This is a genomic window from Streptomyces sp. NPDC026575 (assembly GCF_055567415.1).
Genome location: NZ_JBVHQM010000001.1, coordinates 296343 through 350567, shown reverse-complemented (window position 1 = coordinate 350567; position 54225 = coordinate 296343). Strand labels below are relative to the sequence as shown.

General features: G+C 72.7%; 56 protein-coding genes and 1 pseudogene. 36 read left to right on the top strand and 21 right to left on the bottom strand.

All coding sequences use genetic code 11. The features are described from left to right. Positions 1-51 precede the first annotated feature (51 nt). The 9 genes from ACZ4NB_RS01640 (at position 52) to ACZ4NB_RS01600 (ending at position 6910) form a co-directional block, all read left to right on the top strand. The gene (locus ACZ4NB_RS01640; protein WP_467657591.1) at positions 52-456 is read left to right on the top strand and encodes a tyrosine-type recombinase/integrase; all 405 of its coding nucleotides are present in this window, start codon (positions 52-54) and stop codon (positions 454-456) included. 15 nt (positions 457-471) lie between these two features. Then, positions 472-1146, top strand: a complete 675-nt coding sequence (locus ACZ4NB_RS01635) for a tyrosine-type recombinase/integrase (protein WP_467657753.1) — start codon at positions 472-474, stop codon at positions 1144-1146. Between the two features lie 106 nt (positions 1147-1252). Beyond that, on the top strand, positions 1253-2077 hold the full coding sequence (locus ACZ4NB_RS01630; protein WP_467657590.1) for a HipA family kinase: 825 nt from the start codon (positions 1253-1255) through the stop codon (positions 2075-2077). Then, on the top strand, positions 2074-2469 hold the full coding sequence (locus ACZ4NB_RS01625; protein ID WP_393495133.1) for a DUF3037 domain-containing protein: 396 nt from the start codon (positions 2074-2076) through the stop codon (positions 2467-2469). Before ACZ4NB_RS01630 ends, ACZ4NB_RS01625 begins: the two co-directional genes overlap by 4 nt. Before the next feature lie 269 nt (positions 2470-2738). Further along, positions 2739-3500 (top strand): 3-oxoacyl-ACP reductase FabG, encoded by a 762-nt coding sequence (fabG, locus tag ACZ4NB_RS01620; protein ID WP_467657588.1) that lies wholly within the window; start codon positions 2739-2741, stop codon positions 3498-3500. A 29-nt stretch (positions 3501-3529) separates the two neighbouring features. Beyond that, positions 3530-4300 (top strand): SDR family oxidoreductase, encoded by a 771-nt coding sequence (locus tag ACZ4NB_RS01615; protein ID WP_393495138.1) that lies wholly within the window; start codon positions 3530-3532, stop codon positions 4298-4300. 158 nt (positions 4301-4458) lie between these two features. After that, a complete protein-coding gene (locus ACZ4NB_RS01610) occupies positions 4459-5424 on the top strand; it encodes an aldo/keto reductase (protein WP_467657587.1) in 966 nt (321 codons plus the stop codon). A gap of 125 nt (positions 5425-5549) precedes the next feature. Then, positions 5550-6218: a uracil-DNA glycosylase gene (locus tag ACZ4NB_RS01605; RefSeq protein WP_467657752.1), complete on the top strand. Its 669-nt coding sequence runs from the start codon at positions 5550-5552 to the stop codon at positions 6216-6218. Positions 6219-6370: 152 nt separating this feature from the next. Continuing rightward, on the top strand, positions 6371-6910 hold the full coding sequence (locus tag ACZ4NB_RS01600) for a hypothetical protein (RefSeq protein WP_467657751.1): 540 nt from the start codon (positions 6371-6373) through the stop codon (positions 6908-6910). 38 nt (positions 6911-6948) lie between these two features. On the opposite strand, the gene ACZ4NB_RS01595 is transcribed toward ACZ4NB_RS01600, so the two are convergent. Continuing rightward, the gene (locus ACZ4NB_RS01595) at positions 6949-7581 is read right to left on the bottom strand and encodes a TetR/AcrR family transcriptional regulator (RefSeq protein WP_467657586.1); all 633 of its coding nucleotides are present in this window, start codon (positions 7579-7581) and stop codon (positions 6949-6951) included. Between the two features lie 99 nt (positions 7582-7680). Here ACZ4NB_RS01595 and ACZ4NB_RS01590 point away from each other — a divergent pair, with 99 nt between their 5' ends. Both ACZ4NB_RS01590 and ACZ4NB_RS01585 read left to right on the top strand, forming a co-directional pair. Further along, the gene (locus ACZ4NB_RS01590; RefSeq protein ID WP_467657584.1) at positions 7681-9003 is read left to right on the top strand and encodes an FAD-dependent monooxygenase; all 1323 of its coding nucleotides are present in this window, start codon (positions 7681-7683) and stop codon (positions 9001-9003) included. Next, positions 9000-9908 carry a Gfo/Idh/MocA family protein gene (locus tag ACZ4NB_RS01585; protein WP_467657583.1) on the top strand — a complete coding sequence of 303 codons (909 nt, stop codon included), beginning with the start codon at positions 9000-9002 and terminating at the stop codon, positions 9906-9908. The genes ACZ4NB_RS01590 and ACZ4NB_RS01585 overlap by 4 nt, the downstream gene beginning before the upstream one ends. Here the strand turns inward: ACZ4NB_RS01585 and lnt are convergent. From lnt to ACZ4NB_RS01565, 4 genes are all read right to left on the bottom strand, one after another. Then, positions 9877-11412: an apolipoprotein N-acyltransferase gene (gene lnt / locus ACZ4NB_RS01580; RefSeq protein ID WP_467657581.1), complete on the bottom strand. Its 1536-nt coding sequence runs from the start codon at positions 11410-11412 to the stop codon at positions 9877-9879. The genes ACZ4NB_RS01585 and lnt overlap by 32 nt on opposite strands. A 123-nt stretch (positions 11413-11535) precedes the next feature. Further along, positions 11536-12018, bottom strand: coding sequence for a nuclear transport factor 2 family protein (locus ACZ4NB_RS01575; RefSeq protein WP_467657580.1), 483 nt, complete (start codon positions 12016-12018; stop codon positions 11536-11538). Positions 12019-12080: 62 nt separating this feature from the next. Continuing rightward, positions 12081-14033 (bottom strand): ABC transporter ATP-binding protein, encoded by a 1953-nt coding sequence (locus tag ACZ4NB_RS01570; RefSeq protein ID WP_467657579.1) that lies wholly within the window; start codon positions 14031-14033, stop codon positions 12081-12083. A gap of 228 nt (positions 14034-14261) precedes the next feature. Next, positions 14262-15836 (bottom strand): GAF domain-containing protein, encoded by a 1575-nt coding sequence (locus ACZ4NB_RS01565; RefSeq protein WP_467657578.1) that lies wholly within the window; start codon positions 15834-15836, stop codon positions 14262-14264. 465 nt (positions 15837-16301) lie between these two features. Here ACZ4NB_RS01565 and ACZ4NB_RS01560 point away from each other — a divergent pair, with 465 nt between their 5' ends. Next, positions 16302-16733, top strand: a complete 432-nt coding sequence (locus tag ACZ4NB_RS01560) for an STAS domain-containing protein (protein WP_467657577.1) — start codon at positions 16302-16304, stop codon at positions 16731-16733. A 13-nt stretch (positions 16734-16746) separates the two neighbouring features. Here the strand turns inward: ACZ4NB_RS01560 and ACZ4NB_RS01555 are convergent, their stop codons facing one another. Beyond that, entirely contained in the window at positions 16747-17235 is a 489-nt protein-coding gene (locus ACZ4NB_RS01555; RefSeq protein WP_467657750.1) for a glutathione peroxidase, read from the bottom strand. Between the two features lie 499 nt (positions 17236-17734). After that, complete coding sequence (locus ACZ4NB_RS01550; RefSeq protein ID WP_467657576.1) at positions 17735-19369, bottom strand: FAD-dependent oxidoreductase; 1635 nt, start codon at positions 19367-19369, stop codon at positions 17735-17737. Positions 19370-19618: 249 nt separating this feature from the next. On the opposite strand from ACZ4NB_RS01550, the gene ACZ4NB_RS01545 reads away from it, so the two are divergent. The 7 genes from ACZ4NB_RS01545 (at position 19619) to ACZ4NB_RS01515 (ending at position 24901) form a co-directional block, all read left to right on the top strand. Beyond that, the gene (locus tag ACZ4NB_RS01545) at positions 19619-20737 is read left to right on the top strand and encodes a SchA/CurD-like domain-containing protein (protein ID WP_467657575.1); all 1119 of its coding nucleotides are present in this window, start codon (positions 19619-19621) and stop codon (positions 20735-20737) included. 68 nt (positions 20738-20805) lie between these two features. After that, on the top strand, positions 20806-21240 hold the full coding sequence (locus ACZ4NB_RS01540; protein WP_467657573.1) for a cupin domain-containing protein: 435 nt from the start codon (positions 20806-20808) through the stop codon (positions 21238-21240). Further along, positions 21237-22505 carry a beta-ketoacyl-[acyl-carrier-protein] synthase family protein gene (locus tag ACZ4NB_RS01535; protein WP_467657572.1) on the top strand — a complete coding sequence of 423 codons (1269 nt, stop codon included), beginning with the start codon at positions 21237-21239 and terminating at the stop codon, positions 22503-22505. Before ACZ4NB_RS01540 ends, ACZ4NB_RS01535 begins: the two co-directional genes overlap by 4 nt. Further along, entirely contained in the window at positions 22502-23752 is a 1251-nt protein-coding gene (locus ACZ4NB_RS01530; RefSeq protein ID WP_467657571.1) for a ketosynthase chain-length factor, read from the top strand. Before ACZ4NB_RS01535 ends, ACZ4NB_RS01530 begins: the two co-directional genes overlap by 4 nt. A 15-nt stretch (positions 23753-23767) precedes the next feature. Then, entirely contained in the window at positions 23768-24037 is a 270-nt protein-coding gene (locus ACZ4NB_RS01525) for an acyl carrier protein (RefSeq protein WP_467657569.1), read from the top strand. Position 24038: 1 nt separating this feature from the next. Next, complete coding sequence (locus ACZ4NB_RS01520; RefSeq protein ID WP_467657568.1) at positions 24039-24512, top strand: SRPBCC family protein; 474 nt, start codon at positions 24039-24041, stop codon at positions 24510-24512. A gap of 56 nt (positions 24513-24568) precedes the next feature. After that, positions 24569-24901, top strand: a complete 333-nt coding sequence (locus ACZ4NB_RS01515) for a TcmI family type II polyketide cyclase (RefSeq protein WP_467657566.1) — start codon at positions 24569-24571, stop codon at positions 24899-24901. Between the two features lie 130 nt (positions 24902-25031). Here ACZ4NB_RS01515 and ACZ4NB_RS01510 read toward each other — a convergent pair whose 3' ends face one another. Together ACZ4NB_RS01510 and ACZ4NB_RS01505 are read right to left on the bottom strand one after the other, a co-directional pair. After that, positions 25032-26060, bottom strand: a complete 1029-nt coding sequence (locus ACZ4NB_RS01510; protein ID WP_467657565.1) for a methyltransferase — start codon at positions 26058-26060, stop codon at positions 25032-25034. Between the two features lie 25 nt (positions 26061-26085). Then, positions 26086-27144 (bottom strand): right-handed parallel beta-helix repeat-containing protein, encoded by a 1059-nt coding sequence (locus ACZ4NB_RS01505; protein WP_467657564.1) that lies wholly within the window; start codon positions 27142-27144, stop codon positions 26086-26088. Between the two features lie 951 nt (positions 27145-28095). On the opposite strand from ACZ4NB_RS01505, the gene ACZ4NB_RS01500 reads away from it, so the two are divergent. Continuing rightward, positions 28096-28467 carry a DUF6126 family protein gene (locus tag ACZ4NB_RS01500; protein WP_467657563.1) on the top strand — a complete coding sequence of 124 codons (372 nt, stop codon included), beginning with the start codon at positions 28096-28098 and terminating at the stop codon, positions 28465-28467. On the opposite strand, the gene ACZ4NB_RS01495 is transcribed toward ACZ4NB_RS01500, so the two are convergent. Then, positions 28403-29152, bottom strand: coding sequence for a CDP-alcohol phosphatidyltransferase family protein (locus tag ACZ4NB_RS01495; protein WP_467657749.1), 750 nt, complete (start codon positions 29150-29152; stop codon positions 28403-28405). The genes ACZ4NB_RS01500 and ACZ4NB_RS01495 overlap by 65 nt on opposite strands. 169 nt (positions 29153-29321) lie before the next feature. Between ACZ4NB_RS01495 and ACZ4NB_RS01490 the strand changes: the two genes are divergently transcribed. The 5 genes from ACZ4NB_RS01490 to ACZ4NB_RS01470 all read left to right on the top strand — a co-directional run bounded on the left by ACZ4NB_RS01490 (position 29322) and on the right by ACZ4NB_RS01470 (position 33774). Then, positions 29322-30311 carry a zinc-dependent alcohol dehydrogenase gene (locus tag ACZ4NB_RS01490; protein WP_467657561.1) on the top strand — a complete coding sequence of 330 codons (990 nt, stop codon included), beginning with the start codon at positions 29322-29324 and terminating at the stop codon, positions 30309-30311. A gap of 88 nt (positions 30312-30399) precedes the next feature. Continuing rightward, positions 30400-30798, top strand: a complete 399-nt coding sequence (locus ACZ4NB_RS01485; RefSeq protein ID WP_467657560.1) for a 6-pyruvoyl trahydropterin synthase family protein — start codon at positions 30400-30402, stop codon at positions 30796-30798. Beyond that, entirely contained in the window at positions 30795-31916 is a 1122-nt protein-coding gene (locus ACZ4NB_RS01480) for a glycosyltransferase family 4 protein (protein ID WP_467657559.1), read from the top strand. The genes ACZ4NB_RS01485 and ACZ4NB_RS01480 overlap by 4 nt, the downstream gene beginning before the upstream one ends. Then, the gene (locus ACZ4NB_RS01475; RefSeq protein ID WP_467657558.1) at positions 31913-32782 is read left to right on the top strand and encodes a class I SAM-dependent methyltransferase; all 870 of its coding nucleotides are present in this window, start codon (positions 31913-31915) and stop codon (positions 32780-32782) included. The genes ACZ4NB_RS01480 and ACZ4NB_RS01475 overlap by 4 nt, the downstream gene beginning before the upstream one ends. Next, on the top strand, positions 32782-33774 hold the full coding sequence (locus ACZ4NB_RS01470) for a lysylphosphatidylglycerol synthase transmembrane domain-containing protein (RefSeq protein ID WP_467657557.1): 993 nt from the start codon (positions 32782-32784) through the stop codon (positions 33772-33774). The genes ACZ4NB_RS01475 and ACZ4NB_RS01470 overlap by 1 nt, the downstream gene beginning before the upstream one ends. Before the next feature lie 102 nt (positions 33775-33876). Here the strand turns inward: ACZ4NB_RS01470 and ACZ4NB_RS01465 are convergent. Then, positions 33877-34440, bottom strand: a pseudogene (locus ACZ4NB_RS01465) (RibD family protein); the annotation flags it as partial. Between the two features lie 100 nt (positions 34441-34540). Beyond that, a complete protein-coding gene (locus ACZ4NB_RS01460) occupies positions 34541-35296 on the bottom strand; it encodes a creatininase family protein (protein WP_467657555.1) in 756 nt (251 codons plus the stop codon). 112 nt (positions 35297-35408) lie between these two features. Here ACZ4NB_RS01460 and ribA point away from each other — a divergent pair, with 112 nt between their 5' ends. Beyond that, on the top strand, positions 35409-36104 hold the full coding sequence (ribA, locus tag ACZ4NB_RS01455; RefSeq protein WP_467657554.1) for a GTP cyclohydrolase II: 696 nt from the start codon (positions 35409-35411) through the stop codon (positions 36102-36104). 87 nt (positions 36105-36191) lie between these two features. On the opposite strand, the gene ACZ4NB_RS01450 is transcribed toward ribA, so the two are convergent. Then, positions 36192-36944, bottom strand: coding sequence for a CbtA family protein (locus tag ACZ4NB_RS01450; protein ID WP_467657553.1), 753 nt, complete (start codon positions 36942-36944; stop codon positions 36192-36194). 15 nt (positions 36945-36959) lie between these two features. Then, a complete protein-coding gene (locus tag ACZ4NB_RS01445) occupies positions 36960-37178 on the bottom strand; it encodes a CbtB domain-containing protein (RefSeq protein WP_407285603.1) in 219 nt (72 codons plus the stop codon). A gap of 310 nt (positions 37179-37488) precedes the next feature. Between ACZ4NB_RS01445 and ACZ4NB_RS01440 the strand changes: the two genes are divergently transcribed. The 5 genes from ACZ4NB_RS01440 (at position 37489) to ACZ4NB_RS01420 (ending at position 44310) form a co-directional block, all read left to right on the top strand. Continuing rightward, on the top strand, positions 37489-38061 hold the full coding sequence (locus ACZ4NB_RS01440) for a histidine phosphatase family protein (protein WP_467657552.1): 573 nt from the start codon (positions 37489-37491) through the stop codon (positions 38059-38061). A 137-nt stretch (positions 38062-38198) separates the two neighbouring features. After that, on the top strand, positions 38199-38639 hold the full coding sequence (locus ACZ4NB_RS01435) for an SPW repeat protein (RefSeq protein ID WP_467657551.1): 441 nt from the start codon (positions 38199-38201) through the stop codon (positions 38637-38639). 513 nt (positions 38640-39152) lie between these two features. After that, entirely contained in the window at positions 39153-40214 is a 1062-nt protein-coding gene (locus ACZ4NB_RS01430; protein WP_467657549.1) for a methyltransferase, read from the top strand. Positions 40215-40357: 143 nt separating this feature from the next. Then, positions 40358-42184 (top strand): alkyl/aryl-sulfatase, encoded by a 1827-nt coding sequence (locus ACZ4NB_RS01425; RefSeq protein ID WP_467657548.1) that lies wholly within the window; start codon positions 40358-40360, stop codon positions 42182-42184. 95 nt (positions 42185-42279) lie between these two features. Further along, the gene (locus ACZ4NB_RS01420) at positions 42280-44310 is read left to right on the top strand and encodes an ATP-binding protein (protein WP_467657547.1); all 2031 of its coding nucleotides are present in this window, start codon (positions 42280-42282) and stop codon (positions 44308-44310) included. A 13-nt stretch (positions 44311-44323) separates the two neighbouring features. Here ACZ4NB_RS01420 and ACZ4NB_RS01415 read toward each other — a convergent pair whose 3' ends face one another. The 5 genes from ACZ4NB_RS01415 to ACZ4NB_RS01395 are packed head-to-tail and all read right to left on the bottom strand — an operon-like array spanning position 44324 to position 48157. Then, positions 44324-45361 (bottom strand): serine hydrolase domain-containing protein, encoded by a 1038-nt coding sequence (locus ACZ4NB_RS01415; RefSeq protein ID WP_467657545.1) that lies wholly within the window; start codon positions 45359-45361, stop codon positions 44324-44326. After that, the gene (locus ACZ4NB_RS01410) at positions 45361-46278 is read right to left on the bottom strand and encodes a DUF6895 family protein (protein WP_467657544.1); all 918 of its coding nucleotides are present in this window, start codon (positions 46276-46278) and stop codon (positions 45361-45363) included. The genes ACZ4NB_RS01415 and ACZ4NB_RS01410 overlap by 1 nt, the downstream gene beginning before the upstream one ends. Then, on the bottom strand, positions 46278-47261 hold the full coding sequence (locus tag ACZ4NB_RS01405; protein WP_467657543.1) for a DUF6895 family protein: 984 nt from the start codon (positions 47259-47261) through the stop codon (positions 46278-46280). Before ACZ4NB_RS01405 ends, ACZ4NB_RS01410 begins: the two co-directional genes overlap by 1 nt. Continuing rightward, entirely contained in the window at positions 47258-47959 is a 702-nt protein-coding gene (locus tag ACZ4NB_RS01400; RefSeq protein WP_467657542.1) for a hypothetical protein, read from the bottom strand. The genes ACZ4NB_RS01405 and ACZ4NB_RS01400 overlap by 4 nt, the downstream gene beginning before the upstream one ends. A 12-nt stretch (positions 47960-47971) precedes the next feature. After that, positions 47972-48157 (bottom strand): hypothetical protein, encoded by a 186-nt coding sequence (locus ACZ4NB_RS01395; protein ID WP_467657540.1) that lies wholly within the window; start codon positions 48155-48157, stop codon positions 47972-47974. A gap of 397 nt (positions 48158-48554) precedes the next feature. On the opposite strand from ACZ4NB_RS01395, the gene ACZ4NB_RS01390 reads away from it, so the two are divergent. Then, entirely contained in the window at positions 48555-49298 is a 744-nt protein-coding gene (locus tag ACZ4NB_RS01390; protein ID WP_467657539.1) for a dienelactone hydrolase family protein, read from the top strand. Between the two features lie 329 nt (positions 49299-49627). Further along, a complete protein-coding gene (locus ACZ4NB_RS01385; RefSeq protein WP_467657538.1) occupies positions 49628-50035 on the top strand; it encodes a TOBE domain-containing protein in 408 nt (135 codons plus the stop codon). A 92-nt stretch (positions 50036-50127) separates the two neighbouring features. On the opposite strand, the gene ACZ4NB_RS01380 is transcribed toward ACZ4NB_RS01385, so the two are convergent. Continuing rightward, a complete protein-coding gene (locus ACZ4NB_RS01380; RefSeq protein ID WP_467657537.1) occupies positions 50128-51258 on the bottom strand; it encodes a PucR family transcriptional regulator in 1131 nt (376 codons plus the stop codon). Positions 51259-51491: 233 nt separating this feature from the next. On the opposite strand from ACZ4NB_RS01380, the gene ACZ4NB_RS01375 reads away from it, so the two are divergent. Continuing rightward, complete coding sequence (locus ACZ4NB_RS01375) at positions 51492-52022, top strand: molybdopterin-dependent oxidoreductase (protein ID WP_467657536.1); 531 nt, start codon at positions 51492-51494, stop codon at positions 52020-52022. A gap of 56 nt (positions 52023-52078) precedes the next feature. Here the strand turns inward: ACZ4NB_RS01375 and ACZ4NB_RS01370 are convergent, their stop codons facing one another. Beyond that, positions 52079-52498, bottom strand: a complete 420-nt coding sequence (locus ACZ4NB_RS01370; protein WP_467657534.1) for a TOBE domain-containing protein — start codon at positions 52496-52498, stop codon at positions 52079-52081. A gap of 291 nt (positions 52499-52789) precedes the next feature. Here ACZ4NB_RS01370 and ACZ4NB_RS01365 point away from each other — a divergent pair, with 291 nt between their 5' ends. After that, complete coding sequence (locus ACZ4NB_RS01365) at positions 52790-53185, top strand: TOBE domain-containing protein (RefSeq protein ID WP_467657533.1); 396 nt, start codon at positions 52790-52792, stop codon at positions 53183-53185. A gap of 159 nt (positions 53186-53344) precedes the next feature. Next, on the top strand, positions 53345-54145 hold the full coding sequence (gene modA / locus ACZ4NB_RS01360) for a molybdate ABC transporter substrate-binding protein (RefSeq protein WP_467657532.1): 801 nt from the start codon (positions 53345-53347) through the stop codon (positions 54143-54145). Positions 54146-54225 lie beyond the last annotated feature (80 nt).

Sequence of the window (54225 nt, the reverse complement as noted above, 5' to 3'; positions counted from 1 at the left end):
CGATACAAGGTCGCTGGCATACCTGGAGTCCGGGACTGCTCCTTCGACACCTTGGAGGATGCCAAGGCGTGGCTTCGTCGGGCAGCCACGGACGAGGAGCGCGGCGAGTTCGTGGACCCGCGCGACGGATCCATCACGCTGGCCGACTACATCGCGATGCATTGGGCGCCGGGCAGTGGCGGTGTTCCGAAGACCCAGGGCAACCAGGAGCGGAGAGCGCGCCTTCACATCATTCCGCACCTGGGCCAACTGCCCCTCAGGAACATCACGGCAGCGGATCTGCGCGCGTACGTAGCCAAATTGGAGTCAACCGTCTCCTCGGTCGACTACCAGCGCGGCATCCTGTCCGAGCTCTCCTCCATCCTGGAGGCGGCCGTTGATGACAAGCGGCTCGCCAGGAACCCCATGCACGCGAAGTCCGTGCGGTGGCCCAGGGCGCCACAGGAGCGCCGCTGAGCTTGGCCGTTGGAGATGGCGCTGCGGGTCCGCGACGTCATCAACCCGCGCAACCGGATAGCCGTCGTTCTCGGTCTGGGGTGCGGCCTTCGTCAGGGCGAGGTATTCGGATTGAGCCCGGAGGACATCGACTACGCGAGAGGCGTGCTTCATGTCCGCCGCCAAGTCCAGGCGATCAAGGAGAGGCTGTATTTCACCTTGCCGAAGGGGAAGAAGACCCGTGTCGTCGACATGCCGGCCTCGGTTGCCGAGGAGGTCAAGCGCCACGTCGAAGCGTTCCCACCGGTGGAAGTGGAGCTTCCGTGGGGGAAGTCGGAGGGGCAAGGAAGGAAGTTCTCACTGCTGCTCACCACGCGATTCGGCAATGCCGTAGCGGTGAACACGTGGAACACCTACACGTGGAAGCCCGCGCCGGCCAAGGCCGGCATCATCCCGCCGCGGCCCAAAGGGGCGAAGCCGTGGCAGTGGGAGGCGGCACCGAAGGAGGGCTTCCATGTGCTGCGGCACACCTACGCCTTGATGATGCTGGAGGCGGGGGAGTCCGTGGTGACTGTGGCGCGGTGGCTTGGGCACTCCTCGCCGGCTGTCACGATCGGTTACTACGCTCACTTCATGCCGGAGGCCGGAAGCAAGGGGCGCACCGCCATTGACGGACTGCTGGAGAGGACGGGGGAGCCACCGTGCCAGTAGAAACTCCCCAGATTCTCCCCAGGGCTGATCGCGGCGGTTTCCCCGCTTGCGTGCGCCTGTATTTAATTGTGGATTGTAAGGCTGCTGGGTCAGATAGCCTGGGAAAATGTTGACCGAAGTCATGGCGACCCGCTACGTCACGCCGTTGCGTGAGGGCGGGTCGCTTCCGGGAATCGTCGAGGGCGACGACCTCGGTACCTACATCATGAAGTTCACCGGTGCCGGGCAGGGGCGCAAGACCCTTGTCGCCGAGATCATCTGCGGGCGGCTGGGGCGTCGGCTCGGGCTGCGGGTGCCGGAGCTGGTGCAGATGCAGCTCGATCCCGTCATCGGGCTGGGCGAGCCCGACCAGGAGGTCCAGGAGCTGCTCAAGGCCAGCGGCGGGCTGAACCTGGGCATGGACTACCTTCCCGGGTCGCTGGGCTTCGATCCGCTCGCCTTCGAGGTCGGCTCCCGTGAGGCGGGGCGTGTGGTGTGGTTCGACGCGCTGATCAACAACGTCGACCGGTCCTGGCGGAACCCCAATCTGCTGGTCTGGCACGGCGAACTGTGGCTGATCGACCACGGCGCCGCCATGATCTGGCACCACAACTGGCCGAGCGCGGAGAAGGCCGCGATCCGGCCCTACGACGCCTCCGACCATGTGCTGGCGACGTTCGGCCCGGACATCGAGGCGGCGGCCGCCGAACTCGCGCCGCAGATCACCGAGGAGCTGCTGACCGAGGTCGCGGCGGACGTCCCGGACGAATGGCTGACCGACGAGCCCGGCTTCGACTCGCCGGACGTGCTGCGCCAGGCGTACGTGCGGACGCTGCTGGCCCGCGCGCAGACGATCAGCGACCACATCACCATCGGGGAGCCCACCAAGGACAAGCCCTCGCAGGCCCCGGAATGGCTGGCCGGAAAGTTGCCGCGGAGGGCAGTGAAGTGACCGGTCTGCACAACGGACGCGATGTTTTCGAGTACGCCCTGCTGAAGGTCGTGCCCCGGGTGGAGCGCGGCGAGATGATCAATGCCGGGGTGGTCGTGTACTGCCACGCCCGGCGCTTCGTCGAGGCCAGGACCCATCTGGACGAGGCCCGGCTGCTGGCCCTGGACCCCACGGCCGACGTGGCCGGCGTACGGGCCGCGCTCTGCGCCGTCGAGGGCGTCTGCGAGGGCGGCGAACGGGCCGGGCAGGCGGCCGGCGACGACGCGGGACGGCGTTTTCGCTGGCTGATCGCGCCGCGCAGCACCATCGTCCAGCCCGGGCCGGTGCACACCGGGCTGACCGCCGACCCCGCGGCGGAGGCCGAGCGGCTGCTGGAGCTGCTGGTGCGCTGATGTGGCGGATGCCTCAGTACGGGCGCCCGGTCTGCCGTATGGCGGGCCGGGCGTCCGCTATGTAGGGGCGAGAGCCTGTATGGATGGCGTGAACCCGCCGGGTCCGCTGCGCGTCGCAGGTGAGGTCGGCAACGGCGCGGTGGTGGGGCGTTGACAGCGCGTGGCGGGGCTTCTAGCGTCAGCCCTGCTCAGGGTACTAAGCGGTTGCTCACCTGCGGGATCGGTGCGGCGGACCGCTTGTCGAGGTTTCGAGGGTGAGGAGAACCCGCATGTCCACCACCGAGCAGCGCGTCGCCATCGTCACGGGCGCGGCCCGCGGTATCGGCGCGGCCACCGCCGTACGCCTGGCCGCCGAGGGCCGGGCCGTCGCCGTACTGGACCTCGACGAGGCGGCCTGCAAGGACACCGTCGAGAAGATCACCGCGGCCGGCGGCAAGGCCGTCGCGGTCGGCTGCGACGTCTCGGACGCGGAGCAGGTGGAGGCGGCGGTCACCCGGGTCGCCTCCGAGCTCGGCGCGCCGACCGTCCTTGTCAACAACGCCGGTGTGCTCCGCGACAACCTGCTGTTCAAGATGAGCGAGACCGACTGGGACACGGTCATGAACGTTCATCTGCGCGGCGCGTTCCTGATGTCGCGCGCCTGTCAGAAGCACATGGTGGACGCCGGGTTCGGCCGGATCGTCAACCTCTCCTCCAGCTCGGCGCTCGGCAACCGCGGCCAGGCCAACTACTCGACCGCCAAGGCCGGCCTCCAGGGCCTCACCAAGACGCTCGCCATCGAGCTCGGCAAGTTCGGCGTCACCGCCAACGCCGTCGCCCCCGGCTTCATCGTCACCGACATGACCGCGGCCACCGCCGAGCGCGTCGGCATGGGCTTCGAGGACTTCCAGGCCGCGGCCGCCACCCAGATCCCGGTGCAGCGGGTCGGCCGGCCCGAGGACGTCGCCAACGCGATCGCCTTCTTCACCGGCGAGGCGGCCGGCTTTGTGTCCGGCCAGGTCATGTACGTCGCCGGCGGCCCGCTCAACTGACCGCCCCACCGACTCCAGGAGAACGAGACATGACTGAGCAGGACAGCGGGTTCCCCGAGCTCTCCGGCAAGGTGGCGCTGGTCACCGGCGCCAGCCGCGGTATCGGCTACGGCATCGCCGAGGCACTGGTGGCCCGCGGCGACCGGGTCGTCATCACCGGCCGCAACGAGGACGCCCTCAAGGAGGCGGCCGAGAAGCTCGGCGCGGACCGGGTGATCGGCGTCGCCGGCAAGGCGCACGACGAGGCGCACCAGGCCGTCGCCGTCGAGCGCGCGATGGAGGCATTCGGCCGGGTCGACTACCTCGTCAACAACGCGGGCACGAACCCGGTGTTCGGCCCGATCGCCGACCTCGACCTCAATGTCGCGCGCAAGGTCTTCGAGACCAATGTCGTCTCCGCGCTCGGCTTCGCCCAGCGCACCTGGCACGCCTGGCAGAAGGACAACGGCGGGGCGATCGTCAACATCGCCTCGATCGCCGGGCTGAACGCCTCGCCGTTCATCGGCGCCTACGGCATCAGCAAGGCCGCGATGGTGAACCTCACGATGCAGCTCGCCCACGAGTTCGCGCCCGTGGTGCGGGTCAACTCCATCGCGCCGGCAGTGATCAAGACCAAGTTCGCGGCGGCGCTCTACGAGAACCGCGAGGAGGAGGCGGCGGCCGGCTACCCCATGGCGCGGCTGGGCGTCCCGGAGGACATCGGCGGGGCCGCGGCCTTCCTGCTGTCCGGCGACTCGGGCTGGATCACCGGCCAGACGCTGGTCGTCGACGGCGGTCTGTTCCTCAACGCCGGGGTCTGACGACCGGGCGGGCCGCCAGGGCCGTGTCCGACCCCGACCCGTCGGACGGACCCTGGACGGCCTTGCCTTGGTGTGCGCTCCAAGAGGCAGAGTCCGTGGTGCCGGTCCCATCGGGGCCGGCACCATCCGCGTCGGCGGACCTGCCAGGGAGGCATGCCATGCACTACCGCACGCTCGGCGGCGCTCAAGGGCCCCGGATCAGCGCCGTCTGCCTGGGGACGCTGCCGTTCGGCACCACCGTCGACGAACCGACCTCGTTCGCGATCCTGGACCGCTTCGCGGCGGCCGGCGGCACCTTCGTCGACACCGCGAACCACTACGCCTGCTGGGTGCCGGGCGCCACCGGCGACGAGAGCGAGCTGCTGCTCGGCCGCTGGCTGCGCAGCCGTGGCGCGGCCGGCCGCACGGTCCTGGCCACCAAGGTCGGTGCCCGGCCCGATCCGTCCCGCGGCGCCCGGTGGCCCGCCAACGCGGAGGGGCTGTCCGCGGCGGCCGTACGCGCCGGCATCGAGGGCAGCCTGCGTCGGCTGGGCACCGACCGGGTGGACCTGTACTACGCGCACCCGGAGGACCGCGCGGTCCCTCTGGAGGAGACCGTCGAGGCGCTGGCCGGCCTCGTCCAGGACGGCAGGGTGGGCGCCCTCGGCGCCGGCGGCCATCGGACCTGGCGGCTGGCCGAGGCCCGGCACACCGCCGCCGGGCGCGACCTGCCCGGCTTCCGGGCCGTACAGCGGCGGTACACCTATCTGCGGCCGCGCCGGGGACTGCCGTCCGGCCACCATCTGGAGGCCGACGAGGAGCTGCTCGACTACGCGGCGGAGCACCCCGATCTGACGCCCCTCGCTTATGGGACCCTGATGGGAGGGGCGTACGCCCGCGCCGACCGGCCGCTGCCGGAGACCTACGACCACCCCGGTTCGGTGGCGCGGCTGCGGGTACTGGCGGAGGTCGCGGCGGAGTGTGCGGCCACCGTGAACCAGGTGGTGCTGGCCTGGCTGATGGGCGGCGAGGTGCCGGTCGTGCCCGTATTGGGCGTGAGCTCGGTGGCGCAGCTGGACGAGGGTCTGGCGGCGCTCGACCTGCGGCTGGACCCCGTCCAGCGGGCCCGGCTCGACACCGCCTGACGCGCGGCCGGCCGCCGGCCGCGGGCCCGGCGCATCGGCCCGCGGACGGCGTTGTCAGTGGTCGCCGGTAGGTTCTGTGACGAAGAACGCAACGCACACCGGAGGTTGTTGACGTGGTGACCGACATGCTGCCCGAGTCCTGGCGCGGGGTACTCGGCGAGGAGTTGGAGAAGCCCTATGTCAAGGAGCTGACCGACTTCGTCGAGCAGGAGCGGGCCAACGGCCCGGTCTATCCGCCCCGCGAGCAGGTCTTCGCGGCGCTGGAGGCGACGCCCTACGACCAGGTGAAGGTGCTCATCCTCGGGCAGGACCCGTATCACGGCGCGGGGCAGGGCCACGGCCTGTGCTTCTCCGTGCAGCCCGGCGTCAAGACGCCGCCGTCGCTGCGGAACATCTACAAGGAGATGAAGGAGGAGCTGGGCCACCCGATCCCGGACAACGGCTATCTGATGCCCTGGGCCCGGCAGGGCGTGCTGCTGCTGAACGCCGTTCTGACGGTCCGCGAGGCCGAGGCCAATTCCCACAAGGGCAAGGGATGGGAGAAGGTGACCGACGCGGTGATCCGCGCGGTGGCCTCCCGGCCCGACCCGGCGGTCTTCGTGCTCTGGGGCAATTACGCCAAGAAGAAGCTGCCGCTGATCGACGAGGAGCGGCATGCGGTGGTGCAGGGCGCGCACCCCTCCCCGCTGTCGGCGAAGAAGTTCTTCGGCTCGCGCCCCTTCACCCAGATCAACGCCGCGATCGCCGCGCAGGGGCACGCTCCGATCGACTGGCGGATCCCTGACCTGGGCTGAGTCCTGGCGGCCCGCGCCGGGCCCATCCGTGCGACCGCCGGGCGGGCCCGGCCACCCGGTGCGTCGCGCACACCGCGCGAAGGTTTCCAGCGGCGGTTAGCGTCGAGGGAACAGCAGTGACGGTGGTGAGCGAACCCCGGGAGTGCGCGGTGATGAACAAGCGGCGGGAGGCTACGTCCGAGGACGGCGTGCTGACCCGGATCGGCCAGGCGATCATGCTGCATCGCGCGGGGGACCGGGAAGAGGCCCGCAACCGCCTCTCGGCGCTGTGGCACGAGATCGGGCCGCACGGAGACGCCTTCCACCGCTGCACTCTGGCCCACTACATGGCCGACACCCAGGACGACCCCAGGGACGAGCTGGACTGGGACCTGCGAGCCCTGGAGGCGGCCGAGGGCTTCGTCACCGAGCGGCCCGACCGCGGCGGATCCGCTCCCGGGGAGTCGAACGTCGCCGACGGGCCGGGCCCCCGGCACCCCCTCGTCGCGCTGCGTGCGTTCTTCCCCTCGCTGCACCTCAACATCGCGGCCGACTACGCCGCACTGGACCGGACGGCCGACGCCCGCGCCCAGTTGCTGCGCGCCCGGGCCTCGGTCAACGCCCTCGCCGACGGCGAGTACCGCCAGGGCCTCAGGGACGCGATCGAGCGTCTGGAGCTGCGGATCGACCGCGCGGCCGGGCGCACGGCGTAGGGCCCGCACCCTTCTGCCCTCCGTCGGCCCCGGCGAGGCTATCCCCGCAGCATCCCGTCGAGGAGCTCCGCGCACGAGGCGCGCAGCGCGGCGCGGGTGGGGGCGGCGGCGTGGAACTGCCCCGCCGTGCAGGAGAAGAGCACCCCGTCGCACCAGGCGATCATGCTGAGCGCATGCCGTTCCGGTTCGCCGGAGCCGGCCGCCGCCAGCATCGCCACCATCGGCTCACGGAAGGACCGGCCCGCCCGGTCGTAGATCTCCCGCAGTTCGGGCCTGCGGGTGGCCTCCAGGGCCAGTTCGTAGCGGGCGATGGCCAGCTGCCGGTGCCGGGAGAGGAAGCGGTGCAGCGCCAGGGCCAGGGCATCGGCGACCGGCCCCGCCCCCGCGCCGCCACCTTCCTCCGGGGCCTGCGCCTCGTCCAGTGCCAGCACCGCCGCCTCCCGCTCGGCCAGCCGGCGTACCGCCGCCTCCAGCAGGGCCGCCCGGGTGCGCGCGAGATTCGACGTCGAGCCCTGGGGCAGCCCGGCCGCCTCGTCCACGGCCCGATGGGTCAGTCCGCGCATACCGCGTTCGGCGAGCAGACCGAGCGCCGTATCGGCGATCAGCTCCTGGCGCGAACCGGGGGAGCGGGTGGGGCGGGGGGCCGGGTCGGCGGCGCTGCGGGTGTTCATGGCAGGTCAGCCTAGCGCTCCGACTACGGGTGTAGTCTCGTGTCGAGAGCGGCAACTACAGTTGTAGTTGCGCGCTGTGGACCGGACCGGGGAGGCGGCATGCGGCAACCCACCGCGATCGTGATCGGCGGCGGTATCGGCGGGCTCACCGCCGCGGTGGCACTGGACCGCCGCGGCTGGTCGGTCACCGTCCTGGAGCGCGCCGTCGCCCCGTCCTCCGGGTCCGGCCACCCGACGGCGAGCGCCGGTGGCACCCGGCGCGACGGCGCGGGCATCGGCCTCGCCCCGAACGCCCTGCGCGCCCTGGACACCCTTGCCGCGGGCGACGCGGTGCGCGCGCGGGCCGCCCGGCAGGTCACCGGCGAACTCCGCCTCCCCAGTGGCCGGCGGCTGGCCCGTACGGACGATGCCGCCGCCGTCCGGCGGTTCGGCGGGCCGGTCCTGGTCGCGCACCGCGCCGACCTGATCGCCCTGCTCGCCGCCCGGCTGCCCGACGGCGCGGTGCGCTCCGCCTCCCCCGCCGCCCTCGTCGACCCGGGCGACCCGGCATCCGGCGCCCGCCCGGCGCGGGTACGCATCGCCGGAGACGAGGGGGAGGAGCTGACCGCGGACCTCGTCGTCGCCGCCGACGGCATCCACTCCGCCGTCCGCCGGGCGCTCTTCCCCGGCCACCCCGCGCCCCGCTACGCCGGCTTCACCGCCTGGCGGATGGTCGTCCCGGCCCTCGACCGCCCCTTCACCGCGCACGAAACCTGGGGGCCCGGCGGCCTGTGGGGCACCGTGCCGCTGCACGACGGGCGGGTCTACGCGTTCGCCACCGCGGCCGTCCCACCCGGCGGCCGGGCCGCCGACGACGAGCGGGCCGAACTACTGCGCCGCTTCGGCGACTGGCACCACCCCGTCCCCGCCGTGCTCGCCGCCGCCGACCCGGCCGCCGTGCTCCGCAACGACGTCCACACCGTGGCGGCACCGCCGCCCGCCTTCCACCGCGGCCGGGTCGCCCTGCTCGGCGACGCCGTCCACCCCATGACCCCGAACCTCGGACAGGGCGGCTGCCAGGCCATCGAGGACGCCGTCGTGCTGGCGGACCGTGCCGCGCCGGACGGCGATCTCGCCGCCGCACTCGCCGCGTACACCCGGCAGCGGCTGCCGCGCACCATGGAGGTGGTACGCCGGGCCGAGCGCATCGGCCGCCTCACCACCTGGCGCTCCCGGCCCGCCTGTGCGCTGCGCGCCGCCCTGCTGGCCGCCACCGCCCTCCCCCAAGGACTCCGACGACTCCGTCCAGGGGGGAGCCCCACCGCCCCGGATCTCGTGCTGCGGGCCCTGGACGGCATCGCCGACTGGTCGCCGCCGCCCGCCACGTATGCTGCCGAGGCGCGGGGCACCAGGACCGCGGCGCTATCCAAGGAGCACGAGTGAAGATCGGCTGCATCGGACTCGGCGACATCGCCCAGAAGGCGTACCTGCCGGTACTGGGCGTACAACCGGGCCTTGAGATACATCTGTGCACCCGCACCCCGGCCACCCTCCAACGGGTCGGCGCCGCCCACCGCCTGAGCGGTGAACAGCTCCACACCGACCTGGACTCGCTGCTCGCCACGGGCCTGGACGCGGCCTTCGTGCACGCGGCGACCACCGCGCACCCGCAGATCGTGACCCGGCTGATCGAGGCGGGCGTCCCGACGTACGTCGACAAGCCGATCTCCTACGAACTGGCCGAGTCCCAGCGGATCGTCGCGCTCGCCGAGGACCGCGCGGTGGGCCTCACCGTCGGCTTCAACCGCCGCTTCGCGCCCGCCTACGCCCAGTGCCGCGAGCACGCCCGCGATCTGATCCTGATGCAGAAGAACCGCGTCGGGCTGCCGGAGGACCCGCGCACGCTGGTCCTGGACGACTTCATCCACGTCGTCGACACCCTGCGGTTCCTCGTGCCCGGCGAGGTCGACCACATCGACGTGCGCGCCAGGATCCGGGAGGGGCTGATGCAGCATGTGGTGCTGCAGCTCTCCGGCGACGGCTTCACCGCCATCGGCACCATGAACCGCCTCAGCGGCTCCGCCGAGGAGATCCTCGACGTCTCCGGCCACGACACCAAGCGCCAGGTCGTCAACCTCGCCGAGGTCATCGACCACAAGGGGCAGCCGAGCGTCCGGCGGCGCGGCGACTGGGTGCCGGTCGCCCGCCAGCGCGGCATCGAGCAGATCGTCCAGGCGTTCCTGGACGACGTACGGGCCGGCCGGACGCCGTCCGCCCAGGACGCGCTGCGCACCCACGAGATGTGCGAACGGGTGGTCACCGACGCGCTCGCGCAGGCCGCCCGCTGACCGCGCGGACGCCCGCGTACGCGCCGGCCAGCACCAGCGCGCCCACCGCCGCGTACACGGCCCAGTCGCCGTAACGGACATACGGGCTGGTGCCCTCGGCCAGCGGCAGGTCGTAGACCGCCGCGGCACTGCGGTCGGTGCCGAGCTGCTCGCCGATCCGCTCGCCCCGGGGGCCGTACACCGCGCTGACGCCGGTGAGCGTGGCGTGCACCATCGGCCGCCAGGTCGCGGCGGCGCGCAGCGCGCCGAGCGAGGCGTGCTGCCGGGGCGCCCAGCTGCCCTGGAACGTCGACGTCGAGGACTGGGCCACCAGCACCCGCGCACCGTCGCGCGCCAGATGGCGGCTCATGTCCGGGAAGGCGGTCTCGAAGCACACCAGCGGCCCGATCCGCAGCCCGTGCGCGGAGGCGATCGGCATCACCACCTGGTGGGTGCCGCGTATCCGGTCGGTCGTCGCCGCCTTGCCGACCTTCGTCGCCCAGCCCAGCACCGACCGCAGCGGTATGTACTCGCCGAACGGCACCAGCCGCATCTTGGCGTAGCGGTCCCCGGTCGGCCCGTCCGGTCCGATGAGCACCGCGCTCTTGTAGATCCCCGGCCCGCCGTTGCGCGGTGCGTCGGCGTTGACCAGCAACTCGGCGCCGGTCCGCCGGGACAGCGCGGCGAGCCGCGCGGCGATGTCCGGGCGGTCCACCGGGTCCCGGTACAGGCTGCTCTCGCCCCAGACGACCAGGTGGACCCCGCGGCCCGCCAGTGAGCGGGTGAGCGCCTCACTGCGCGCCAGCCGTTCGGTGGGGGTGCCGGTCAGGCCCGGCTGGACGATCGCGATCCGCACCGTGCCCGCGGGGCGGGGGACCGGCGCCCAGTACCAGGCCGCGGTGCCGGCCAGGGCGCACACCAGCAGGCCGGCGACGGCGGGCAGTCGCACCGCCGGACGGGCGACCAATTCGGCCAGTGCCGTGTTCACCGCCACGATCAGCAGGCTGACCAGCCACACCCCGCCGATCGACGCCAGCCGCAGTGCGGGCGGCAGCTGCCACTGGCTGGCGCCCAGCAGACCCCAGGGGCCGCCCAAGTACTCCCAGGAGCGGACCAGTTCGACCATCAACCAGCCCGACGGCACCAGCACCAGCGCGGCGGTGAGCCGGCCGGCGCCGGGCGGCTCGCCGCCCAGCAGCGCCCGCACCAGGAGCCCCCAGGGCGCCCACAGCGCACCCAGCAGCAGGGCGAGCACGAGTATGAACACATGCAGGCTCGGCAGCAGCCAGTGGTGCACGGCCAGTATGAAGCCGGCACCGCCCAGCCAGCCGTCCAGCGCGGCCCGGCCGTACGTCGGCGCGGAGCGCACCAGCAGCAGCCAGGGCACCAGCGCGCCATACGCCAGCCACCACCAGGACGGCGCGGGAAAGGCGAGGGCCGGCAGCGCCCCGGCGAGCGCCGCGGCCACCGCGCGCCCCCAAGGGGAGCGCAGCCACCACGCCCGACGGCCGGGCGATCTGTCCATACGGCCTCCCTCGTGCCGGTTCGCGCCGGTCGGACGGCCAGTGTGCGCGGGCGGGCGGATCAAGGAAAGGGGGCGTGGCCAGGACGGCCGATTCGCTACCGCCCGGCGTCCGGCAACCGGGCGTCAGCCGTCCTGGGCGCGCACCTCCCGCCACTTCTCGTGCACCACGACCCCGGTCAGCCGCCAGCCGTCCGCGGTGCGGCGAACGGTGAAGTCATAGCGGCCGGCGCAGGTGTAATTGGGGGCGGTGGCACCGCCCCCGGTGTCCGTCGCGGATCCGGCGAGCCGCATCGGATTGAGGTAGTCGGCCCGGACGGTCGCGCTGTCGCCCGGCGCGCCGTCCGTTCTGGCCAGGGTGATCCGGCGGTTGACGATCAGATGCTGGCGTATGGCGAAGTGCCGCAGCATCTCGGCGAGCCAGGCCGCGACCTCCTCGACGCCGCCCTCGATGCCGCCCGCGGAGCGGTAGTCGGCCCGGCCGTCCGGCGTGAAGAGGGCCAGATAGCCCGGCCAGTCGCCGTCGTCCACGGCGATGGCATAGCCCGTGACCAGCTCGTCGATGGCGAGACGGTCCATGACCGTGGAGTGTTCCGCGCGCTGCGTCATCTCCTCAGTTTTCGGCATGCCGAAGGCCCCCGCCAAGAGGTGGGGGCCTTCCGGTGCGGGGGTCAGTTCACCAGTGCCGACTCGGCGAAGGGGTCCCGGCCGGCGTCCGTGCCCGCGACTTCCGCGGTCCTCGGCCCGGCCGCGTGCTCGGCGGCCGAGTCGGTGAACTGCGTCCGGTACAGCTCGGCATACCGTCCGTCCGCCGCCAGCAGCGTCGCGTGCGTCCCGCGCTCGACGATCCGCCCGCCCTCGACGACCAGGATCAGGTCGGCGGCCCGTACGGTCGACAGCCGATGCGCGATGACCAGCGCCGTACGGCCTTCCAGCGCCTCGGTGAGGGCCTCTTGCACCGCCGCCTCGGACGTGTTGTCCAGGTGGGCGGTGGCCTCGTCCAGGATCACCACCCGGGGGTGGGCGAGCAGCAGCCGGGCGATGGTCAGCCGCTGCCGCTCACCGCCGGAGAGCCGGTAGCCGCGCTCGCCGACGACGGTGTCCAGGCCGTCGGGGAGACCGGCGATCAGCTCCCGCAGCCGGGCCCGGCGCAGCGCGTCCCACAGCTCGTCCTCGGTGGCCTCGGGCCTGGCCAGCAGCAGGTTCTCGCGGATGGAGTCATGGAAGAGGTGCCCGTCCTGGGTGACCATGCCGAGGGTGTCCCGCAGCGAGGCCGCGGTCAGCTCCCGGACGTCCACCCCGGACAGCCGCACCGCACCGGCGTCGGTGTCGTACAGCCGCGGCAGCAGCTGCGCCACGGTCGACTTGCCGGCGCCCGAGGAGCCGACCAGGGCGACCATCTGGCCCGGTTCGGCGCGGAAGGAGATGTCGTGCAGCACCTCTTCGCCGCCGCGGGTGTCGAGAGTGGCGACCTCCTCCAGGGAGGCCAGCGAGACCTTGTCGGCGGACGGGTAGCCGAAGCGCACCGAGTCGAACTCCACCGACACCGGGCCCTCCGGCACCGTACGGGCGTCCGGCTTCTCGCTGATCAGCGGCTTGAGGTCGAGCACCTCGAAGACCCGCTCGAAGCTGACCAGCGCGCTCATCACCTCGATATGGGCCCCGGAGAGCGCGGTCAGCGGGGCGTAGAGCCGGGTGAGCAGCAGGGCGAGCGAGACGATCGCGCCCGCCTCCAGCTGACCGCGCAGCGCGAGGAACCCGCCCAGGCCGTAGACGACGGCCAGCGCCAGGGCGGAGACCAGGGTGAGCGCGGTGACGAAGTACGTCTGGACCATGGCCGAGCGGACGCCGATGTCCCGCACCCGCCGGGCCCGGGTGGCGAACTCCGCGGACTCCCTGGACGGGCGGCCCATCAGCTTGACGAGGGTGGCGCCGGGTGCGGAGAACCGCTCGGTCATCTGCGTCCCCATCGCCGCGTTGTGGTCGGCGCCCTCCCGGCGCAGACCCGCCAGCCGCCGGCCGACCCGCCGGGCGGGCAGCACGAACACCGGCAGCAGCACCAGCGCGATCAGGGTGATCTGCCAGGACAGGGTGAGCATCACGGCGAGGGTGAGCAGCAGTGTCACGATGTTGCTGACGACCCCCGACAGGGTGTCGCTGAAGGCCCGCTGGGCCCCGATCACATCGTTGTTGAGCCGGCTGACCAGCGCACCGGTCCGGGTGCGGGTGAAGAAGGCGATGGGCATCCGCTGGACGTGGTCGTACACCGTCGTCCGCAGATCCAGGATCAGCCCCTCGCCGATGCTCGCCGACAGCCAGCGGGTCAGCAGCCCCAGGCCCGCCTCCGCGACGGCGATCACGGCGATCAGCCCGGACAGCCCGACGACCAGGCCGGCGGAGTCGCCGCCCACGATCGCGTCCACCACCCGGCCCGCGAGCAACGGGGTGGCCACCGCGAGCATCGCGGTCACCGTGCTCAGTACGAGGAACCACAGCAGATGCCGCCGGTGCGGCCGCGCGAACGCCGTGATCCGGCGCAGCGTCCCGCGCGAGAACCGGCGCCGGCCCTGTTGTGCGGTCATCGTGCTGTGCAGCGAATGCCAGGCGGTGACTTCCATGTCCATGGGTGGCCTCCAAGAGTGCCGGGGTCGTCGTCACGGGATCGCCGTGCGTGACCGGCGACAGAAAGAAACCTAGAACCTCAACCAAAATTGAGGTCAAGGGATTCCCCGCGGTTCACTCTTCAAGCCCCGTCGGAGCCCGGAATTCATCATCGGACCGGCTCGGCGACGGCGCACCGAGGAGCCCCGGTGCCGACGGTCGCGAGGGAGCCGCCGAACCGGCGGCGCGGCTCAGAGGGGCCGTTCCCAGACCGTGGGCTCATCGGCGGTGCCGGGGGCGGTCACCGTCAGGCGTACGGCGGCGCGGCCGTCGGCCAGGGTGGCGGCGGCGTCCACGACGATCTCCAGACGCGTCGGCCGGGCCGCCGTCAGGGTGGCGCGCAGCGCGGCCAGCAGCTCGCGGCCGCAGGCGTCGTCGAGTCGGGCCTCGACCGGGCCGGTGAACTGCACGGACGGGCGGCTGCCGAGCGCTTCGGCCGCCGCGCTGGCCTCCCGCAGGATGCGGGTGCGCAGTCCCGGTGGCGCCTGGGACGGCCCCTGCTGCAGCGCGATGATCGCCGTACGGATCTCCTGGATCGTCGCGTCCAGCTCGTCGACGGCCTGGCCGACCCCGTCGCGCACCTCCGGCACCACGGCCTTGCGCTGGGCGCTCTCCAGCAGCATCCCGGTGGCGAACAGTCGCTGGATGACCAGGTCGTGCAGATCGCGGGCGATACGGTCGCGGTCCTCGTAGACGGCGAGCCGTTCGCGGTCGCGGTGCCGGTCGGCGAGGACCAGCGCCAGCGCGGCCTGGGCGGCGAACTGGGTCCCCAGGGTCCGCTCGGTCTGGCTGAAGGGCCGGTCGCCGGGCGCCCGGCACAGCGCCAGGGCGCCCAGCACCCGCCCGTTGCTGCTCAGCGGCAGCAGCATCGTCGGGCCGTAGTGGCGCGACAGCGGGGAGATCGAACGGGGATCGGTGGCGAAGTCGTCGGCGAAGACCGCGAGCCCGGCGGCTATCCGGTGCACGACCGGGCTCTCCGGCGGGATCCTGCCGCGGTGGGCCTCGGTCCGTACGGTCTCGGACAGCTCGGTGGAGATCGCCACGACCTCCATACCGCCCTCGGCGTGCGGCAGCAGCACCGCTCCGGTGGCCGCCTCGGCGAGCTCGCGGCCCTTCTCCGCGACGACGGTGAGGGCGTTCCCGGTCGTCGAGCGGGTCTCGGGGCCGGCCAGCAGGGCGGTGGTGACGGAGGCGGCGCCGTCGATCCAGCGGGTGCGCTGCCGGGCGGCGGCGTGCATCCGGGCATTGCCCATCGCGATACCGGCCTCGGTGGCCAGCACCCGCACCAGGTGGAGGTCCGCGTCGGTGAACCCCGGGCCGTCCGGCGCGGTGCGCTCCTCGGCGCCCTCTTCGCTCTCGCCGTCGCCGCGGTCCGCGACGTACAGGGCGCCGAAGGTCTCGCCGTGGAAGGTGATGGGCACCGTGAGGAGGTCAGGGCCGGGCGGGCTGTCCGGGCCCTCGGGGGAGGGGGCGACACCGTGGGTGATCAGGTCCTCGGCCGGTCCGTCGCCGTCCTCGTTGCGGATGCCGACGGCGGCGTAGCGCGCGCCGGTGAGGGCGGCGGCGGTCTCGGCGATGCGGGTCAGCGAGCGGTGCAGATCATGGTCGGCGCCGATCGCCGCCATCGCCTCCAGGAGCTGCGGAAGCCGGGAGATCGGCCCGCCGGCCAGCTCGCGCAGGTTCTGCGCGGTGCGGTCGGCGAGATCGGCTGCGGCATCGGCGGAACGGTCGGCCGCCGAGTCGGGCGACTTCAGGACACACCTCACTCTTCCGGGCGGTTTGGACAGTCTATTTGCCCTGAAGATGCTGATGCGAGTCGATGGGTTCCCGGTGTCGGTCTCGTCTGCTGTGACCACTGCGCCTGTAGTGGCGTGCGGGAGGCGAGCGGGAGGCCGCCGACCCGGGTGCTGCCGGGCCCGGCTTCGCGCTCGCGCCGGGGCGTCGGACGCTGATGGCCTATCCCGCCCCCGCGCACAAGGGGCGACTTTGAGACAACCTGCGGATGTGGCGTACGCCGGGACTTGAGGGCGGCGGTCGGCGGGTAAGCCGTAGACAACCATGGGCGCAGCTGCAGAAACGTAGCGGCACCAGCGCTACGCGACCGCACCGCCGACGACCCGGGAACGGGCCGACCCGCCCGGATCCTGCCGGGCGCCCCCCACACCTTCCGTACAACACCGCTGGGAGCGCGTGGTCACCCCGCGCCCCCGGCACGAAAGTGGGTCGGGCCGATGAACGATGCTCCGCACTACCCGAGACTGGTGGGACCGCGCCGCGCTGCGGGCGGCACGACCGTGCTCGAACTCCGCGGTGACCTGGACATCCTCGCCGTTTCCGTGCTGTCCGAGCGCTTGGACGGCATCACCCGCGGCCAGGGCCTCGACCTCGTGGTCGATGTGCGCGCGGTGACCTTCATCGACTGCGCCGGGCTGTCGCTGCTCAGCCGCGCCCGCCACCGAACCCGGCAGCGGGGCGGCCGACTGCGGCTGACCGGCGTCGTCGAGGGCGGCAGCGTCGCCCGGCTGCTGCGGATGACCGGGCTGACCGGCGACTTCGAGAGCGTCTGCGAAGAGGCGCTCGCGCAGGAGGCCGTGGCCGGCGAAGCCCCCGACCAGGACCCGGTCGCCGGATCCGCCGGGGCCACCGACATCGCCGTGGCCTGAGGACCCGCCCGGCTCAGGCCGGCAGGACCGCCTCGATCGCGGCGACGAGCTCCTCGGCCTCCGGCTCCGTGCGCGGCCGGAAGCGGCCCGCCACCTCGCCCTCGGCGTCGATCAGGAACTTCTCGAAGTTCCACTGCACATCGCCCGCCGCCCCCTCGGCGTCCTCGGTGCCGGTCAGCGCCGCGTACAGCGGATGCCGGTCCGCGCCGTTGACATCGGTCTTCTCGAACAGCGGGAAGCTGACGCCGTACGTCGCCGAGCAGAACGTGGCGATCTCCTCGGCGCTGCCCGGCTCCTGGCCGGCGAACTGGTTGCTGGGGAAGCCCAGCACGCTGAAGCCACGGTCCTCGAAGCGCTGCTGGAGCCGCTCCAGGCCCGAATACTGCGGGGTCAGCCCGCACTTGGACGCCACATTCACCACCAGCAGGGCCTTGCCCCGATAGTCGGCGAGCGAAGCGGGCTCACCGGTCAGGGTGCGCAGCGGGATGTCGTACAGGTTCACGGTCATGCTCCTCGTCGCGGTTCCGCGGATAGGGACGGCCATCATCGGTCCTAACAGCGGCGCCCGTCCTGATCTTCCCGGGATCGTCCGTCGGCCATGACACGACCGGACTTAGCGTGCCCGAGCGCCACTCCTTGAGGAGCTGGTCGAAGATCGGTGTCCCCTCCTCCGTGGGGCGCCGCGCCTGGGGAGCGGGGGGTGGCAGCGGCGGCATCTGATGGGGGAGGGAGATGCGCTGAAAAGGGTGCGAGGGGGGCTTCTTGGCGTCCATGCCCGGACTCAACCGGAAATCGGCCACCGAGTTGCGGGACGTGGCCGGGGCCGTCGGCAGAAGCCCCTTCGGTGATGACGAGCAGAAGATACGTTCCCGGCACCGAGGGGCCGGCGGAGATCCCGCCGGCCCCTCGGTCCTCACCCACCCCATGCGCCCCACCTCCCGGCCCGTGCCGCGCATGCCGTGCCGTACGGAACCGGCCGGGCGCGCGGGCGGCCCGCGCGGTCAGTCCCTGCCGAGCAGCGACGCGAAGACCTGCGCCAGCGCCGCCTCGGGGTCGGCCACCCGGCCCTCCGCGCGCCACGCCACGAAGCCGTCGGGGCGCACCAGCACCGCGCCCTCGGGCGTCGTGCCGTGCTTCTCGGCCCAGTCGACGCCCTCCTCCGGGGCCAGGTCGTCGTCCGGCTCGGTGCCGATCAGATAGCAGTCCAGCGCCACGGCGAAGCGCTGGACGGCGCCCTTGGCCGCGGTGCGCCACATGTCGCCGTCGGAGCCGGAGAGCAGCACGAAGGACTTCTCGTAGAGGTCCAGGGTCGAGCGGCGCTCGCCGCCCGCGCGCAGCCACATGTGCGGGGCGCGGGTGCCCGGCTCGCCGGTCAGCCGCAGCTGCTCGGGGACCACCGGCAGCTCGGGGTCGGCGCCGACGACCGCGCCCTGGGGATAGCAGTAGCCGAGGGCGACGGTGAGCACCCCGCGCTGCCGGCCACCGCCCGCCCCGGGCGCCGGGACGTACCCGGGGTGGCTGTGCTCGGCGGACCGGGCCGAGGCGCGCGCACTGGTCTCGCGGGCCACCGGCTGCCGCTCCGCCTCGTACGTCGCCAGCAGGCCGGGGCCCGCCGAGCCGCTCAGGACGGCCGCGAGTTTCCAGGCGAGGTTGTGGGCGTCCTGGATGCCGGTGTTGGAGCCGAACGCCCCGGTGGGGGACATCTCGTGGGCCGAGTCGCCGGCGAGGAAGACCCGGCCGACCGCATAGCGCTCGGCGACCCGCTCGGCGGCGTGCCAGGGGGCCTTGCCGGTGATCTCCACGTCCAGGTCCAGGGCGCCGGTCGCCCGGCGGATGTGGTCGATGCACCGCTCGTCGGTGAAGTCCTCCAGGGTTTCGCCCTGGTCGGGGTGCCAGGGGGCGTGGAAGACCCACTCCGCCCGGTTGTCCACCGGCAGCAGCGCCCCGTCGGCCTCGGGGTTGGTCAGGTAGCAGGCGATGAAGTGCCGGTCGCCCACCACGTCCGCCAGGCCCGGGGCGCGGAAGGTGATGCTCACGTTGTGGAACAGGTCGCCGGGCCCGGTCTGGCCGATGCCCAGCCGCTCGCGGACCGGGCTGCGCGGCCCGTCGGCCGCGATCAGGTAGTCCGCCTGCACGGTGCTCTGCTCGCCGGTCTCCCGGTTCCTCAGGACCGCGGTCACCCCCCGCGCGTCCTGCTCGAAGGAGACCAGCTCGGTGGAGAACCGCAGCTGTCCGCCGTGCTCGCGGGCGCAGCGCACCAGTACGGGTTCGAGGTCGTTCTGGCTGCACAGGCACCAGGCGGAGGGACTGAACCGGGCCAGCCCGCCGCCCGGGTCGATCTCCTTGAACAGCCACTCCTGTTCCTCGCCGGTGAGCGAAGGGGCCTGCAGGATGCCGTGGTTGGCGGCCAGGACCGACGCGGCCTCCCGGATCGGCCGCTCCGCTCCGGCGACCCGGTACAGCTCCATCGTGCGGACGTTGTTCCCCCGCCCGCGCGGGTGGCGTGAGGTGTCCGAGTGCTTCTCGACCAGTAGGTGCCGCACACCCAGGCGTCCCAGGAACAACGACGCGGACAGGCCCACCAGGGACCCGCCCACGATGAGTACCGGGACCCGGTCTTCAACGGTGGGGTTCATTCGTGCTCCAGCTCCATGGGCGCATTGAGGGCAGATGGAGCACGAATGCCCGGATGTGGCCGTGTTCGATCACGATTCACCTGCATGGCTCACAGATCTCGCGCCACCGGACGCTCCCCGCCACGATCGAACCCGGGACGCCCCGGGACACCCGGGCAGCCGCCCACCATCCGGCTCAGTCATCCGGATCGCACCGGAGCTGACGACGCACCACAGGGGCCATCGGGCCCCGGAGGAGATGCGTAGACGATGACAACGCTCTCGGAACGAGTATCCCAGTCGGCCTTCGACGGCTCCCGCCTGCGGGTCGTACTGCTCCTGGACCTCCACGAGGGAGCCCAGCAGCGCTTCCTGGAAGCCTACGAGCACCTGCGCAACCAGGTCGCGTCGGTCCCCGGGCACATGACCGACCAGCTGTGCCAGTCCATCGAGAACCCCTCGCAGTGGCTGATCACCAGTGAGTGGGAGAGCGCGGCGCCGTTCCTCGCCTGGGTCAACAGCGAGGAGCACGTCAAGATGGTCCAGCCGCTGCACAGCTGCGTCCGCGACACCCGCTCGCTGCGCTTCAGCGTCCTGCGCGAGACCTCCAACATCGCCACGCTCACCCCCGAGCCCCCCAAGGGCCGGCTGCAGGCCCACCCCCGCGTCGGCGACGGAGTGGTCCGGCACGCGCTGACCTTCACCGTGAAGCCCGGCAGCGAGGACAAGGTCGCCGAGATCCTCGCCGGCTACACCTCCCCCGAGGCCCGGGTCGACGACACCACCCGGCTGCGCCGCACCTCCCTGTTCATGCACGGCAACCGCGTCGTGCGGGCCGTCGAGGTGCAGGGCGACCTCGTCGCGGCGCTGCGCCACGTCTCCCGGCAGCCCGAGGTCCGGGCCGTCGAAGAGGCCATCAACCCGTACCTGGAGCAGGACCGCGACCTCGGCGACCCCAACTCCGCCCGGGTGTTCTTCACCCGCGCCGCGCTGCCCGCCGTGCACCACGTCGCGGCACACGGCAGCCCGCCCGAGGGCGTACGGCGGCATGCGCTGCTCTACCCCGCCAGGGAGGGGTGCGGCATGGTGCTGGCCAGGATGCTGGCCCGCCAGGACGAGCTGGCCGCCGACGACGCGACCTGCCCGATCGCCGGCAGCACCATCTTCCAGCGCGACGACATCGTCGTCCGGCTGATCGACCTGCTGATCCCCATCGACAGCGACCCCGTGCTGTCGCTCGGCGTGCGCGGGCCCCGCAAGATCGCCGTGCTGCGGCGCCTCCTCGACACCGATGCGGCCGGCGGTCTGTCCGACGACCGCGAGCTCGCACGCTTCCTGACGCGCTCCGACATGGCCCTGATCACCGATCGCCGGGCCCCGGACGCCTGACCGCAGCCGACCGCAGCAGATCCCACCCCTCTCAACCGACGGCCTCACGCCCCCTGGAGGAAGCAGCCATGACCACGGACCGCCCACGCATCGTGGACCTCAGCGAGACCAAGCCCAACCGCCGGCGCGGAGGTGATCTGCGCGCCATGCTGACACCCAGCGCGGTGGGCGCCACGAGCGGCTTCATGGGCATGGCACTCGTCCAGCCCGGCGAGCGCATCGGCGAGCACTACCACCCGTACTCCGAGGAGTTCGTGTACGTCGTCCAGGGCGCCCTCGAAGTGGATCTGGACGGGGAGTCCCACCCGCTGCGCCCGGACCAGGGCCTGCTGATTCCCCCTTATATGCGGCACCGGTTCCGCAACGTCGGGGACGTGGAGGCCCGGATGGTCTTCCACCTCGGCCCGCTGGCGCCGCGCCCCGAGCTCGGCCATGTCGACACCGAGAGCGCGGAGGACAGCACGCCGGCCGTGCCACCCGAACGAACGGAGCCGGTGTCATGACCCGCCGTGTGGCGGTCACCGGCGTCGGCATCGTGGCCCCGGGCGGGGTGGGCATACCCGCCTTCTGGGACCTGCTGTCCGCCGGGCGTACGGCGACCCGCGGCATCACCCTCTTCGACCCGGAGGGCTTCCGCTCGCGTATCGCCGCCGAGTGCGACTTCGATCCCGAGGCCCACGGGCTGAGCGCGGATCAGATCGCCCGCTCGGACCGGTACATCCAGTTCGCGAGGGTCGCCGCGGCCGAGGCGCTGCGCGACGCCGGCCTGGACACCGAGAAGGAGGACCCCTGGCGCATCGGGGTGTCCCTGGGCACCGCGGTCGGCGGCACCACGCGCCTGGAGCACGACTATGTCGCCGTCAGCGAGCACGGGCAGCGGTGGGACGTCGACCACCGGCCGGCCGGCCGCTATCTGGAGCGGGCGTTCTCCCCCAGTTCGCTCGCCTCCGAAGTGGCCGAACAGGTCGGTGCGCACGGCCCGGTGCAGACCGTCTCCACGGGCTGCACCTCCGGCCTCGACGCGATCGGGTACGCCTTCCACTCCATCGAGGAGGGCCGGGTCGACGTGTGCATCGCCGGTGCGTCGGACTCGCCGATCTCCCCGATCACCGTGGCCTGCTTCGACGCCATCAAGGCGACCTCCGCCAACAACGACGACCCCGCCCACGCCTCACGGCCGTTCGACGCCCACCGCGACGGCTTCGTCATGGGGGAGGGCGGCGCCGTACTCGTCCTGGAGGAGCTGGAACACGCCCGCGCCCGCGGTGCGACCATCCACTGCGAGATACGCGGCTACGCGACCTTCGGCAACGCGTACCACATGACCGGCCTCACCCAGGAGGGCCTGGAGATGGCCGAGGCCATCGACCGCGCGCTCGGTCATGCCAGGATCGACGCCACCCAGGTCGACTACGTCAACGCACACGGCTCCGGCACCCAGCAGAACGACCGGCACGAGACCGCCGCGGTCAAGCGGTCGCTGGGCAAGCACGCCTACAAGGTGCCGATGAGCTCCATCAAATCCATGGTGGGGCACTCGCTCGGCGCGATCGGCGCCATCGAGATCGTCGCCTGTGTGCTGGCACTGACCCACCAGGTCGTGCCGCCCACGGCCAACTACGAGACCCCGGACCCGGAGTGCGACCTCGACTATGTGCCCCGGACGGCGCGGGAGCTGCCGCTGCGTTCGGTGCTCTCGGTCGGCAGCGGCTTCGGCGGATTCCAGTCAGCGGTCGTACTGACCCGACAGGGCGGGAGGGCACGATGAGCTCCCCTAAGGAACGACGTTCCGTCGTCACCGGCATCGGCGTCATCGCCCCCAACGGGGTGAGCACCGAGGCATTCTGGAAGGCGACCGTCGAGGGCGTCAGCGTCCTGGACCGGGTGACCCGCGAAGGGTGCGAGCACCTGCCGCTCAAGGTCGCCGGCGAGGTCCGCGGCTTCGACCCGGCGGATCTGATCGAGGAGCGCTACCTCGTCCAGACCGACCGGTTCACGCACTTCGCCATGGCGGCGGCCAACCTCGCGCTGGACGACGCCCGCCTCGGCCGCGCCGACTACCAGCACTCGCCGTTCGCGGTGGGGGTCGTCACGGCCGCCGGATCGGGCGGTGGCGAGTTCGGCCAACGGGAGCTGCAACGGCTCTGGGGCCAGGGCTCCCGGCATGTCGGCCCGTACCAGTCCATCGCCTGGTTCTACGCGGCCAGCACCGGGCAGATCTCCATCCGCGGCGGCTTCAAGGGGCCCTGCGGAGTCGTGGCCAGCGACGAGGCGGGCGGCCTGGACGCCCTGGCGCACGCCTGCCGCACCATCCGGCGCGGCACCGACGCCGTCGTCGTGGGCGCCGCCGAGGCGCCGCTGGCCCCCTACTCGGTCGTCTGCCAGCTCGGCTACGACGATCTGAGCAGGATCGACGACCCGGACCGCGCCTACCGCCCGTTCACCGACGGCGCCTCGGGATTCGTGCCCGCCGAGGGCGGCGCGATGCTGGTCATCGAGGAGGAGAAGGCCGCCGGGAGCCGCGGGGCGACCGTCCGGGCCGTGCTCCTGGGGCACGCCGCGACCTTCACCGGTGCCTCGCGGTGGGAGGAGTCCCGCGACGGGCTCGCCCACGCGATCCGCGGCGCACTGGAGGACGCGCGGTGCGCCCCGGAGGAGATCGACGTGGTGTTCGCGGACGCGCTCGGTGTCCCCTCGGCCGACCGGGCCGAGGCGCTGGCCCTCGCGGACGCCCTGGGCCGGCGCACCGGGCAGGTACCGGTGACCGCGCCCAAGACCGGCACCGGCCGGGCGTACTGCGGTGCACCCGTCCTGGACATCGCGGCCGCGGTGCTCGCCATGGAGAACGGTGTGGTGCCGCCCACGCCCAACGTCGTCGACGTCTGCCACGACCTCGACGTGGTGATCGGCCGGGCCCGTCCCGCCGAGCTGCGCACGGCGCTGGTGCTGAGCCGGGGGCTGATGGGGTCGAACGCGGCCATGGTGCTGCGGCACGCCCCCACGTCCCCCTCGTGAGAAGGAGAACCCCACATGACCGCTCAACTGACCCTCGACGAGCTGGCATCGCTGATGAAGTCGGCCGCCGGCCTCACCGTCGACCCGAAGGACCTGGCCACCCGCGCCGATCTGTCCTTCGCCGAGTTCGGCCTCGACTCGCTCGGCCTCCTCGGCATCGTGGGTGAACTGGAGAACCGGCACGGCCGGCCGATGCCGACCGACGCGGAGCGCTGCAAGACGCCGCGCGACTTCCTCGCCCTGGTCAACACCGACAAAGACAAAGTGCCTACGACAGGAGCCTGACATGCCCGGCCACACCGAGAACGACATCACCATCGCCGCGCCCCTCGACCTCGTCTGGGACATCACCAACGACATCGAGAACTGGCCGCAGCTGTTCAGCGAGTACGCCTCGGTCGAGGTGCTGTCCCGGGAGGGCGACAAGACCACCTTCCGGCTGACGATGCACCCGGACGACAACGGCACCATCTGGAGCTGGGTCTCCGAGCGGGTCATGGACCGCGGGGCCCGCACCGTCCGCGCCCGCCGCGTGGAGACCGGCCCCTTCGAGCACATGGACATCCACTGGAAGTACTCCGAGATCCCGGGCGGTACGTCGATGCACTGGACCCAGGACTTCGCGATGAAGCCGCAGGCCCCGGTCGACGACAAGGGGATGACCGAGCTGATCAACCGCAACTCCCGGATCCAGCTGGAGCTGATCCGGGACAAGATCGAGCAGCGGGACCGCGAGCTGCGTTCCACCGCCGTCAACTGACCGCCCGCCGGGCCGTGTCCGGACCGCCACCCGGCGGCAACGAAGGGATCTCCCCGATGCATCACGCTCTGATCGTCGCTCGCATGGCACCCGGTTCCGCGCCGGACATCGCCGAGGTCTTCAAGACCTCGGACCGTACGGAGCTGCCCCACCTGGTCGGCGTCTCGCGGCGGACCCTCTTCCAGTTCGGTGAGGTGTATCTGCACCTCATCGAATCCGACCGGCCGCCCGGCCCGGAGATCGCCAAGGTCACCGAGCACCCCGAGTTCCGCGCGGTGAGCGACAAGCTGTCGGCCTACGTCAGCGCGTACGACCCGGAGACCTGGCGCAGCCCCAAGGACGCGATGGCCCACGAGTTCTATCGCTGGGAGCGTGACGGCCGCGGCTGACGCGCAGCCGGGGCCGGGGCGATCCCCCGGCGCCCGCACCCGCCCGGGAACGGGCCAGGCCGCCCGGCGAGGAGGTTGCTCCTCGCCGGGCGGCCTGCCGTGCACGGGCTCGTTCATGCCACGGTCCGCGTCACGCGGGGACGGTGCACTCGAAGGCGTGCAGATAGGGGTTGACGGGCGTGATGTCGCCGACCTTCAGACCGGCCGCCGACATCCTGCCGACCAGACTCTCCTTGGTGTGCTTGGCACCGCCGACGTTCAGGAGCAGCAGCAGGTCCATGGCGGTGGTGAACTTCATCGAGGGGCTGTCGTCGACGAGGTTCTCGATGATCACCACGCGGGCGCCGGGGCGGGCGGCGTCGACGACGTTGCGCAGCGTCCGGCGGGTGCTGTCGTCGTCCCACTCCAGGATGTTCTTGATGATGTAGACATCGGCCTGCACGGGGATGCCGTCGCGGCAGTCGCCGGGCACGATCCGTACCCGCGGGGCGAGCGCGCCGCCCTCCCGGAGCCGGGGGTCCGGGTTCTCCACCACCGTGGGCAGGTCCAGCAGCGTGCCCTGCATCGCGGGGTACTTCTCCAGCAGGCTGGCGAGCACATGCCCCTGGCCGCCGCCGATGTCCGCCACCGACGAGGCCCCGGACAGGTCGAGCAGCGCGGCGAGGTCCTCCGCCGACTGCTTGCTGGAGGTGGTCATGGCCCGGTCGAAGACCTCGGCGGAGTCCGGCGCGTCCTCATGGAGGTAGTCGAAGAAGCCCTTGCCGTACAGATCGCCGAAGACGCTGCGGCCCGAGCGCACCGCCTCGTCGAGCCGGGGCCAGGCGTCCCAGGTCCAGGGCTCGGTGCACCACAGGGAGATATAGCGCAGGCTGTTGGGGGCGTCCTCGCGCAGCAGCCGGGACATCTCGGTGTGGGCGTACTTCCCGTCCGCGGTCTCCTCGAAGATGCCGTAGCAGGTCAGGGTGCGCAGCAGCCGCTCCAGCGGCCGCGGCTCGGCCCGCACCGCGGTGGCCAGCTCCTGCGCGGTGGCGGGCCGCTCGCCGAGGGCGTCGGCGACGCCGAGCTTGGCCGCGGCCCGCACGGCCGCCGCGCACGCGGCTCCGAAGACCAGCTCGCGCAGCCGCATGGCCGGCTGGGGGGTGGGACTTACGGTGGTCATTCCGCCTCGATTCTCCTGGGTGAAGTCAGCACAGACGGGCCGGCTCCGAGGTCCGGCACTTGTTGCCGCGGAACTCGTTTCCCCGGCCTTCGGTGTCCCGGTTGGCCAGGTCCACCGGCTGGTTTCCCAGCACCTCGTTGTCGCCGATGACATTGCGCTCGTTGAGGGCCTTGACGAAGCTGTGGAAGAGCACGACGCCGCCGGAGAGCGGGGACTTGCCGGCGTTGTCCCGGATGAGGTTGTGGACCACCTTCGCCTCCTCGGTGCCGGTGAGGACGATGCCGGAGCCCTGGATGAACGGCAGGCGGGGGTTGGCGGGGCAGTACTTGTTGTTCTTGGTGATCTCGTTGTTCCGCACGGTCAGGGCGCCCGCCCTGGGGCGTGACTCGTCGCCGACGATGAACGCTCCGCCGCAGTTCCCGGTCATCGTGTTGTGGCTGACCGTCAGGTTCCGCACCCGCCGGATCGTGACGCCGATCCGGTTGTCCCTCATGAGGTTCTGGGAGATCTCGGTGCCCCGGGTGTCGGTGGCCCCGCCCTCCTCCTTGACCGTGTTCGCGACGAAGATGCCGGAGTCGCCGTTGCCGATGACCTCGTTGTCCCTGATCAGACTGGCGGTGGACTTCTCCGTCGCGATGCCCCACACGCGGTTCTTCCGCGAGGTCACATCGGACACGGCCAGCCGTTCGGTGCCGGAGGCCCAGATGCCGTTGCGCTTGAAGTCGGCGACGGCCAGCGAACGGATGCGGACGTCGTGCAGCGGGTGGCCCTCGCTGCCGAGGACGCAGATGCCGTTGCCCTCCTGCCCGCAGGCGTTCTCCGCGCGCTTCCCGCCCGGCTTGATCACCGTCTTCGCGCCCGCACCGACGAGGCGCAGCCGGGACTTGTTGATCAGTACGCTCTCCTGGTAGACCCCGGGCTTGATGACGACGGTGTCACCCGGCCGTGCCCTGTCCACCGCCCGCTGGATCGAATCGCCCGGGCGGACCACATGCCGCCCGCCGTCACAGGGGGCGCCGGCGCCCAGTCCGCCGGCCATCACCGCTGCGACGCAGCCCATGTATGTCATCTGTCGAAGCGCCATGAAGCGAAGCTATGGGCGATCACCAGCACTCGCCACATGTGGTCACCCGATGGCCACGGTGTGTGCGCCCGCGGGCCTTCGACGTGCTGTCAACTCCGCTGCCCGGCCGTCCGCGCGGCGGCCCGTCAGGGCCGGTCAGGGTGCCTACGGGAGCGCTCGCCGTCGTCGTCGGCCGCCCCGGGGCACGGAAGGCATTCGGTCGTCCCTGAATCAGCTGACCGGGTAGCCGGCGGCCCGTCGGCCCCGCCCTCTAACGGGTCGCCGGATCCGGCGTCCGACGACGTGTCAGCCGACCCGTCCGGCCACACCTCGGTGAGGAACGCCGCGAGGCTGGTCGGCAGAAACCACGGTCGGACGCGGAAGACGGTCATGGCAGTCCAACGCGCGGGGGCGGGCGGACGATACCGGGGGGAGGCTTGATCACCCATTCGCCGGTTCGCTGCGCTTTGCCTGCTTCCCACGTTGTCGGCTGCGGCGCCGTGGTGGTTTCTCGCCGTTGCTCCCCCACTGCCTAAAGGGCGTGGGAGGTACCCCCAGCGGCGGGCGGTTGTTTGTCGGGTGCGGTGACAGCCCTACGGACTTCGTCCTACGGTCTGTCCCCTCCCGTGGGTGGGGGTTGGGGAGGCCGGTGGGGGCGGGCCTGATCTGTCGACCGCGCGCGCACGAAGGCTGGCGTCCACCCCCACCGGTCTTCTCCCACCCCCAACGGGAGGGGGCGGGCCGGAGGGGCTGGGTGTCCGGACGTAAAGCGAAGCAGTCCGGACACCCAGCCCCGGAGGACCGACACCGGCACCCGAAAGCCCCGCGCAGCGGCCCCGCCCGCCGCAGGCGCAACGGCGGCAAACCCCCACGGCGGGACAGCCGAAAACGTGGGAAGCAGCTCAAGCTAGAATTTCGCAATTCAACAGACGACGTGACGGTCAATCGGCCGGAGCGCGGAGGTCATGCGTGGTGGCGAGGCGCAAGGGAACGCCGTCCTGGCGGGCGGTCCGGTCACGGACCTGCATATCCAGGCGGTCCGGGCCCGGTGCCACGCCCCCTTGCCGGGGCCGTGCGCCGGGGCGCGGGCCGCTCCGTACGGCCCGTGGGCACGCCCGTAGTTGTCCGGAGCGCGTCGCCCGCCGCTACGCCTCGCCGCGCCGCGGCGCCCGCACCGCGGTGCGCCCCGGGGTCCGGCTCGCCCGGCTGCCCGGCACGGTGCTGGTGCAGCGGCCGCCCAGGGACAGCCTCTGGCGCCGGGCGCTGATCTTCGTCGTCGTCACGAATCTGGTGCTGGTCTTCCTGGTGCTCGTCGTCTACCTGGGGCGGCACGCGGGGACGTAGTGCGCGGGAGGATGCCGGAGCGGTCCGTCGTGGGGCGGACCCGCCACAGCCACCGCACGTCCCGCCCGAACGACCACACGAGCAGCGCCAGCGCCCCGGCCACCGCGGCCGCCGCCGACGCCCGCGGCATGATCCCGGCGCCCGCCACGACCAGCACGATCCCCTGGAGCGCCGCCACCGTCTTCCGGGCCATGCTGTGCGGCAGGTCGCCGCCGAGCCACGGCAGCGCCCAGGACGCCGCGACGAAGGCGTACCGCATCAGGCCGATGCTCAGCACCCAGGCGCCCAGCGGCACCGCGAGGTAGACGCACAGCACCAGGATGAGGAAGGCGTCGACCTCCATGTCGAAGCGGGCCCCGAGCGGGGACGCCGTTCCGGTGCGCCGGGCGACCTGTCCGTCCACGGCGTCCAGCAGCAGCGCGACGGTGGCCAGCGCGATCAGCACCGTGACCGGTGCCCGCCCGTCGAAGGAGTCCGCGACCAGCGCCGTCACCCCGCCGACGAGGATCGTCCGGGCCAGGGTGACGCGGTTGGCCGGGCCGAACGACCCCGTCCACGACCGGCGCAGCGCCAGAGTGAGCACGGCCCAGCTGCCCACGGCGAAGACGGCACCCGTCAGCCACCCCGCGGTGCCCAGGCCGACCGCCCGGCAGAGCACCACGAGCACCAGCAGCTGCAGCCCCATTCCGGCGGTGGTGTCCTGCTCCAACCGCCTTGTGCCGTGGCGCTCTTTTACAACAGCCACCATGCCTCCCGCGACTTGTGGCGCAGTCCATGGGCGCCGCGTATGGTGACGGCGTCCTCATGATCCCCAGCATCAACGACCCCACGACGGAGCGTCCAGGAGGATCCCGATGCCGCGCGTCGCTTGTGCGTTTTGGCTAAGCGCTCCGGGCCGGGGCGAGCTCCGGCCGGTGTCGCTGCCGGAGCCCGGTTCCGATGAGGTGCTCGTGCGGACCCTGTACTCCGGAGTGAGCCGCGGGACCGAGACCCTGGTCTTCCGCGGCGGCGTCCCGGAGAGCCAGTACGGTGCCATGCGGGCGCCGTTCCAGGAAGGCGACTTCCCCGCACCGGTCAAGTACGGCTACCTCAACGTCGGCGTCGTCGAGGAGGGGCCGCTCGCGCTGCGCGGCCGCACGGTCTTCTGCCTCGCCCCGCACCAGACGCAACTCGTCCTCCCGGCGCACGCCGTCACCCCCGTACCGGACGCCGTCCCCGCCGCCCGCGCCGTGCTGGCGGGCACCGTGGAGACCGCGGTGAACGCCCTGTGGGACGCCGCGCCGCTGGTCGGCGACCGGATCGCGGTGGTCGGCGCGGGCATGGTCGGGTGCAGCGTGGCCGCCCTGCTCGCCCGCTACCCGGCCGTCCGACTGCAGTTGGTCGACGCCGACCCGGCGCGCGCCACCACCGCCGAGGCGCTCGGTGTCGACTTCGCGCTGCCCGACGACGCGCTGGGCGACTGCGACCTCGTCGTGCACGCCAGCGCGAGCGAGGAGGGGCTGGCGCGCTCGCTCGAACTGCTCGCCCCGGAGGGCACCGTCATCGAGCTGAGCTGGTACGGCGACCGGCGGGTCAGCCTGCCCCTGGGGGAGGCATTCCACTCCCGCCGGCTGGTCGTCCGCAGCAGCCAGGTGGGCGCGGTCTCCTCGGCGCGGCGCGCCCGCCGCACCTTCGCCGACCGGCTCGCCCTCGCCCTCGACCTGCTCGCCGACCCCGCCTTCGACGCACTGATCACCGGGGAGTCCGCCTTCGAGGAGCTGCCCTCGCTGCTGCCCCGGCTCGCCTCCGGCGACCTCGCGGCGCTGTGCCACCGCATCCGCTACGCGCCTCCGGGCGCCTCCTAGAACACGGGCGCGGCACACCGCGACCGCCCCGCGGCAGCACCGTCACCGCGGCCATCCATGAGACCGACATCACACCGGAGGAACGCCCGTGTTCAGCATCACCGTCCGCGATCACCTGATGGTCGCGCACAGCTTCCGCGGCGCGGTCTTCGGACCCGCCCAGCGTCTGCACGGCGCGACCTTCATCGTGGACGCCACCTTCCGCCGCGAGGCTCTCGACGCCGACAACATCGTCGTCGACATCGGCCTGGCCACCCAGGAACTCGGCCAGGTGGTCGGCGAGTTGAACTACCGCAACCTCGACGACGAACCCGCCTTCGCCGGGATCAACACCTCGACGGAGGCGCTGGCCAAGGTCATCGCCGACCGGCTCGCCGACCGCGTGCACGCCGGCAACCTCGGCGAGGGCGCCCGCGAGCTGGCCGGCATATCGGTCACCCTGCATGAATCGCATATCGCCTGGGCGACGTACGAGCGCACGCTGTGACGCGGGCCGGCGCCGACGGGGCGCCGGAGCGGGTGGTGCACTTCGTCCTGCCCGGTGGCGTCGATGATCCGGCGAGGCCCAGCGGGGGCAACGTCTACGACCGGCGGGTGTGCCGCGACCTCCCGGCGCAGGGGTGGCGGGTGCGCCCGTACGCCGTGCCCGGCAGCTGGCCGCAGCCGGACGCGGCGGCATGTGCGGGGCTGGCGGGCCGGCTGGCGGCCCTGCCGGACGGCGCCGTGGTCCTGCTCGACGGACTGGTCGCCGGCGGCATCCCCGAGGTCCTCGCCCCCGAGGCCGAACGGCTGCGGCTCGGTGTGCTGATGCATCTGCCGCTGGGGGACGAGACCGGGCTCGACCCCCAGACGGCGGCCGAGCTGGAGGCCCGCGAACGCCGCACCCTGCGGGCCGTGGGGGCCGTGGTGGCCACCAGCGAGTGGGCCGCCCGCCGGCTCGTCGCGCACCACGGGCCGGCCGCGGCGCGGGTCCACGTCGCCCGGCCGGGGGCCGATCCCGCGCCGCTCGCGCCCGGCACGGACGGGGCCGGCGGGCTGCTCTGCGTCGCCTCGCTCACCCCGCGCAAGGGGCAGCGTCGGCTGCTCGACGCCCTCGCGGCCGTCCGTGACCGGCCCTGGAGCTGCGCGTTCGTCGGCGGGCCCGGCGGCGACCTCGACTACGCCCGGCAACTGCCTCGCAGAGCAGAGGAGTTGGGCATCGCCGACCGGGTCGACTTCACCGGTCCGCTGGCCGGCGCGGCGCTGGCCGCCCGCTATGCCGCCGCCGACCTGCTGGTGCTCACGTCGTACGCCGAGACCTACGGCATGGTCGTCACCGAGGCGCTGGCCCGCGGCATCCCGGTGCTGGCGACGGCGGTCGACGGCGTACCGGAGGCCCTCGGGCGGGCCCCCGACGGCAGCCTGCCCGGGCTGCTCGTACCGTCCGGAAGCCCGGTGGAAGTCGCCGACGCGCTGCGCCGATGGCTCGGCGATCCGCTGCTGCGCCACCGGCTCAAGAGAGCGGCACGCGGCCGGCGTGCCATGCTGGAGGAGTGGGAGATGACGTCGCAGAGTCTGGCCGGAGCGCTGGAACGGCTTCGGCAGGAACCCCGGAGGGCGCGTTGAACGCCGTGGGAAGCGCCCGGTTCGCCGCCGACTGGCTGGAGTTGCGCGAGCGCGCCGACGCCGTGTCCCGGGCGACCGAGCTGCTGCGCCCCTTGCGTACCTGGCTCACGCAGGCCGCGGCCGAGCGGCCGGGGCGCCCGCCCGGCCTGGTGATCCGCGATCTCGGCTCCGGTACGGGCTCGATGGCCCGCTGGCTCGCCGTCCGGCTGCCCGGTCCGCAGCGGTGGACCCTGCACGACCACGACCCGGCGCTGCTCGCCCACGCCGGCTCGCGGATGCCCTCGACGTCCGCTGACGGCCGGCCCGTTCATCTCGCGACCGAGCACGGCGATCTGACCGCCCTCAGCGCCGCGGACCTCGCCGGTACGTCACTGGTCTCCGCCTCGGCGCTGCTCGATCTGCTCACCCTCGACGAGATCGAGGCGCTCGCCGAGGCATGTACGAGCGCCGGGTGCCCCGCACTGCTGGCGCTCTCCGTCGCCGGGCGGGTCGAACTGACCCCGCAGGAGCCCCTCGACGCCGAGCTGGCCGACGCCTTCAACGACCACCAGCGCCGCGTGGACCAGGGCCGCCGCCTGCTCGGTCCGGACGCGGTCGCGGCGGCGGTCGCCGCGTTCGAGCGTCGGGGGGCGACGGTGTCGCTGCGCTCCAGTCCGTGGCGGCTGGGCAGCGCCGAGTGCACGCTGATCGCCGAATGGCTGCGCGGCTGGGTCGGTGCCGCCCAGGCCCAGCGGCCGGCGCTGGCGCCCCGGGCCGCCGGGTACCTGCGCCGGAGACTGGAGCAGTGCGCGGCGGGGGAGTTGGGCGTCACGGTGCACCACACCGATCTGCTGGCGCTGCCCGGTCCGCCGTCCGGGGGCGTGTGATGCGGCGGTCCGGCTGGGCGGCGTGGCTGAGGCTGCTGGTGGGCGCGGGCGTGCTGGTGGCGCTGGTGTGGCATCTGGGCTCCGCCGCCTTCCTGGCCGGGCTGCGCCGGATCGACGCCGGTACGCTGCTGGCCGCCCTGGCCATCGGCCTGCTGACCACGGTCCTCAGCGCCTGGCGCTGGTGCCTGGTGGCCCGCGGCCTGGGGCTGCGGCTGCCGCTGGGCCGGGCCGTCGCGGACTACTACCGGGCACTGTTCCTGAACGCGGTACTGCCCGGCGGCGTCTTGGGCGACGTCCACCGCGCCGTCGGGCACCGCGGCGGCGCCGGCGACCTCGGCCGCGGGGTGCGCGCGGTGATAGTGGAACGCGCCGCGGGCCAGCTGGTGTTGCTCGTCTGCGGTGCCGCGGTGCTGCTCGTGCGGCCCTCGCCGGTCTCCGCGGCCCTCGCCCGCGCCCTCGGCTCGCCCGGCGTCGCGCTGCCCGCCGCCGCCCTGTGCGCGGTGGCCCTGGCGGCCGCCGGATGGTGGTGTCTGCGCCGGCGCGCCGGGCGCACCGTACGGGCCGGAGCCCGCCGGGGCCTGCCGTCCCGCTCGGTCTGGCCTGGCGTCGCGCTGTCGTCGGTGGCGGTCCTCGCGGGCTACCTCACGATGTTCGTCCTGGCGGCCCGGGTCGCCGGGGTCGATGCCCCCACCGCCGAGCTGGTGCCGCTGGTGGTGCTGGCGCTGCTAGCGATGGCGCTGCCGGTCAACATCGGCGGCTGGGGCCCCCGCGAGGGCGCCGCCGCCTGGGCGTTCGGCGCCGCCGGACTGGGCGCCGCGCAGGGACTCACCGCCTCCGTGGTCTACGGCGTGCTCGCCTTCGCCGCGAGCCTGCCCGGCGCCCTGGTCCTGCTCGCGCGGTGGGCCGCCGGGGCGCGGGTCGGCCGCCGCCCGCAGTTCGAGCTCGAAGAGCGTGTCCTCGCCGAGCAGGGCGCGCCGCAGCGGCGGACGTAGCGCCTCGCGCATCACCGGCGTACCGGGGAACCGCAGCCCGGGGACGCCGTCGCCGAGCAGCACCGGCGCGACGGTGAGGTACAGCCGGTCCAGCGCCCGGGCCCGCACGAACCGCGAGACGGTGACGCCGCCGCCCTCGATCAGCACCCGGCCCAGCCCGCGCCGCGCCAGCACCGCCAGCAGCCGCTCCGGGCCGAAGGCGTCCGCATCCGGCAGCCGAAGGACATCGACGCCGTCGCCCAGGGCTCCCCGCGTCGCGGGTCCGGCGCCCGGCCCGAGCAGCCACAGCGTCGGCGCCGCACCATCGGTGAACACCCCCCTGTCCACCGGCACCCGGCCCCTCGGGTCCAGCACCACCCGAACCGGATGCTCGCCCGCACAGGCGCGTACGGTCAGCCGCGGGTCGTCCGCCACGGCCGTGCCCGCCCCCACCACCACCGCGTCGGCCAGTGCGCGCAGCCGGTGCAGATGGCGCCGGTCCGCCGCGCCGGTGACGTAGTCGGCGTCGCCGGTACGGGTCGCGATGAAGCCGTCCAGACTCTGCCCGAGCTGCGCGAACGCGAGCCGCGGACCGGCCAGGCAGAGCGGCAGATAGCGCTCGGCCAGCTCGACCGCCTCGGGCGAGGCCGGCACCCCCCAACGCCACCCGCCGTCGCCGTCCGCCATCAGCCCGGCGGCCCGGGCATCGGCGGCCGTGCGGATCCGCAGCAGCCGCTCCCATGCCGCAGCGGCGTCCAGCACCTCGGACCTCTCCTCGGCCGCCATCTCACCGTCCGCCTTCCGCCGGTGCCCCCAGCAGCGCGGCGTATTCGCCGAATGCCCCGACCAGTCCGGCCAGCAATTCGCGGCCCTTGCGGGCCGAGGCGAGCGACGGGCGGCCGATGACTCCGGAGGCGGTATAGGCCGACATTCCCAACGTCAGCAGATGCTTTCGGTCATCGGCGGTGCAATCCGCCGATTCATAGCCGTCCTTGACCAGTTCGGGGTGGGCGTGCAGAAGGATGGAGGTCTCGACCTCGCCCGCATGCATATCGCTGTGCGCGGAGGTCCGCACCCCGGCCCGGTCGCGCGCCGCCTCCCAGTCGGCAGACTGGGGGAACAGCGCCATCCGCACCCCGCTCCCGGCGGATTCCTGAACCACATTGCGCAGTACGTAATTTCCACCGTGCCCGTTGACCAGAATCAGGCTGCCGATGCCGGACCGGTGCAGGGAAGCAGCGATGTCGGTGACGACCGCGTGCAGCGTCCGCGCGGAAATGCTGACGGTCCCCGGCCAGTCGGCGTGTTCGTGCGAACAGGACACCGTCAGCGGCGGCAGCAGCTGGACGGGGTGGGCGGCCGCCAGCTCCCCGGCGATGGTGCAGGCGACGACGGTGTCGGTGATCAGCGGCAGGTGGGCGCCGTGCTGTTCGAAACTGCCGACCGGCAGGACGGCCATCGACGGGCGCCGCGCCCGCACGTCCTCGGTGGTGTCCGCCGGCAACAGCGCGGAGACCGGGGACGGTTGTGGTGAAGCGGTCATGGGCGCTGCCGCCTTTCGTCGCCGGCTGACCGGGGAGTCGGCCTCGCAGCATACTTGTCGCATGGGTGAGTAATCCCTGCCGCCCTATTCACCGCGCGGGTACCATCGCGCCATGACGGACCCCGACGATGATGTCGGTCCGGGCCTCGGCCCCGACCTCGGCATCGCTCTCGACAATGCCGGCCGTGAAAATGCGGGTGTGGAACGGGTGGTGGAGGTCCGGCTGCCCACCACCTATGGGGAATTCCGCGCGGTCGGCTATCTCGACCGCCGCGGTGAAATCGAGCAGGTGGCGCTGGTCCACGGCGAGGTGGCGGGTGAACTGACGCTCACCCGGGTGCATTCGGAGTGCCTCACCGGCGATGTCTTCGGCTCCACGCACTGCGAATGCGGCGACCAACTGGCCGCCGCGCTGCGGGCGATCGTGGCGGCCGGCCGCGGCGTTCTGGTCTATCTCCAGGGCCACGAGGGGCGGGGAATCGGCCTGCTGGCCAAACTCCGGGCGATGAAGCTGCAGGACGACGGGCTGGACACGGTCGAGGCGAACATCGCGCTCGGACTGCCCGTCGACGCCCGTGAGTACCGCGTCGCGGCGGAGATCCTGCGGGATCTCGACGTCCGGTCCGTGCGGCTGCTGTCGAACAACCCGCGCAAGCGGGCCGCGCTGCTGCGGCACGGCATCGCCGTCGCCGAACAGGTCCCGCTGCTGGTGGCGCCCCGGGCGGAGAACATCCGCTATCTGCGGGCCAAGCGCGAGCGCCTCGACCACGACCTGCCGCATCTGGACGGCATCCACGGCCTGTCCTGAAACGGCCCGGCGGGCGAACGGAAAGGGGCCCGCGACGCGTGGTCGCGGGCCCTTCCGGGGTGCGCCTGTCCGGCGGCGGACGCCGTGTCAGGAGGGGACGGGCGCCGCCGCGGGTGCGGCGGCCCGCTGCTGCGCGGGGACGACGCGCTCCGCGAGGTGGCCGAAGAGCAGCCCGAAGGCGGTCCACAGCACCAGTTGGATGGCGATCGTCGACAGTCGGAACTGCCACAGCAGGGTGCCGGGGAAGCCGTGCGGCACATTGTCGTAGGACGGCAGGAAGGCGTAGGCGATGCCGACGGCGACCACGAACGCGGCGCCGGCCGTCACCGTGGCGTACCAGTTGCCCAGCTTGGGAGCCAGTCGCCGGCCGAGGATCGTCGCGCCGACGGTCAGCAGGATGCCGAGCAGCATCATCAGGAAGTACAGGGCGGTGCGTTGGCCGATGGTGTCGGGGTTGCCGACGGCCGGAGGGTTCGCCGGGTACTTCAGGAACGGTACGAGGTAGACCAGCAGTGCGCCGCCGGACAGCAGGACGGCGGTGGTCCGGGCGCCGAAGCGCCCGATCCGGCCCAGCAGGAAGCAGAAGACCAGTGCGGCGATGCCGCCCAGCGCCACGCCGTAGACCAGCACGCCGGTCGCCAGCCCCGCCGTGGACTGCATACCGCGGCTGACGACCTCCATCTCGTGGCCGTGGTCGTGGCTGTGGGCTTCCTCGAACGCGATGGCGGCGTCCACCCGTGGTTCACCCAGCAGGTAGGCGACGACCAGGGCGACGACACCGGCTGCCAGACCGGCGAGCAGACCGCGCACCAGAAGGTTTCTGATGGTGAGCGAGTTCATGGGTGCCGGGTCCGATCAGTGGCAGGGGAAGCCGAGGAGGTGGCGCCCGTCGTGGACCCACTCGTGCACGTCAGTTCCGGAGAACACCGAGGTGGCGCCCTGCTCGGCGCCGACGAAGTACAGCAGCACCATCATCAGGACGATGCCGAAGACCGCCCAGGGGGCGATCGCCTTGAGGGGGAGCGGAGCGGGGGCGACGGCGCCGGTGGCCGGGGGTGCGATGGTCTGAGCCATGGCAGGACCTCCTATTAGGGGGAACTCGCGTCCCTATTCAGTGGAGTGCGAGATGGCATGCCGGGTCTGGCTCATCCGGTCCTGGCCCTTTTGGGCTGGTAAAAACCGGACATACAGTGGCGCGACCGCGCCGGAGTTTCACCGGCTTCCGTCATGTCATCGTCAATACGATCGGGAAGGTACCGTGAACCGGCCACCGGGCCAAGGCCATGGAGGGGGCGGAGTGGCGCAGGGCGGGGCGCGCCCGCCGGGCAACTGCCCAGTACGGACGGCCCGTTGACGACGGCGGTGGGTAGCGGAAGGAGACGGCGTGACGACTCGGGTGATGTTGGTCTCACCGGCCGCGGGCGACGCCCAGCGCGAGGTGCGCTTCGACGACGACGGCCCGTTGAGCGAGGCCGGGCTGCGCCGCGTGCGGGCCGCGGCCGGATCGCTGCCGGCCGCCGACCGGATCTTCGCCTCGCCCTCCGTCCGGTGCCGGGAGACCGCCGCGGAGCTGGGGCTGTCGGCCCGCTCCGCGCCGGAACTGGCGGGCTGTGCGATGGGTGCCTGGCGCGGTCGGACCCTGGCCGAGGTCGCCGGCGCCGAACCGGTCGCGGTCTCCGGCTGGCTGAGCGATCCGGACTTCGACGGGCACGGCGGGGAGTCGCTGCGGGCGCTGTGCGACCGGGTCGCGGGCTGGCTGACCCGGATGGCGCTCGACGCGGGCCGGGTGGTGGCCGTCGTCGAACCGGACGTCGTGCGGGCCGCGGCGGTGTGCGCGCTGCGGGTGCCCGCGGACGCGTTCTGGCGGCTCGATGTCCCGCCGCTCACCGCGACCGAGCTGAGCGGTCGGGGCGGGCGCTGGAATCTGGGCCTGGGGCGGGCGCTGGACCGCAGGTGAGCGGGGGTGTGGCTGGAATGCTTCAGAATTCACCTGTCGCCTCATCTACACATAAAGGCGACATAAGCGCAGAATAAAGGTGCGCGGCCCGATGCCACGCGAAACGGCCAGGCTTGCGAGCGAAGGAGGCGAGTCGTATGGCCGACGTCTCACACCACAGGGGAGATCTCGCCGGTCACCCCGACGCTTCCGAGATGCGGGCTCGCTATGAGCGGGTGCTCGGTGGGCGTGATGTCGTACTCGTCGACGGTCCGGTGTTCTTGGTCGGCCTGTACTGCGCCGTCTCGCCGTGGATCGTCCACTTCGCCCTCGCGCAACCTCCGCTCGTGGTGCACAACCTCATCCTCGGCATCGCGATCGCCCTGCTGGCGGTGGGATTCACCGTGGCGCCCGAGCGGATGTACGGGCTGAGCGGTGCGATGTGCGCGATCGGGGTATGGATGATCATCTCGCCGTGGATCGTCGGCAGCAGCCCGGACGCCGGCGTCATCTGGAACAACCTCATCATCGGTGTTCTGACGTTCCTGCTGGGCGCCATGTGTGTCGCCGTGGCATCGAGGAGCCGCAGCGCCACATGATGTGCGCTCCCTGAACGGGGGCGTGTGACAGGCCGCCGGTGCGCCTGCCTCCCTCGGGTGGCGGGCGGGCCGGCGGCTGCGTGTGTGCGGGCTACCGGCGCCGTGCGCGGCCCTCGGCCGACAGGTGGCCGGCCAGTCCGGCCAGCATCAGCCCGCTCGCGAGGAGCAGGCCGTGCGCCAGGGCGATGCCCAGGATCAGGCCGGCGATCGCCGCGGCCCGTGCGAGCCGTGCGGCGCCGCGCGGGCAGCCGCGCGAGCGCCCGGTCGACGGGGTGCGGGGGTGGGGGAGGGCTTGGTGTCGGAACGACTCGGCGATCTCGCCGAAGGGGCGGTCGTCGTACGGGGACAGCGGCGTTTCTCCTCTCCCGGGTGGTGCGCGGGCGAAGGGGGCGTTGCCCCGTTGATCATTTGTAGTTAGGCTTGCCTAACTCATTGTGGGGCAACGACGTCACCTGCGTGTTGTGCCCTGCCGGGCCCTGCCCGTAACGCCGTTGACCGGAGAGGTGTCGCACCATGTCGTACGAGAAGCAGCCATCGGATGAGGCCCGGGACGCGCTGGTCCGGATCGCCTACGGCGGCATGGCGGCACACACGCTGGGCGCCGCGGCCCGCATGGGGATCGTCGACCTGATCGGGGACGGCGAGCGCGGCGCGGACGAGCTGGCGAAGGAGTGCGCCGCCGAACCGCAGGCCATGGGCCGGTTACTGCGGGCGCTGGCCGGACTCGGACTGCTCGTGGAGCGGTCTCCCGGAACGTTCGCCACCACCCCGGCCGGTGCCCTGCTGCACAGCGACCACCCCGAGTCGCTGCGGTCCTTCTCCCGGATGTTCACCGATCCCACCATCCTGCGGGCCTGGGAGCTGCTGGACGACAGCGTGCGCACCGGACGGCCCTCCTTCGACACGGCCTTCGGCCAGGACTTCTTCGGCTACCTCGCCCAACAGCCGCAGCTCTCCGCCGACTTCAACGCCGCGATGGGCCAGGCCACCCGCGACACCGCCGCGCTGGTCCCCGCGGCCTACGACTTCGGCCGCTTCCGGACCGTCGCCGACATCGGCGGCGGCGACGGCACCCTGCTCGCCCCGATACTCCAGGCGCACCCCGCGCTCCGCGGCATCCTCTTCGACAGCTCGGAGGGCCTCGCCCAGGCCGGTACGAGGCTGGCGGACGAGGGGCTGGACGGGCGCTGCTCCCTCGTCGCCGGGGACTTCTTCGCCACCGCTCCCGAGGGCGCCGACCTCTACCTCCTCAAGAGCGTGATCCACGACTGGAACGACGAGCAGTGCACCACGATCCTGCGGCACTGCCGGAAGGCGATCCCCGACGACGGCCGGCTGCTGATCATCGAGCCGGTGCTGCCGCCCGTCGTCGACCCCTCGGCCTCCGGTGTCGACCCCTCGGAGTCCGGCGCGCTCTACCTCAGCGACCTCAACATGCTGGTCAACGTCGAGGGCCGGGAGCGCACCCGGGACGACTTCGACCAGCTGTGCCGCGCCGCAGGCTTCGCCCTGCGCACCGTCGTCCCGCTCCCGGAGCCCAGCCGCTTCTGCCTCATCGAGGCCGAGCCGGTCTGATCCGGCGGTGATCCGCCCCGGCGCGGCGCGTCGGGGCGGGGCCGTCGGGGCCCCTGCGCACGCGTGCGGCCGCCGCCCGGACAGGGATAATCGAGGTAGGGGCTATTTGGCTCTGGGCGACCGCCCCGGAGAGGGAGCATCCCGTGACCGCTGTGCCCGTGGATGATCACGAAGACTTCGCCGACGCCGACCGCGGGTTCATCGCGGAGCTCGACCCGCCCGAGGTCACCATGGACGACGGCCGGGTGGTCTGGGACGCCGGGGCCTACGGATTCCTGGCCCAGAACTGTCCCGACACCGCCCACGAGGGACTGTGGCGCCAGGGCCGGCTGGTGAGCCGCCAGGGTCTGTACGAGGTCACGGAGGGCATCTACCAGGCCCGCGGTCTGGACCTGTCCAATATGACGCTGGTCGAAGGCGATCACGGCGTGATCGTCATCGACCCGCTCCGCTCCGCGGAGACCGCCGCCGCGGCCCTGGAGCTCTACCGCAAGCACCGCGGAGACCGGCCGGTCACCGGCCTGATCTACACCCACTCGCACGGCGACCACTTCGGCGGCGCCCGCGGCGTGCTCCCGCCCGGCCACCACCCCGTTCCGGTGCTCGCACCCGCCGGCTTCCTCGCCCAAGCGGTCGGCGAGCACGTCTACGCCGGACCCGCGATGGCCCGGCGCGCCGTCTACATGTACGGCGCCGAGCTCACCAAGGCGCCGGACGCCCAGATCGGCTGCGGTCTGGGCGCCACCCACTCCACCGGCACCATGACCCTGGTCCCGCCCACCGTGGACATCACCAGCACCGGCCAGGAGGAGATCCTCGACGGTGTGCACCTGGCCTTCCAGCTCACCCCGGGCACCGAGGCGCCCGCCGAGATGAACTTCTGCTTCCCGGCGCACCGTGCGCTCTGCCTGGCCGAGAACGCCACCCACACGCTGCACCACGTCCTGTCGCTGCGCGGCGGCGCCGTCCGCGACGCCCGCGCCTGGTCCCGCTACCTGGGCGAGGCGCTCGCCCTCTTCGGCGACCAGGCGGAGGTCGCCTTCGCCTCCCACCACTGGCCGACCTGGGGCAAGGACCGCGTCAGGACCCTGCTGGCCAACCAGCGCGACCTGTACGCCTATCTGCACGACCAGACCGTGCGGCTGCTCAACCAGGGGCTCACCGGCCCCGAGATCGCCGAGGAGCTGCGGCTGCCACCGGGCCTGGCGCGCGAGTGGGCCCACCACGGCTACTACGGCTCGCTCAGCCACAACGTCAAGGCGATCTACCAGCGCTACCTGGGATGGTTCGACGGCAACCCCGCCCACCTGTGGGAGCACCCTCCGGTCGAGCAGGCCAAGCGCTATGTGGACACCATGGGCGGCGTCGAGGCCACCGTGGACGCGGGCAAGCGGTACGCCGCCGAGGGCGATCTGCGGTTCGCCGCCACCCTCCTCAACCACGCCGTCTTCGCCGACCCCAAGAACCTCCGCGCCCGCCGCGAACTGGCCCTGGTCTACGAACGGCTGGGCCACGGCTGCGAGAACGGCACCTGGCGCAACTTCTACCTCACCGGCGCGATGGAGCTGCGCGGCACCCTCGCCGCGCCACGGCCCGCCACCGCCGTCCCCGAAATGGACCGGGCCCGCACCGTCGACCAGCTCCTCGACGCGCTCGCCACCCGCATCGACGGCCCGCGCGCCTGGTCCACCCCGCTCACCCTCGACCTCTACCTCCCCGACGAGGACCGGACCTGGCATCTGACGCTGTCCAACGGGGCCCTGACCCATCTCAGTTCGCCGGGCGCCCCCACCCCGTCCGGCGACCCCGGCCCCGATCTGACCCTGACCCTCACCAAGCCCCAACTGCTCGACGTCCTCGCCGGCCAGGGGCCGCCCGAGGGGGACCACGCCGGTGGGACCGGAGCGCTCAACCAGCTCCTGGGCCTCCTCAGCCTCCCCGACCCCACCTTCCCCATCGTCACGCCCTGACCGCCACCGGCCCGCCCGCAGTCGTCAACTTCGCGCCGCGGAGCGCCCACGCCACCCTCCGCCACCCGACGCCGAAGCTGGGGCAAACTGGCCTGGTGGCGAGCAGCATTCCCGAAGAAACCAGCAGCTTCATCGGCCGGCGGGCCGAACTACGGCAGATCGGCCAGGAGTTGACGGACCACCGGCTGGTCACCCTGACCGGGCCCGGTGGCGTGGGCAAGACCCGCATCGCCATACGAGCCGCCCGCGCGGCGGCGCCACGGTTCCCCGACGGTGTCTGGTGGGCCGAACTGTGGCCGTTACACAACGCGGGGCTGCTGCTGGCAACGGTCTGCGACGCCGTCGGCCTGGCCGACCACACGGCCCGCACTCCCGCGGCGGCGCTGTGCGAATGGCTCGCCGACAAACGGCTGCTGCTGGTCCTGGACTCCTGCGAACACCTCGTCGACGCCTGCCGCGATCTCCTCGGAGACCTGCTGACGGCCGCCCCCCACCTGACCGTGCTGGTCACCAGCCGGCAGCCGCTGGACCTCGTCGGCGAGTGGACCACCGAGATCGGCCCGCTGCCCTGGACCGGCGACAACGACGCGCTGGCCCTGTTCACCGAGCGGGCCGGCGCCGCCGTACCCGGCCTGCGGCTGACCGACCCCCGGCACGCGGCGGCCGCCGACACCATCTGCCGGCGCCTGGAAGGCATTCCGCTGGCCCTGGAGCTGGCCGGCGCCCAGTTGGCCGGCACCTCCGTGGAGCGCATCGCCGAGCGGCTGACCTCCCGCTTCGACGCGCTCGACGGCGACCCGCCGACGCGGTTCCCGCGGCACCGGACGCTGCGCTGCGCCATCGGCTGGAGCCATGAGCTGTGCACACCCCTGGAGCGGCTGCTGTGGGCCCGGCTGTCCGTCTTCCGGGGCACCTTCGACGAGGAGTCGGCGGCCTCGGTCTGCGCCGGCGGCCCGCTCCCCGAGGAGGAGGTGCGCACCGTCCTCGCCGGGCTGGCCGCCAAGTCGGTGCTCACCCGCGAGGGCTCGCGCTTCCGCATGCTCGACACGCTGCGCGAGTACGGCCGGCTCTGGCTCGGCGAGCTGAACGAGACGGCGGACCTCGCGGACCGGCACGCCGCGCACTTCGTGGCGTTCGGCCGCCGCGCCGAACAGGGCTGGCCGGGCCCCGAGCAGGTCGGCTGGTACCGCCGGGTCGCCGACGCCTATGTCGACCTGTGCGCCGCCCTGGACCACCTCCTGGACGCCGACCCGGAGCGGGCCCAGGAACTCAGCGCCTCGATCGGCTTCTTCTGGAGCTGCTGCGGCCATCTGCACGAGGCCCGCGACTACACCGCCCGCGCCCTCGCCGCGCACCAGGGACCGAGCCGGGCCCGCACCCGGGCGCTGTGGACGCTGGGCGTCGCCGTACTCCTCCAGGGTGATCTGGAGCTGGCCGACGCCCTGGGCGTGGAGTGCGCCGACGCGGCGCGGGCGGGCGACGACGCGGGGGAGGTGCTGGAGGCCGGCTACCTCATCGGCCTGACCCATCTGATGGCCGGCCGCCCGATGTCCGCGTACACCGTCGTCGAGCAGGTCCTCGGAGCGCCGCCCACCAGCCCGTTCGACGCACCCGGACGGCTGCGCTGCCACCTCGTACGGATCTTCGCGCTCACCAACCTCGGCAAGCTCGACGAGGCCCGCGCCGAGGCCACCGCACTGCGCCGCGGCTGTGCGGAGCGCGGCGAACACTGGACCCGCTCCTACACCGACTACCAGCTCTCCCTGGTCGCGCTCTTCCAGGGCCGCCCCGCGGAGTCGGCCGGGCACGCCCGCGCCATGCTCGCCGCCAAGCAGGACATCGGCGACAAGTTCGGGATCGCCCTCGGCCTGGACGTGCTCGCGGCGGCCTTGGCGGCCCAGGGCGAGGGCGCCGCGGCCGCCCGGGTCTACGGATGCGGCCAGGCCATCTGGCGCACCGTCGGGCATCCCCAGCGAGGCACCCCCGAGCTGCGCGCGGTGCGCGAGGAGTGCGAGCGGCAGGCCCGCGCGGCCATCGGTGACGACGCCTACGCCGAGCTCTTCCACCAGGCCAGTGAGGAGCGCCCCGAGGCCGCCCTCGCCCGGATCCTGGCCGGCGATCTGTGACCGCCGAACCGGTTCAGGCGGCGGGCTCGCCGGCCAGCGTGTACAGCAGCTCGTAGGCGGTGGGGATCATCCGGCAGCCGTTCCCGCGGCGGGTGGCCAGCGCCACCAGGCCGGTGTGCGACGCCGGGTGGTAGCCGAGGAACGCCTGCTGGCCGAAGGTCGCCCCGACGTGGAAGAGCAGCGGCCCGCGCGGGGCCGGGTGCTGGAACCACGTCAGGGTGTGGGTGTTGCGGCGCCGCCAGCCGCGGCGCAGCAGCGGGACCTGGACGTCGCGCAGCGGCAGCGCCAGCGGGGTGTCCTCGGGGGAGAGGTGCGCTTCGAGGTAGCCGAGCAGATCCCCGGGGGTGGCGCGGACCGATCCGATGGCGGCGAAGGCGCCCATGTCGGTGCTGCGCACCGGCGTCACCCCGTTCGCCCGGTGGCCGATGGCGTCGGTGCCGGTGGCCCCCGGGCCCAGAGTGGTGTCCGCCAGCCCGAGCGGGCGCAGTACCCGGTCGGTGAGCAGGGCCGGGTAACCGGTGCCCGCGGCCTGGGCCATGGCCGGGCCGAGCAGCGCCAGCCCGAAGTTGGAGTAGCGCCAGCGGGTACCGGGGCGGTTCCGGGGCCGGGTCCGGGCGAAGGTGCGCAGCAGGCGCTCGGTGTCGTAGGCCGCGTACCCGTTGACGGAGGGGTGCAGCAGGGCGCCGGGGATCAGGTCGGTGGGGATCCGCGGCAGTCCCGAGGTGTGGGTGGCCAGATGCCGCAGGGTGATCCGCCGGGAGCACGGGTGCGGCAGCGACAGGCCCGGCAGATGCGCGGCGAGCGGATCGTCCAGCCTCAGCACCCCGGCCCTGGCCAGGTCGGCCAGCAGCAGCACGGTGAAGGTCTTCGACAGCGAGCCCACTTCGTAGCGCAGCGCATGGCGCGGGGTGGGCGGGGTGAGGGCCGTGCCGCCGGTGAGCACGGTGCGCAGCCCGCCCCGGGTGACCGCGAGGACCACGTCCGGGGCGTCGATCAGGGTGACCGCGTCCGCGAGGCGGTCGGCGAGCGCGACGCCGCGTGCCGAGCCCATCAGACCGCGGACATCGCCCGGGAGGTGGCCATCGCGGAGGCGAACGCGGCGACCAGGGTGGGGTGGTGGACCTGGTCGAACACCGACGCCGGGTCCCCCTCGGGCATCCCGTGCTGGACCGGCATCGCGCCGGAGGCCGCCTGCGCGGCGGCGTAGCGCTCCCACAGCGCCGCGTCCAGCGAGGGCCGCGGCAGACAGGCGTCGACGACGAGGAGCTCGCCCAGCAGATCCCAGTGTTCGAGGTCCGCCCAGTCGTTCATCCAGGCCGGCAGGTACCGCGTGAGGTAGTCGGCGATGGCCGGCGGAATGCCCTCGGGGCTCTCGCCCCAGTTCGTGAGGTGGAAGACGGTGTGGGTGAGGTCGTAGGCGATGTGCAGCTGCACCGTCCAGGGTTCGGCCAGCTGCCCCAGCCAGGTGCGGGCCACGGCCTGTCCGAAGTCGCTGCTGGGCACGAGGCCCAGCTTGCGCTCCGCGTTGAGCACACCCAGCCGCCGGTTGGCCGGCATCTCCAGCGCCGCCCAGGTCCCGGTGCGCCGGCAGACCTCCACCCGCTCCTCCAGCCCCGGATGACGGTGGCCCAGCTCGTGGAAGGGCGCATAGACCTCCAGTGGCACGGGGGACAGCGGCTCGTCGCACTGGAGCCGGGCCAGTACGTTGCCGCCGTCCAGCAGCTCCCGCCAGGCGAAGTCCAGCAGCTGCCCGGCACGGGTCTTCTGCCGGGACCCGGCCACGCCCTCCCGGAACAGCACCTGCATGTTCATCGCCAGCTCCCCGATGGGCTTGAGCCGTTCGGCGACCGCGGCGTTGGTGGCGAAGTCCTCGGGGGTCAGCCGGAAGCGCTCACGGTGCTCGTCGAGCCAGGACAGGGCCCGGTCGCCGACACTGTGCAGCAGGGCGGGGGATGCGGCCGTCACCATCACGTGGCTGTCTCGCTTTCACAGAGGGTCCGCCCGCCCACCAGCGCCGGGCCGCCGGCCGACGGACCGGCCTCGGCCTCGTCGGCGGCGATCCGGGCGAGGGTGGCGGCGAACGCGGTCACCAGGGTGGAGTGGTAGCAGGCGAGGAAGGCCCCGTGCGGATCGCCTGGGGGTGGGGCCGTGCCGATTTCCCGCACGCTGCCGTCGGCCGCCTGCGCTTCGGCCAGCCGCTCCCAGGCCACCGCGTGGTACGGAGCCGCGGGCAGGCAGGCCGTCACGGCCAGCAGCTCGCCCACCAGGTCCCACAGCTGCTCCTCCAGCCAGTTCTCCAGCCAGGAGGGCAGCCACAGCCGCAGATAGCCGGCGAGTTCGGGCGACAGCCGCTGCCGGTTGCGCCCCCAGTCGGTGAGGTGGAAGACGTCATGGGTCATGCCGTAGGCCGCCCTGCGGTCCAGTGCCCACGGCTCCGGCAGCCGGCCGAGGCCGGTCAGCGCCAGCACGGCGGCGAAGTCGGCGTGCGGCCGCAGTCCGATCCGCCGCTCCGTGTTGAGCACGCCGAGCGTACGGGTGTGGTCCTCGCGCGCCACCCGCCAGCCGCGCAGCCGCATGGTGGTCTGCAGCAGATCGTCGGCCTCGGCGTGGCGCAGCCCGGCCTGGGCGAAGATCCCGTACAGCTCCGCCGGATAGGTGGCGAACGGCTCACCGCGGATCAGCTCGGCGAACAGCTCGCCGTCCCGGGTCTCGTTCCAGGCGAACGAGAACAGGCCGCGGGCCGTCTGGCGGATGTCGTCCCGCGGGTGCAGCACCCCGATCAGCTGGGTCAGTTCGGCCAGTTCGCCGAGGGGTTTGAGGGTCAGGTTGGGATCGGCGTCGGTCGTCACGTCCGGAGGCAGGCGGAAGAGCCCGCGCGCCTCCTCCAGCCACCCCAGGCTGCCCTGGACCATCCGGTCCAGCAGCCCGGGGTCGCTGTCGGCGGCGGTCACCAGCCCCTCCCGTGGAAGCGCTGGGCGGCCGCGACGTGCAGCGCGACCCGCGGGTCGGCGCCGCCCATCTGGCGGACGAACGCCAGCCCGCTGTCCAGCCCCAGGGTCTGGGGCACCTCGGGCAGCCGGGCCAGCCAGCGGCCCAGACCGGCCGCCTGCGGCCAGTCCCGCCGGCGCACCGCCCGGACGAAGCCGCGGGACAGATCGTCGGTGCGGGTGGCCAGTTGCTCGGCGAGACCCGAGGCCAGTTTGGGCAGCGCGAGCGATGCCAGTTGCGACACCCGGTGCGACAGCTTCGGCCAGGGGTCGAGCCCCACCCATTCGGTGTCGGCGTCGGGCGCCGCCGGCCAGTGCTGTGCGCCTCCGGGAAGAAACGCGTGCGCGGCCTCGACCAGGCCCCGGTAGGTCCACACCGACACCTGCGAGGCATCGGTTCCCGGCGGATAGGCCGCGAGCGCCTGCCTGACCACCGCTTCGTCGTCCGCGCCGAACGGCGCCGCCCGGTGCTCCACGGCGTACGGCGCGAGCGCATCGGCGCCGAGCACCCGAACGGCGGCTGGGGTCAGCGCGTTCTCCTGCTGCAGAATGCCGGACAACGCATAGGGGTCGCCCTCGCCCCGCAGGGCGAGGGCGACCTCTGTTGCGGCATCGGCAATCACAGCGCTCAGCGGGACTGCTCCCTGCGTCTGCTCAGCCAACGCTTTGTCCCCTCAGCGAGTGTCCGTCTTGGGCCGGGGGGTGGGAGGCGAGAGCAGGAGCAGCGCGGCCAGCAGCAGCACCCCTGCGCACTCGCGGGTGTCGCGGAAGACACCGTCGGATTCGGCGGGTTCCAGCAGTCCCTCGACCTCGGCGGCCAGGAAGGCCGTCTCGACGGGCGCTGTGCGGTCAGTAACCATGCGATCAACTCCTTTGGCGAATGGGATACCAGATTCACATCGCCCTTTATGGGTCGCAACGGGAAAAATCGGAACATTAGGCGGTTCGTGTGACTTCACGTCATATGTGATGCCGCCATGCGTTCCATCAAGTTCCCCCGCCTCATGGGGAGTTGAGGGATGGCCGGGTGATATGTGGCAGCTGCCCGGGTGACGGCCCTCAGGGTGACGGTCGGCGGGTCGGCCCCTCAGGGCGGCGTCCTTCGGCGTGCGAGCCGGGTGGATCGGCCGGCCGGCCCCCGACCGGTAGCGCCTGCCGCACGACGCGCTCCCCGCGCTGGAAGATCTCTCGCAGGGGCCGGCACCGCCGCGCGGCCCGCCCCCTACCGCCACCGACCGAGGCAAGGGCAGGGACCCCATGTACGACGCACTCCTGGCAGAGACCGTCACCCTCACCGGCCACGGCGGCGACCTCATCGAGGCGTACGCCGCCCGGCCGCTCGTCCCCGGGCCGGTCGGGGGTGTGGTGGTCATCCACCACATGCCCGGCTACGACACCGGCAGCAAGGAGATCACCCGCCGGTTCGCCGCCGAGGGCTTCCTGGCCGTCTGCCCCAACCTCTACAGCCGCGAGGCGCCCGGTGCCGACCCGGACGAAGCGGCCGCGGTGGCCCGCGCGCGGGGCGGGGTTCCCGACGCCCGTCTGGTCGGGGACGTCGCCGGAGCCGCCCGCTATCTGCGCGGACTGAGCTCCTCCAACCACCGGGTGGGGACCATCGGGTACTGCTCCGGCGGCCGTCAGTCCTTCCTCGCGGCCTGCAGCCTGGATCTCCAGGCCGCCGTCGACTGCTACGGAGGCTTCATCACCCGCCACCCGCCCGAGGACTCCCCGCTCACCGTCGAACCGATCCTCCATCTGGCCAAGGACCTCGGCTGCCCGCTGCTCGGCCTCTTCGGCGCCGAGGACCAGCACCCGTCCCCGGAGGAGACGGCGGAGCTGGAGAACGCGCTGCGCAAACTTGGCAAGGTCCATGCGTTCCATACCTACGAGGGCGCCGGGCACGCCTTCTTCGCGGTGAACCGCCCCAGCTACCACCCGCAGGTCGCGCAGGAGGCATGGCAGCGGGTGTGCGAGTTCTTCGGGCGGCATCTGAGCGGGTGAGGGGGCGAGCGGGTGAGCGGGGTGAGGGGGAGGGGAGGGTGCGCGTGGGGGCGTGTGGGGGTGCGTGAGGGGGCCGTGCCGCGGTGCTGCCGTGCTGGGCGGGCCTTCTTCTCGGAGGTGTCCGTGCTGCGAGGGTTTTCCTCTCGGCGGTGCGGGTTTGCGCGGACCGCTCCTCTACACCCGCCCACCCCCCGTAGGGGGGTGGGCGGAGGGGAAAAAGACGTGGAGCGCAGAAGACGTGGAGCGCAAAAGACGTGGAGCGGAAAAGACCTGGAGGGGAAAAAGTCCAGGCGGCGAGCTTTCGCCCTCCGCTGCCCTAGAGTGCCAAGGTGCCGACGTACAGCATTGGTCAGGCAGCCGGACTGCTGGGAGTGAGTGCGGAGACCGTCCGCCGGTGGGCCGACGGCGGTCAGCTGCGGATGGACCGGGACGGCGCGGGGAACCGCATGATCGACGGGGTGAGCCTCGCGGCGTTCGCCAAGGAGCGGGCCGCCGGGATGCATCCGGTGCCCGGCGATGTGCTGACGTCCGTACGGAACTCGTTCGCGGGGATCGTCACCAAGGTGACCATGGACGACGTGATCGCCCAGGTCGAGATCCAGTCCGGGCCGCACCGGCTGGTGTCGGTCGTCAGCCGGGAGGCGGTCGAGGAACTGGGCATCGAGGTCGGGGTGACCGCCACCGCCCGGGTGAAGTCCACCCATGTGCATATCGACCGGCCGGGCGACCGGAGTTGAGCCGCGGGGAGACCGCACCCGGCGCGTCCGGCCCGGCAGGCTCAGCGGCACAGCAGGCCCAGCGGCCCGGCAGGCTCATCGGCACAGCAGGCTCAGCGGCACAGCAGCGCGGCCCGCAGGTCCAGTTTGTGGTCGAGCCGGGACAGGTCGCGGCCGGTGAGCATCTCTATGCGCTGGATGCGGTAGTGCACCGTGTTCACATGCAGCCGGAGCTTCTCGGCGGTACGCGCCCATGACCCGTGCTGCGCGAGGAAGACCTCCAGAGTCTCCAGCAGCATCCGGTGCGAGGCGGAGCCGCCGCGCCCCAACGGGCCGAGCACCCGGCTGCTGAAGGCCCTGCGGACATCGGCCGGGACCCCGGCGAACAGGGAACCTATCGTGTGGAGGTCGTCGACGCGGGTCACCCGGGTACCGTCCGGTGCCTCGGAGCGGGCCACCGCCAGGGCGTAACGGGCCTGGTCCAGCGCGGAACCGAGCCCCTCGGCGGCGGGTACCAGGGCGCTGACCCCCGCGTGCGGCACCGCCTGCCGAAGGGCGTGCAGCGTCGGCCACGCCTCGTCCAGCGGGGTGCGGCCGCCCGGCCCCTCGGCCTCCGGTGCCGTATGGACGACGGCGACCGCCTCACCACCCGGTAGCCCGCCGACCGCGAACGGCTCACCGGGGGAGCGCCGCAACGCCTCGGTCAGCGCGTTCACTGCCCTGTCGCCGTCCGCACCGCCGAGGGCGGCCACCAGCACCCGGTACGGACCGGTGGCGGGCAGCCCGCAGGTGCGCAGCGCGGCGTCGAGCGCCGCACCGTCGGCCGGGCGGGCGTCGAGGAGTGCGACCAGTTCGTCGGCCGCCGGCCGCTCGTCCGGCCGCAGCGCCTCGGCGACGGCCCGGAACGTGGTGTGCGCGGGCACCGCCACCAGCACGACGCCGTGCGCACGGCAGGAGTCGACGAGCGCCTCGGGAACCTCGCCGTGCGCCTTCTCGGCGGCCAGCAGCGCGACGGTCCCGGCCGAGCACAGCGCCGAGACGAAGCGGTCGGCCCGCGCGCGGTCGCTGCCGGGCGCCCACCACCCCAGACCGCTCAGCACCAGCTCGCCCGGCCGCAGCGACCCCGCCGGGTCGGCGAGGTCGGTGGTGGTGACCCCGCGGACTTCCCGGTCGAGCAGGGGGCCCTCGCCCCACAGCAGGGTCAGATCGAGCGAGTCGACCTGGAGGAGATCGTGGACGTGCATGTGCTGGCTCCTTGCGCGGCTGCCGGAGGCGAATTCCGGCACGCTCACCTTCACGAGGCGAATGCGGGTCCCAACATCGTAAACCTCGAATATGCCGCCCTCATGCCGCATTTCCTCTCACAGCGGCAAAGCAGAAGTGCACATGAGGGTGGCATGTGTGGTTCAAGTCCGGCTCACTCGGGCATCACTGGGAGGCAGCCGCCGCTGTACGGATCGCCTCCAGGGGGACTCCCATGACGCGAACGAGCCGAATCGACCCGCCGTCCCGCACCACCGCCGTTCGTCCGGCGGCGCCCGAGGATGCCGTACGCGCCGACGCCCGGCGCCTGGTGATCCGTGGTCAGCTGCGCCGTCCGCTCGCGCTGACCGTCGCCGACCTGCGGGAGCGGTGGCGGCAGCACCGAGCCGCGGTGGTCTTCGACTGCGCCAAGAACGGTCCGCAGCACCACACCTTCCACGGGCCGCTGCTGCGCGACGTCATCGACGCGGCGGAGCCCGCCTTCGACGCCCGGCGGCGCAAGGACCGTTCGCGCTATCTGCTGGCCGTCACCGGCGGGGACGGGCACCACACGGTGCTGTCCTGGGCGGAGATCGACCCGGACTTCGGCGACGCGCCGATCCTGCTGGCCACGGCCATGGACGGGCGCGGGCTCGACGGTGCGGGCAGTCAGCTCGTGGTGCCCTCCGATCGCTGCGGGGCGCGCTACATCAGCGCGATCACCGGCATCTGGGTCGGCACCTGCGCCCCGCCGGAGCGGCCGTAGCGGCCGCTGGAGCCCGAAGTCACCCGCCGGACGGGGGACTTCGCCGGGCGGTGTGCTCAGGCGGCGGCGAGCGCGATCTCGGTGGACTTGATCAACGCGGTGACCTCGGAACCGGCGGCCAGACCCAGGTCCTCGACCGCGTCCTTGGTGATCGCGGCGGTCAGCTCGCCGCCCGCGACCGCGACCTTCACGCCGGCCATCGCGCCGCCGGTGGCGACATCGGTGACCGTGCCGGGGATCTGGTTGCGGATGCTGAGCCCGCCGACCGCGCCGGTCGCGAGGGCGACCTCGGTGGACTTGATCAGCGTGCGGACCTCGGAGCCCGCGGTGATGCCGAGTTCCTCGACGGCCTCCAGGGTGACCGCGGCGGTGATCTCCTGGCCGCCTTCCAGGCGGACCTTGACGGTGGCCATGACCTCGCCGGGCGAGACGGTGAGAACGGTGCCGGACATCTGGTTGCGGATGCTCAGGCTCATGGACGTACCTCGCGGGAGAAGGGAGAAGGGAGAAGGGAGAAGGGAGCGGAGAGGGATGGAGAGGGGCGGAGGGTGGAATGCCCGTATTGTGCTCCGGGTGATCGGCACTCTAGCCGCCGGCGCCGCCGTCGCGGCCCTCCCCGCCCCCGAGTCCGCGCCCCCTTCGCGCGTCTGCCCGGGGCGCCGTACTTCGTCCGTTCCTCCAAGGCGCCCGGCCTCGGGCTGGCACCTGCCATATAGGTTCGCCCGGTGGATTGCAGATGCGACCTTGAGCTGCATATCTTGTCGCACATGCAGTCCTACACGATTGGTCAGGCGGCGCGGCTGCTGGGCGTCAGCCCGGACACGGCGCGTCGCTGGGCCGATGCCGGCAGAGTCGCGACCCACCGCGACGACAGCGGGCGCCGCCTCATCGACGGCCGCGATCTGGCCGCCTTCTCCATCGAGGTGGCGCAGCACGGCACCGGTGAGGACGACGGCTCGTACACCTCCGCGCGCAACGCCTTCCCGGGCATCGTCACCGCCGTCACGCTCGGCGATGTCGCCGCCCAGGTCGAGATCCAGGCCGGTCCGCACCGCCTGGTGTCCCTGCTGACCCGGGAAGCGGTGGAGGAGCTCGGCCTGGAGGTCGGCATGCAGGCCACCGCCCGTGTGAAGTCCACCAGCGTGCACGTCGACCGCACCTGACCCATCGCACCCGACCCACCGCGGCAGCACCGCAGCCGGAGCGTCCCCACCGTGCCGACGTCAGCTGCCCCACCCCAGCGGCGTCGCCCGTCCACGGCGCGGCTATTCCCATCCGCTCGGGCGGCGTCCGCCGTCCCGCGTCACAAGGAGTCACGCCTCATGCCCCAGCTCGTCACCGGGCGCCGCGCCGCCGCCGCGATCGTCACCGCCGCCCTGCTCGTTCCGCTCGCCGCCTGCGGGAAGGGAGCGGACAAGAAGAAGGACGACGGCGACGCGAAGTCCGGCGGCACCACCAAGGCGGAGCTGACCGTGCTGGCCGCCTCGTCGCTGACCGATGTCTTCCAGAAGGCCGGCGCGCTCTACGAGAAGGACCACCCGGGCACGAAGGTGAAGTTCTCCTTCGCCGGCTCCCAGGAGCTGGCCGCCCAGGTCAGGGAGGGCATCCCCGCCGACGCCCTGGTCACCGCCGACACCAAGACCATGGACAGCCTGAAGGTCGACACCGGTGCCCCGACCGTCATCGCCAAGAACCGCCTGGTCATCGCGACCGGTGAGGGCAACCCGAAGAAGATCACCGCGCTCAAGGACCTCGCCAAGAGCGATCTGAAGGTCGTGCTCGCCGCCTCCGAGGTGCCGGTCGGCCGCTACAGCAAGCAGGTGCTGGACGCCCAGAAGCTGAAGGTCGAGCCGGTCTCGCAGGAGCCCAACGTCCGCGCCGTCCTGAGCAAGGTGGAGCTCGGTGAGGCCGACGCCGGCCTGGTCTACAAGACCGACGCCGCCACCGCGCCGAAGAAGGTCGACGCCGTCGACATCCCCGACGCGCAGAACGCCGTCGCCTCCTACCCGGCCGCGACGCTGAAGGCATCGGAGCACTCGGCGGCCGCGGCGGCGTTCGTGAAGTGGCTGAGCACCCCGGCGGCGCAGAAGCTGCTGCGGGAGGCGGGCTTCCAGCAGCCGTAACGGCGCGGGGGGGAGAGGGGGGGGGGTTTGTGTTTGGGGGGGGGGGGGGCGCGGCGCTTCTCCCCCCTCCTTTGCTGCTT

What these genes read in the sequence shown, in the direction of transcription:
- ACZ4NB_RS01635 (WP_467657753.1), top strand. Translation starts at nt 472, where the DNA reads ATGGCGCTGCGGGTCCGCGACGTCATCAACCCGCGCAACCGGATAGCC.
- ACZ4NB_RS01630 (WP_467657590.1), top strand. Translation starts at nt 1,253, where the DNA reads ATGTTGACCGAAGTCATGGCGACCCGCTACGTCACGCCGTTGCGTGAG.
- fabG (WP_467657588.1), top strand. Translation starts at nt 2,739, where the DNA reads ATGTCCACCACCGAGCAGCGCGTCGCCATCGTCACGGGCGCGGCCCGC.
- ACZ4NB_RS01615 (WP_393495138.1), top strand. Translation starts at nt 3,530, where the DNA reads ATGACTGAGCAGGACAGCGGGTTCCCCGAGCTCTCCGGCAAGGTGGCG.
- ACZ4NB_RS01610 (WP_467657587.1), top strand. Translation starts at nt 4,459, where the DNA reads ATGCACTACCGCACGCTCGGCGGCGCTCAAGGGCCCCGGATCAGCGCC.
- ACZ4NB_RS01605 (WP_467657752.1), top strand. Translation starts at nt 5,550, where the DNA reads ATGCTGCCCGAGTCCTGGCGCGGGGTACTCGGCGAGGAGTTGGAGAAG.
- ACZ4NB_RS01600 (WP_467657751.1), top strand. Translation starts at nt 6,371, where the DNA reads ATGAACAAGCGGCGGGAGGCTACGTCCGAGGACGGCGTGCTGACCCGG.
- ACZ4NB_RS01595 (WP_467657586.1), bottom strand. Translation starts at nt 7,581, where the DNA reads ATGAACACCCGCAGCGCCGCCGACCCGGCCCCCCGCCCCACCCGCTCC.
- ACZ4NB_RS01590 (WP_467657584.1), top strand. Translation starts at nt 7,681, where the DNA reads ATGCGGCAACCCACCGCGATCGTGATCGGCGGCGGTATCGGCGGGCTC.
- lnt (WP_467657581.1), bottom strand. Translation starts at nt 11,412, where the DNA reads ATGGACAGATCGCCCGGCCGTCGGGCGTGGTGGCTGCGCTCCCCTTGG.
- ACZ4NB_RS01575 (WP_467657580.1), bottom strand. Translation starts at nt 12,018, where the DNA reads ATGACGCAGCGCGCGGAACACTCCACGGTCATGGACCGTCTCGCCATC.
- ACZ4NB_RS01570 (WP_467657579.1), bottom strand. Translation starts at nt 14,033, where the DNA reads ATGGACATGGAAGTCACCGCCTGGCATTCGCTGCACAGCACGATGACC.
- ACZ4NB_RS01560 (WP_467657577.1), top strand. Translation starts at nt 16,302, where the DNA reads ATGAACGATGCTCCGCACTACCCGAGACTGGTGGGACCGCGCCGCGCT.
- ACZ4NB_RS01550 (WP_467657576.1), bottom strand. Translation starts at nt 19,369, where the DNA reads ATGAACCCCACCGTTGAAGACCGGGTCCCGGTACTCATCGTGGGCGGG.
- ACZ4NB_RS01545 (WP_467657575.1), top strand. Translation starts at nt 19,619, where the DNA reads ATGACAACGCTCTCGGAACGAGTATCCCAGTCGGCCTTCGACGGCTCC.
- ACZ4NB_RS01540 (WP_467657573.1), top strand. Translation starts at nt 20,806, where the DNA reads ATGACCACGGACCGCCCACGCATCGTGGACCTCAGCGAGACCAAGCCC.
- ACZ4NB_RS01535 (WP_467657572.1), top strand. Translation starts at nt 21,237, where the DNA reads ATGACCCGCCGTGTGGCGGTCACCGGCGTCGGCATCGTGGCCCCGGGC.
- ACZ4NB_RS01530 (WP_467657571.1), top strand. Translation starts at nt 22,502, where the DNA reads ATGAGCTCCCCTAAGGAACGACGTTCCGTCGTCACCGGCATCGGCGTC.
- ACZ4NB_RS01525 (WP_467657569.1), top strand. Translation starts at nt 23,768, where the DNA reads ATGACCGCTCAACTGACCCTCGACGAGCTGGCATCGCTGATGAAGTCG.
- ACZ4NB_RS01520 (WP_467657568.1), top strand. Translation starts at nt 24,039, where the DNA reads ATGCCCGGCCACACCGAGAACGACATCACCATCGCCGCGCCCCTCGAC.
- ACZ4NB_RS01515 (WP_467657566.1), top strand. Translation starts at nt 24,569, where the DNA reads ATGCATCACGCTCTGATCGTCGCTCGCATGGCACCCGGTTCCGCGCCG.
- ACZ4NB_RS01510 (WP_467657565.1), bottom strand. Translation starts at nt 26,060, where the DNA reads ATGACCACCGTAAGTCCCACCCCCCAGCCGGCCATGCGGCTGCGCGAG.
- ACZ4NB_RS01505 (WP_467657564.1), bottom strand. Translation starts at nt 27,144, where the DNA reads ATGGCGCTTCGACAGATGACATACATGGGCTGCGTCGCAGCGGTGATG.
- ACZ4NB_RS01495 (WP_467657749.1), bottom strand. Translation starts at nt 29,152, where the DNA reads ATGGGGCTGCAGCTGCTGGTGCTCGTGGTGCTCTGCCGGGCGGTCGGC.
- ACZ4NB_RS01490 (WP_467657561.1), top strand. Translation starts at nt 29,322, where the DNA reads ATGCCGCGCGTCGCTTGTGCGTTTTGGCTAAGCGCTCCGGGCCGGGGC.
- ACZ4NB_RS01470 (WP_467657557.1), top strand. Translation starts at nt 32,782, where the DNA reads ATGCGGCGGTCCGGCTGGGCGGCGTGGCTGAGGCTGCTGGTGGGCGCG.
- ACZ4NB_RS01460 (WP_467657555.1), bottom strand. Translation starts at nt 35,296, where the DNA reads ATGACCGCTTCACCACAACCGTCCCCGGTCTCCGCGCTGTTGCCGGCG.
- ribA (WP_467657554.1), top strand. Translation starts at nt 35,409, where the DNA reads ATGACGGACCCCGACGATGATGTCGGTCCGGGCCTCGGCCCCGACCTC.
- ACZ4NB_RS01450 (WP_467657553.1), bottom strand. Translation starts at nt 36,944, where the DNA reads ATGAACTCGCTCACCATCAGAAACCTTCTGGTGCGCGGTCTGCTCGCC.
- ACZ4NB_RS01445 (WP_407285603.1), bottom strand. Translation starts at nt 37,178, where the DNA reads ATGGCTCAGACCATCGCACCCCCGGCCACCGGCGCCGTCGCCCCCGCT.
- ACZ4NB_RS01435 (WP_467657551.1), top strand. Translation starts at nt 38,199, where the DNA reads ATGGCCGACGTCTCACACCACAGGGGAGATCTCGCCGGTCACCCCGAC.
- ACZ4NB_RS01430 (WP_467657549.1), top strand. Translation starts at nt 39,153, where the DNA reads ATGTCGTACGAGAAGCAGCCATCGGATGAGGCCCGGGACGCGCTGGTC.
- ACZ4NB_RS01415 (WP_467657545.1), bottom strand. Translation starts at nt 45,361, where the DNA reads ATGGGCTCGGCACGCGGCGTCGCGCTCGCCGACCGCCTCGCGGACGCG.
- ACZ4NB_RS01410 (WP_467657544.1), bottom strand. Translation starts at nt 46,278, where the DNA reads ATGGTGACGGCCGCATCCCCCGCCCTGCTGCACAGTGTCGGCGACCGG.
- ACZ4NB_RS01395 (WP_467657540.1), bottom strand. Translation starts at nt 48,157, where the DNA reads ATGGTTACTGACCGCACAGCGCCCGTCGAGACGGCCTTCCTGGCCGCC.
- ACZ4NB_RS01390 (WP_467657539.1), top strand. Translation starts at nt 48,555, where the DNA reads ATGTACGACGCACTCCTGGCAGAGACCGTCACCCTCACCGGCCACGGC.
- ACZ4NB_RS01380 (WP_467657537.1), bottom strand. Translation starts at nt 51,258, where the DNA reads ATGCACGTCCACGATCTCCTCCAGGTCGACTCGCTCGATCTGACCCTG.
- ACZ4NB_RS01375 (WP_467657536.1), top strand. Translation starts at nt 51,492, where the DNA reads ATGACGCGAACGAGCCGAATCGACCCGCCGTCCCGCACCACCGCCGTT.
- ACZ4NB_RS01370 (WP_467657534.1), bottom strand. Translation starts at nt 52,498, where the DNA reads ATGAGCCTGAGCATCCGCAACCAGATGTCCGGCACCGTTCTCACCGTC.
- ACZ4NB_RS01365 (WP_467657533.1), top strand. Translation starts at nt 52,790, where the DNA reads ATGCAGTCCTACACGATTGGTCAGGCGGCGCGGCTGCTGGGCGTCAGC.
- modA (WP_467657532.1), top strand. Translation starts at nt 53,345, where the DNA reads ATGCCCCAGCTCGTCACCGGGCGCCGCGCCGCCGCCGCGATCGTCACC.